Annotated in this window: 52 protein-coding genes, 4 pseudogenes and 1 riboswitch (1 of these 57 running past the window's edge); of the genes and pseudogenes, 21 read left to right on the top strand and 35 right to left on the bottom strand. The window is 68.9% G+C overall.

The window, feature by feature from the left end; translation table 11 throughout:
- Positions 1 to 510: 510 nt before the first annotated feature.
- A riboswitch (cyclic di-AMP (ydaO/yuaA leader) is annotated at positions 511 to 669 on the top strand.
- 94 nt (positions 670 to 763) lie between these two features.
- Positions 764 to 1,303 carry a C40 family peptidase gene (locus FLW16_RS28770; RefSeq protein ID WP_185949635.1) on the top strand — a complete coding sequence of 180 codons (540 nt, stop codon included), beginning with the start codon at positions 764 to 766 and terminating at the stop codon, positions 1,301 to 1,303.
- A 130-nt stretch (positions 1,304 to 1,433) separates the two neighbouring features.
- Here FLW16_RS28770 and FLW16_RS28775 read toward each other — a convergent pair whose 3' ends face one another.
- A complete protein-coding gene (locus FLW16_RS28775; RefSeq protein ID WP_142563279.1) occupies positions 1,434 to 2,429 on the bottom strand; it encodes a YafY family protein in 996 nt (331 codons plus the stop codon).
- A 95-nt stretch (positions 2,430 to 2,524) separates the two neighbouring features.
- Between FLW16_RS28775 and FLW16_RS28780 the strand changes: the two genes are divergently transcribed.
- Positions 2,525 to 2,923 carry a VOC family protein gene (locus FLW16_RS28780; RefSeq protein ID WP_142563280.1) on the top strand — a complete coding sequence of 133 codons (399 nt, stop codon included), beginning with the start codon at positions 2,525 to 2,527 and terminating at the stop codon, positions 2,921 to 2,923.
- Between the two features lie 19 nt (positions 2,924 to 2,942).
- On the opposite strand, the gene FLW16_RS28785 is transcribed toward FLW16_RS28780, so the two are convergent.
- Complete coding sequence (locus tag FLW16_RS28785) at positions 2,943 to 3,506, bottom strand: TetR/AcrR family transcriptional regulator (protein ID WP_142563281.1); 564 nt, start codon at positions 3,504 to 3,506, stop codon at positions 2,943 to 2,945.
- Positions 3,507 to 3,589: 83 nt separating this feature from the next.
- On the opposite strand from FLW16_RS28785, the gene FLW16_RS28790 reads away from it, so the two are divergent.
- The 3 genes from FLW16_RS28790 to lgt all read left to right on the top strand — a co-directional run bounded on the left by FLW16_RS28790 (position 3,590) and on the right by lgt (position 7,497).
- The gene (locus FLW16_RS28790) at positions 3,590 to 4,474 is read left to right on the top strand and encodes an NAD(P)H-binding protein (RefSeq protein ID WP_142563282.1); all 885 of its coding nucleotides are present in this window, start codon (positions 3,590 to 3,592) and stop codon (positions 4,472 to 4,474) included.
- A gap of 759 nt (positions 4,475 to 5,233) precedes the next feature.
- Positions 5,234 to 6,526: a cellulose binding domain-containing protein gene (locus FLW16_RS28795; RefSeq protein WP_142563283.1), complete on the top strand. Its 1,293-nt coding sequence runs from the start codon at positions 5,234 to 5,236 to the stop codon at positions 6,524 to 6,526.
- Positions 6,527 to 6,645: 119 nt separating this feature from the next.
- Positions 6,646 to 7,497: a prolipoprotein diacylglyceryl transferase gene (lgt, locus tag FLW16_RS28800; protein ID WP_142563284.1), complete on the top strand. Its 852-nt coding sequence runs from the start codon at positions 6,646 to 6,648 to the stop codon at positions 7,495 to 7,497.
- On the opposite strand, the gene FLW16_RS28805 is transcribed toward lgt, so the two are convergent.
- The 6 genes from FLW16_RS28805 to FLW16_RS28830 form a co-directional block, all read right to left on the bottom strand.
- A complete protein-coding gene (locus tag FLW16_RS28805) occupies positions 7,492 to 8,517 on the bottom strand; it encodes an alpha/beta hydrolase (protein WP_221891335.1) in 1,026 nt (341 codons plus the stop codon). The two genes, lgt and FLW16_RS28805, sit on opposite strands and share 6 nt — an antisense overlap.
- A complete protein-coding gene (locus FLW16_RS28810) occupies positions 8,514 to 9,674 on the bottom strand; it encodes a glycoside hydrolase family 68 protein (protein ID WP_142563285.1) in 1,161 nt (386 codons plus the stop codon). The genes FLW16_RS28805 and FLW16_RS28810 overlap by 4 nt, the downstream gene beginning before the upstream one ends.
- A 172-nt stretch (positions 9,675 to 9,846) precedes the next feature.
- Positions 9,847 to 10,764, bottom strand: a complete 918-nt coding sequence (locus tag FLW16_RS28815) for an ROK family protein (protein WP_142563286.1) — start codon at positions 10,762 to 10,764, stop codon at positions 9,847 to 9,849.
- Positions 10,765 to 10,769: 5 nt separating this feature from the next.
- Entirely contained in the window at positions 10,770 to 11,594 is an 825-nt protein-coding gene (locus FLW16_RS28820; RefSeq protein ID WP_142563287.1) for a carbohydrate ABC transporter permease, read from the bottom strand.
- A complete protein-coding gene (locus tag FLW16_RS28825) occupies positions 11,591 to 12,496 on the bottom strand; it encodes a carbohydrate ABC transporter permease (protein WP_221891336.1) in 906 nt (301 codons plus the stop codon). The genes FLW16_RS28820 and FLW16_RS28825 overlap by 4 nt, the downstream gene beginning before the upstream one ends.
- Before the next feature lie 84 nt (positions 12,497 to 12,580).
- The gene (locus FLW16_RS28830) at positions 12,581 to 13,936 is read right to left on the bottom strand and encodes an ABC transporter substrate-binding protein (RefSeq protein WP_142563289.1); all 1,356 of its coding nucleotides are present in this window, start codon (positions 13,934 to 13,936) and stop codon (positions 12,581 to 12,583) included.
- Between the two features lie 43 nt (positions 13,937 to 13,979).
- Between FLW16_RS28830 and FLW16_RS28835 the strand changes: the two genes are divergently transcribed.
- Entirely contained in the window at positions 13,980 to 15,140 is a 1,161-nt protein-coding gene (locus FLW16_RS28835) for a LacI family DNA-binding transcriptional regulator (RefSeq protein WP_142563290.1), read from the top strand.
- 135 nt (positions 15,141 to 15,275) lie between these two features.
- Here the strand turns inward: FLW16_RS28835 and FLW16_RS28840 are convergent, their stop codons facing one another.
- Positions 15,276 to 15,890, bottom strand: a complete 615-nt coding sequence (locus tag FLW16_RS28840; RefSeq protein ID WP_142563291.1) for a histidine phosphatase family protein — start codon at positions 15,888 to 15,890, stop codon at positions 15,276 to 15,278.
- The gene (locus FLW16_RS28845) at positions 15,887 to 17,200 is read right to left on the bottom strand and encodes a PEP/pyruvate-binding domain-containing protein (protein ID WP_396686813.1); all 1,314 of its coding nucleotides are present in this window, start codon (positions 17,198 to 17,200) and stop codon (positions 15,887 to 15,889) included. The genes FLW16_RS28840 and FLW16_RS28845 overlap by 4 nt, the downstream gene beginning before the upstream one ends.
- A 50-nt stretch (positions 17,201 to 17,250) precedes the next feature.
- Here FLW16_RS28845 and FLW16_RS28850 point away from each other — a divergent pair, with 50 nt between their 5' ends.
- The 4 genes from FLW16_RS28850 to FLW16_RS28865 all read left to right on the top strand — a co-directional run bounded on the left by FLW16_RS28850 (position 17,251) and on the right by FLW16_RS28865 (position 23,021).
- Positions 17,251 to 17,646 carry a DNA-binding protein gene (locus FLW16_RS28850; RefSeq protein ID WP_142563293.1) on the top strand — a complete coding sequence of 132 codons (396 nt, stop codon included), beginning with the start codon at positions 17,251 to 17,253 and terminating at the stop codon, positions 17,644 to 17,646.
- Positions 17,647 to 17,759: 113 nt separating this feature from the next.
- A complete protein-coding gene (locus FLW16_RS28855; protein WP_260615672.1) occupies positions 17,760 to 18,278 on the top strand; it encodes a transcriptional regulator in 519 nt (172 codons plus the stop codon).
- A 423-nt stretch (positions 18,279 to 18,701) separates the two neighbouring features.
- The gene (locus tag FLW16_RS28860; RefSeq protein WP_142563295.1) at positions 18,702 to 20,954 is read left to right on the top strand and encodes a PxKF domain-containing protein; all 2,253 of its coding nucleotides are present in this window, start codon (positions 18,702 to 18,704) and stop codon (positions 20,952 to 20,954) included.
- Between the two features lie 312 nt (positions 20,955 to 21,266).
- Positions 21,267 to 23,021, top strand: coding sequence for a glycoside hydrolase family 15 protein (locus FLW16_RS28865; RefSeq protein ID WP_142563296.1), 1,755 nt, complete (start codon positions 21,267 to 21,269; stop codon positions 23,019 to 23,021).
- A gap of 85 nt (positions 23,022 to 23,106) precedes the next feature.
- Here the strand turns inward: FLW16_RS28865 and FLW16_RS45425 are convergent, their stop codons facing one another.
- The 5 genes and pseudogenes from FLW16_RS45425 to FLW16_RS28890 all read right to left on the bottom strand — a co-directional run bounded on the left by FLW16_RS45425 (position 23,107) and on the right by FLW16_RS28890 (position 24,723).
- Positions 23,107 to 23,373: a hypothetical protein gene (locus FLW16_RS45425; RefSeq protein WP_260615674.1), complete on the bottom strand. Its 267-nt coding sequence runs from the start codon at positions 23,371 to 23,373 to the stop codon at positions 23,107 to 23,109.
- A 196-nt stretch (positions 23,374 to 23,569) separates the two neighbouring features.
- Positions 23,570 to 23,767, bottom strand: coding sequence for a hypothetical protein (locus FLW16_RS28875; protein ID WP_142563298.1), 198 nt, complete (start codon positions 23,765 to 23,767; stop codon positions 23,570 to 23,572).
- Positions 23,768 to 23,891: 124 nt separating this feature from the next.
- Positions 23,892 to 23,993 (bottom strand): annotated as a pseudogene (locus FLW16_RS45430) (peptide-methionine (S)-S-oxide reductase); the annotation flags it as partial.
- 26 nt (positions 23,994 to 24,019) lie between these two features.
- On the bottom strand, positions 24,020 to 24,436 hold the full coding sequence (locus FLW16_RS28885; protein WP_142563299.1) for a PIN domain-containing protein: 417 nt from the start codon (positions 24,434 to 24,436) through the stop codon (positions 24,020 to 24,022).
- Positions 24,412 to 24,723 carry a hypothetical protein gene (locus tag FLW16_RS28890; protein ID WP_142563300.1) on the bottom strand — a complete coding sequence of 104 codons (312 nt, stop codon included), beginning with the start codon at positions 24,721 to 24,723 and terminating at the stop codon, positions 24,412 to 24,414. Before FLW16_RS28890 ends, FLW16_RS28885 begins: the two co-directional genes overlap by 25 nt.
- Positions 24,724 to 24,955: 232 nt before the next feature.
- Between FLW16_RS28890 and FLW16_RS28895 the strand changes: the two genes are divergently transcribed.
- The 3 genes and pseudogenes from FLW16_RS28895 to FLW16_RS28905 all read left to right on the top strand — a co-directional run.
- A complete protein-coding gene (locus FLW16_RS28895) occupies positions 24,956 to 25,558 on the top strand; it encodes a hypothetical protein (protein WP_142563301.1) in 603 nt (200 codons plus the stop codon).
- Positions 25,559 to 25,603: 45 nt separating this feature from the next.
- A complete protein-coding gene (locus FLW16_RS43955; RefSeq protein WP_167538702.1) occupies positions 25,604 to 25,783 on the top strand; it encodes a hypothetical protein in 180 nt (59 codons plus the stop codon).
- 63 nt (positions 25,784 to 25,846) lie between these two features.
- Positions 25,847 to 26,215, top strand: a pseudogene (locus FLW16_RS28905) (type II toxin-antitoxin system VapC family toxin); the annotation flags it as partial.
- Here the strand turns inward: FLW16_RS28905 and FLW16_RS28910 are convergent.
- Positions 26,216 to 26,320 (bottom strand): annotated as a pseudogene (locus FLW16_RS28910) (peptide-methionine (S)-S-oxide reductase); the annotation flags it as partial. It lies immediately after the preceding pseudogene.
- A 318-nt stretch (positions 26,321 to 26,638) separates the two neighbouring features.
- On the opposite strand from FLW16_RS28910, the gene FLW16_RS28920 reads away from it, so the two are divergent.
- Positions 26,639 to 27,589 carry a MerR family transcriptional regulator gene (locus tag FLW16_RS28920; protein ID WP_185949636.1) on the top strand — a complete coding sequence of 317 codons (951 nt, stop codon included), beginning with the start codon at positions 26,639 to 26,641 and terminating at the stop codon, positions 27,587 to 27,589.
- Here FLW16_RS28920 and FLW16_RS28925 read toward each other — a convergent pair.
- On the bottom strand, positions 27,586 to 28,167 hold the full coding sequence (locus FLW16_RS28925; protein ID WP_142563304.1) for a hypothetical protein: 582 nt from the start codon (positions 28,165 to 28,167) through the stop codon (positions 27,586 to 27,588). The two genes, FLW16_RS28920 and FLW16_RS28925, sit on opposite strands and share 4 nt — an antisense overlap.
- A 125-nt stretch (positions 28,168 to 28,292) precedes the next feature.
- On the bottom strand, positions 28,293 to 28,418 hold the full coding sequence (locus FLW16_RS45435; protein ID WP_260615675.1) for a hypothetical protein: 126 nt from the start codon (positions 28,416 to 28,418) through the stop codon (positions 28,293 to 28,295).
- Between the two features lie 490 nt (positions 28,419 to 28,908).
- Between FLW16_RS45435 and FLW16_RS46270 the strand changes: the two are divergent.
- The 4 genes and pseudogenes from FLW16_RS46270 to FLW16_RS28945 form a co-directional block, all read left to right on the top strand.
- Positions 28,909 to 28,986: pseudogene (locus FLW16_RS46270) on the top strand (zinc-ribbon domain-containing protein); the annotation flags it as partial.
- A 126-nt stretch (positions 28,987 to 29,112) separates the two neighbouring features.
- Entirely contained in the window at positions 29,113 to 29,583 is a 471-nt protein-coding gene (locus tag FLW16_RS28935) for a hypothetical protein (protein ID WP_142563305.1), read from the top strand.
- Positions 29,580 to 32,717: an ATP-binding protein gene (locus FLW16_RS28940; protein WP_142563306.1), complete on the top strand. Its 3,138-nt coding sequence runs from the start codon at positions 29,580 to 29,582 to the stop codon at positions 32,715 to 32,717. Before FLW16_RS28935 ends, FLW16_RS28940 begins: the two co-directional genes overlap by 4 nt.
- Positions 32,680 to 33,348, top strand: a complete 669-nt coding sequence (locus FLW16_RS28945; protein WP_142563307.1) for a hypothetical protein — start codon at positions 32,680 to 32,682, stop codon at positions 33,346 to 33,348. The genes FLW16_RS28940 and FLW16_RS28945 overlap by 38 nt, the downstream gene beginning before the upstream one ends.
- Before the next feature lie 606 nt (positions 33,349 to 33,954).
- Here the strand turns inward: FLW16_RS28945 and msrA are convergent.
- Positions 33,955 to 34,617, bottom strand: coding sequence for a peptide-methionine (S)-S-oxide reductase MsrA (msrA, locus tag FLW16_RS28955; RefSeq protein WP_142563409.1), 663 nt, complete (start codon positions 34,615 to 34,617; stop codon positions 33,955 to 33,957).
- Positions 34,618 to 34,751: 134 nt separating this feature from the next.
- On the opposite strand from msrA, the gene rarD reads away from it, so the two are divergent.
- Complete coding sequence (gene rarD / locus FLW16_RS28960) at positions 34,752 to 35,657, top strand: EamA family transporter RarD (protein WP_142563308.1); 906 nt, start codon at positions 34,752 to 34,754, stop codon at positions 35,655 to 35,657.
- 75 nt (positions 35,658 to 35,732) lie between these two features.
- Positions 35,733 to 36,560 carry a TIGR03621 family F420-dependent LLM class oxidoreductase gene (locus FLW16_RS28965; protein WP_142563309.1) on the top strand — a complete coding sequence of 276 codons (828 nt, stop codon included), beginning with the start codon at positions 35,733 to 35,735 and terminating at the stop codon, positions 36,558 to 36,560.
- 4 nt (positions 36,561 to 36,564) lie between these two features.
- On the opposite strand, the gene FLW16_RS28970 is transcribed toward FLW16_RS28965, so the two are convergent.
- Together FLW16_RS28970 and FLW16_RS28975 are read right to left on the bottom strand one after the other, a co-directional pair.
- The gene (locus tag FLW16_RS28970; protein WP_142563310.1) at positions 36,565 to 37,992 is read right to left on the bottom strand and encodes an NAD-dependent succinate-semialdehyde dehydrogenase; all 1,428 of its coding nucleotides are present in this window, start codon (positions 37,990 to 37,992) and stop codon (positions 36,565 to 36,567) included.
- Positions 37,993 to 38,148: 156 nt separating this feature from the next.
- A complete protein-coding gene (locus FLW16_RS28975) occupies positions 38,149 to 38,625 on the bottom strand; it encodes an Rrf2 family transcriptional regulator (RefSeq protein WP_142563311.1) in 477 nt (158 codons plus the stop codon).
- Positions 38,626 to 38,702: 77 nt separating this feature from the next.
- Between FLW16_RS28975 and FLW16_RS28980 the strand changes: the two genes are divergently transcribed.
- Positions 38,703 to 39,446 carry an SDR family oxidoreductase gene (locus FLW16_RS28980; RefSeq protein WP_142563312.1) on the top strand — a complete coding sequence of 248 codons (744 nt, stop codon included), beginning with the start codon at positions 38,703 to 38,705 and terminating at the stop codon, positions 39,444 to 39,446.
- A 7-nt stretch (positions 39,447 to 39,453) separates the two neighbouring features.
- Here the strand turns inward: FLW16_RS28980 and FLW16_RS28985 are convergent, their stop codons facing one another.
- The 14 genes from FLW16_RS28985 to FLW16_RS29050 form a co-directional block, all read right to left on the bottom strand.
- A complete protein-coding gene (locus FLW16_RS28985; protein WP_142563313.1) occupies positions 39,454 to 40,320 on the bottom strand; it encodes a hypothetical protein in 867 nt (288 codons plus the stop codon).
- Positions 40,321 to 40,457: 137 nt separating this feature from the next.
- Positions 40,458 to 41,453: a polyprenyl synthetase family protein gene (locus tag FLW16_RS28990; protein ID WP_142563314.1), complete on the bottom strand. Its 996-nt coding sequence runs from the start codon at positions 41,451 to 41,453 to the stop codon at positions 40,458 to 40,460.
- A gap of 11 nt (positions 41,454 to 41,464) precedes the next feature.
- Positions 41,465 to 43,018 carry an NADH-quinone oxidoreductase subunit NuoN gene (gene nuoN, locus FLW16_RS28995; protein ID WP_142563315.1) on the bottom strand — a complete coding sequence of 518 codons (1,554 nt, stop codon included), beginning with the start codon at positions 43,016 to 43,018 and terminating at the stop codon, positions 41,465 to 41,467.
- Positions 43,018 to 44,523, bottom strand: a complete 1,506-nt coding sequence (locus tag FLW16_RS29000) for an NADH-quinone oxidoreductase subunit M (protein WP_142563316.1) — start codon at positions 44,521 to 44,523, stop codon at positions 43,018 to 43,020. Before FLW16_RS29000 ends, nuoN begins: the two co-directional genes overlap by 1 nt.
- A complete protein-coding gene (nuoL, locus tag FLW16_RS29005) occupies positions 44,523 to 46,364 on the bottom strand; it encodes an NADH-quinone oxidoreductase subunit L (RefSeq protein ID WP_142563410.1) in 1,842 nt (613 codons plus the stop codon). Before nuoL ends, FLW16_RS29000 begins: the two co-directional genes overlap by 1 nt.
- Before the next feature lie 66 nt (positions 46,365 to 46,430).
- Positions 46,431 to 46,727 (bottom strand): NADH-quinone oxidoreductase subunit NuoK, encoded by a 297-nt coding sequence (gene nuoK / locus FLW16_RS29010; RefSeq protein WP_139574092.1) that lies wholly within the window; start codon positions 46,725 to 46,727, stop codon positions 46,431 to 46,433.
- Complete coding sequence (locus FLW16_RS29015; protein ID WP_142563317.1) at positions 46,724 to 47,638, bottom strand: NADH-quinone oxidoreductase subunit J; 915 nt, start codon at positions 47,636 to 47,638, stop codon at positions 46,724 to 46,726. Before FLW16_RS29015 ends, nuoK begins: the two co-directional genes overlap by 4 nt.
- Positions 47,631 to 48,146 (bottom strand): NADH-quinone oxidoreductase subunit NuoI, encoded by a 516-nt coding sequence (gene nuoI, locus FLW16_RS29020; protein WP_142563318.1) that lies wholly within the window; start codon positions 48,144 to 48,146, stop codon positions 47,631 to 47,633. The genes FLW16_RS29015 and nuoI overlap by 8 nt, the downstream gene beginning before the upstream one ends.
- A complete protein-coding gene (gene nuoH, locus FLW16_RS29025; RefSeq protein WP_260615676.1) occupies positions 48,133 to 49,494 on the bottom strand; it encodes an NADH-quinone oxidoreductase subunit NuoH in 1,362 nt (453 codons plus the stop codon). Before nuoH ends, nuoI begins: the two co-directional genes overlap by 14 nt.
- Positions 49,491 to 51,887 (bottom strand): NADH-quinone oxidoreductase subunit G, encoded by a 2,397-nt coding sequence (locus tag FLW16_RS29030; RefSeq protein WP_142563320.1) that lies wholly within the window; start codon positions 51,885 to 51,887, stop codon positions 49,491 to 49,493. The genes nuoH and FLW16_RS29030 overlap by 4 nt, the downstream gene beginning before the upstream one ends.
- Positions 51,884 to 53,170 (bottom strand): NADH-quinone oxidoreductase subunit NuoF, encoded by a 1,287-nt coding sequence (gene nuoF / locus FLW16_RS29035; RefSeq protein ID WP_142563321.1) that lies wholly within the window; start codon positions 53,168 to 53,170, stop codon positions 51,884 to 51,886. The genes FLW16_RS29030 and nuoF overlap by 4 nt, the downstream gene beginning before the upstream one ends.
- 87 nt (positions 53,171 to 53,257) lie before the next feature.
- Positions 53,258 to 53,929 (bottom strand): NADH-quinone oxidoreductase subunit NuoE, encoded by a 672-nt coding sequence (gene nuoE / locus FLW16_RS29040; RefSeq protein ID WP_142563322.1) that lies wholly within the window; start codon positions 53,927 to 53,929, stop codon positions 53,258 to 53,260.
- A complete protein-coding gene (locus FLW16_RS29045) occupies positions 53,926 to 55,242 on the bottom strand; it encodes an NADH-quinone oxidoreductase subunit D (protein ID WP_142563323.1) in 1,317 nt (438 codons plus the stop codon). The genes nuoE and FLW16_RS29045 overlap by 4 nt, the downstream gene beginning before the upstream one ends.
- A 49-nt stretch (positions 55,243 to 55,291) precedes the next feature.
- Positions 55,292 to 55,613 carry the final stretch of an NADH-quinone oxidoreductase subunit C gene (locus tag FLW16_RS29050; RefSeq protein WP_142563324.1) on the bottom strand. Its footprint extends 344 nt past the window's final position, so 322 of the gene's 666 nt are visible here — the last part of the coding sequence; its start codon lies beyond the right edge, outside the window — the gene reads right to left on this strand; it ends in the stop codon at positions 55,292 to 55,294.

The following is a 55,613-nucleotide window of genomic DNA, read 5'->3' on the forward strand; positions in this document are numbered from 1 at the left end:
CTCCAGCCGCGCCCACTGCGCATCAGTCAGGTCGAACCGCCTCGTCACCGCTAAGGTGGCCAACGAGGTCTCCGGTGTTCAGGTTCTTCTTGGTCGATGAACCCTCTACCGGAGACCTCACTGCTTGTCCGGGCACGACACGCCGCCAGATAGCGGACTTCGAAACAGGCCCTAGACGACCAACCGCCTCCCCACCACCCGGCCGGCGCAGGTCATCCCTGCGAGCCGTTCGCGGACCATATGCGCGCGCCCCGGTGACCTGGATCGCTTGACGAGTGTGACGAGCGCCACATCTCCCCCATCACAGCCACCCTGACCTGCACTTTTGTGCATTTGATCCTTTTTGCGTGATCCTTACCCTTTTGGTGCCCTTTGCGACAATATGGGGCTACTTGGTAGTTTCCTTGCCCAACGACGGGGTCTCCGTGACGCCGCCGTTATGAACCCGGCCCGGCCGTGTTCGAACGACCATCCACTGTCACCGTCGCCACGTCCTCTCCGCCCCCCTGGGCGCCGGTGATGCCGAATCCGTGCCGGCAAGGAGGCTCGGAGCCGGGGAACCAATCGGCCTTCGACGAAGGTCTGGGGTGAATCGGCGCGCCAGCGCCGTAGGGCAACTTCCCTGCCCGAATCCGTCAGCTAACCCGGTAGGCGCAAGCGGAAGACCCTAGGGAGAGATCCCCTGTCCACCAACTCCACCACTCTGCTCCGCATTGCCTGCGTCACGATCAGTAGCGCAGCGCTCACCGCCTCTGCAGGAGCATTGAGCGCGCTCCCCGCGTCCGCCGCACCGGCGACGGCGACAGCCCCGCCCTCGGCCTCGACGGTCATCCCGCCCGAGCCCCCCGCCACGGTGACCACCCCGTACAACGGCGAAACTCCCGCGGCGTCCACGGCGGATGACTCCGCGAACACGAAGCTCACCAAGTCGGCCCTCCAGCAGGAGAAGGCCGAGCACGCCATCAAGGTGGCGAAGAAGCACCTCGGCGATCCGTACGTATGGGGCGCGACGGGCCCACGGGCGTTCGACTGCTCCGGGCTGGTCCAGTTCGCCTGGCGCAAGGCCGGCGTCAAGCTGCCGCGCACGACGTGGTCGATGCTCGACGCCGCCAAGAAGAGGGTCTCCCTGGCGCATCTCAAGCCTGGCGACCTCATCTTCACCAACGGCGGCGGCCACGTGGGCATGTACATAGGGCACAAGAAGGTGATCAGCGCCCCTCACAGCGGCGCGGTGGTCAGCGTCGGCAAGCTCAACGATTACTGGAGGGGGAGCTTCCTCGCCGCCGTACGCCCCGGCGTCTGACCCTGGGCCGTGGAGAGATCCTCGGCGGAGATGCCCCGACGCGTACCGCCGCCCGGGCCATCCCCGCCGAGAGCCGGCCAGGAGCAGGAGACTACGCGTGATCGCGCCAGGTGCACCCCGGCTGGGACGGCTAAGGCGGGACCCTGCGGGCGGAGGCCGCGAGCCGGTCGGCGAGCGCGGCGACAAGGCCGCGCAGTTCGTCCGGTCGCTCGATGACGAACGGCCGGTCGAGCGACGCGAGCACCGGAGGCAACCAGTCGAGCCGCTCCGCTCGCAACTCGACGCGGAGCCAGCCCTCGGTCTCGGGACCCGCGCCTTCCGCGGACGCGGACTCCTCCACAGTCGCGAGGCCGGCGGGAAGCCGGACGCGGATCTGCTCGACCGTCCCCTGGATCCGCAGGACCACTTCGTGCCGATACTGAGCCTTGGCGAACCCTGACAGGACGTGCTGCGCCGGATCGAACCCGGCGGGCGGATCGAACGAACCGGGCAGGGTCCTCGCGTCTGCGATGCGATCCAGCCGGAAGGTCCGATCCTCGCCGATCGCGGGATCCGCACCGGTGACGTACCACCGGCCCGAATGGGCGACGAGCCCGTACGGATGCAGCGTGCGTTCGCTGCGCCGGCCGTCGGCGGCGGTGTACCTGATCGAGATCGGCCGGCGATGGCGCACCGCATCGGCGACGGAGAGCAGGACCGCGGTCTCCGGGGCGGCGAAGTCGCCGGGCGGAGCCGTGAAGGCGAGGGATTCGAGCACGGTGTCGAGCCTGTGGGCGAGCCGCTCGGGCAGGACCCGCCGGATCTTGGCCGCCGCCGTCTCACTCGCCGTGTCCGTCGTCGTCGTCAACCCTGCCCGGCGACCGGCGACCAGGCCGAGCAGCACGGCGAGCGCTTCGTCGTCGCTCAGCATGAGCGGAGGCATGCGATATCCGGGGGCGAGCCGGTAGCCGCCGTAGCGGCCGCGCACCGACTCGACGGGCACGTCGAGGTCGATCAGGTGGTCCACGTACCGCCGCACGGTGCGCTCGTCGACACCGAGCCGGTCGGCGAGCTCGGCCATCGTCCGGATGCCACCCGACTGCAGGAGCTCCAGCAGCGTGAGAACGCGATGAGTAGGTCGAGCCACGTCACACAAACCTAGTGAAAATACTGGGCGGATTCTGTCCGGTATTCCCCCTAGTGTGCCATCGGAGAACGACCCCACGAACCAGGGAGATCACCATGGACTTCGTATCGATCCGCATCATCACGGATGACGTCGCGCGCCTCGTGGACTTCTACGAGCGAGCCACGGGAGTGGAGGCCAACTGGTCCACCGAGGACTTCGCCGAGCTCAGGACGGCCTCCGCCACCCTCGCGATCGGCAGCACCCGCACCGTCTCGCTCTTCGCCCCCGGCGCCGCCCAGCCGGCCGGCAACCGCAGTGTGATCGTCGAGTTCCTCGTCGACGACGTGGACGGCGTGCATCGGAACCTGGCCGGCTTCGTCGAGGAGTTCGTCAAGGAGCCCACCACGATGCCTTGGGGCAACCGGTCACTCCTGCTGCGTGACCCCGACGGCAACCTCGTCAACTTCTTCACCCCTGTCAGCCCCGCCGCCATCGAGAAGTTCGCCCGCTGACGACACCGCGATCGCCCGGTCAGCGTTCGGGGCCGCGGATGCCCTCGAGCACAAGCGCGACGTGCCTGCGCCAGCCACCGGCGCCGGTCATGTTGGCCATGGCGCCACGGGTGATGAGGACGAAGTCATCGGCGCGGAAGTCCTCACGGAGGCGGCCGGCGTCGACGGCGCGCCGCACGATGCGTTCGGTGATCACCGAGAAATCCGTCTTCTCTGCGGCGATGTCGTTCCAGCGCGGCTCTTCCGGGCCGAGAAGCGCGAAGCGGAACGCGGCGTCGGCCTGTGCGGACTCCAGGTAGCCGTAGAGGAGCGTCTCGAACGCCGTCCAGGGATCCTCGGCCTCGTCGGCGGCGCGGGCGAGGGTGGCCATCGCCTCGAACCTGCGGCCGATGATCGCCGCGAGTAGCGCTTGCTTGTCGGCGAAGTGCCGGTAGAGGGTGCCGACACCCAAGCCGGCGCGCTCGGCGATCTCGTCCATCTGCACGGCGTCGCCGCGCTGGGCGAACAGCTCACCGGCGGCGTCGAGGACGGCCTCGCGGTTGCGCCGGGCGTCGGCGCGCAGCGAGCGTTCGGGAGCGGTCATGGTCACTCCACTGTAGTTGACGATGCGCGGAAGCCGTCTCTATATTCGGAACCGGAATTCAGGTTCAGGTTATAGGAGATTCGATGATCGTCGTCACCACACCGACAGGACAGATCGGCAGTCAGCTGCTCCGTCGGCTGCTCGACCAGGATGAGGAGGTCCGGGTCGTCGTCCGTGACGCCTCGCGTCTGGACGACACGGTCCGCGAGCGGGTCGAGACCATCTCCGGCTCCCACGACGATCCGGCCGTGCTCGACAAGGCACTGCCCGGGGCCGAAGCGCTGTTCTGGCTCGTCCCGCCGAACCCGCGGGCGCCGAGCGCCGAGGAGCACTACCTCGGCTTCGCCAAGGCGGGCGCCGCCGCCATCGCCCGCCACGGTGTCGGCCACGTCGTCGGGGTCTCCAGCGCCGGGCACGGCTGGCCGACCCCGGCCGGCGTCCTCTCGGCGGCCTTCGCGATGGACGCCGAACTCGGCAGGTCCGGTGCGGCGTATCGGGCGCTGTCCATGCCCTTCTACATGGAGAACCTCCTCGGGCAACTCGATGCGATCCGCGGGCAAGGCGCGTTCTACCTGACCTGTGTGGGTGACCTGCCGCTGGCCTTGATCGCGACGCGGGACATCGCCGGCGCCGCCGCCGGCCTGCTCACCGATCTGTCCTGGACCGGGCAGGAGAACCTCCCCGTGTTCGGCCCCGACCGGCTGACCCCTGACGGCATGGCCGAGGTGATCAGCCAGGAGCTCGGGCGGCCGGTCACCTACCGGCGCATGAGCATGGACGACTACGCGTCGCTGCTCCGCTCCCGAGGGGCCGGCGACCAGACGATCAAGGACGTGACCGAGGCGTTCGCCGCTCAGGACCACGGCATCTACGACGCGGACTGGGCGACCGCCGAGCCCACGTCGACAGACTTCCGCACCTGGTGCAGGGAAGTGCTCAAGCCCGCCGCGGACGCCCGGGCGTCCTGACCCGGCGACGCGGGGCTACGCCGCGGCCGTGAAACGGGCGGTCTCGTCGCCGGTGGAGCAGAGCCGTCGACGATGAAATTTTCATCGCGGGGTCGACGGCAGCACGGCTTCTTCCCTGGTCACAACCGAAGGAATGGAGGGTTACACGCGAGGAACCATCGACGAGAAGACAAGATCCTTGACATGTCTCATGACTTCATATTTGCTCCGCTTCACCACCACCTCCAGTCGCCCGGCAGAGAGGAGCATTTGGTCGCCCCCCGTTACTGTTAGCGCTAACATGACGTCGGCTCAATGCCAGGCGGAATTTGCCGGGATCAACAGGGCCCGGCACAAGGCGCCTTCATCCGACATTCACCAGATCGAAGGCCGCATTCCGAGATTTCGCCGCGTTCTCCATCGGAACCGCCGAGGAGAGAACACGGCGGGCGCCATCCCAACGCTGACGGATATCTGAACTCGCCTTGCTCTTCGAGCAGGGAAGGGGCGAGCGCGCGCACGCCGACGTGGTCGGTCGCCGCGCTCCTCCGGGTCGACTGACGGTGGGCTCACTTAGCGTTCGAATCCGTCCGGGGAGGCCGCTCGGCCGGCATGCACATGCCGGCCACGGAGGCTCCACCGGACGAAGGAAAAACCAATTGCTTCCCTATCGATGTATGTCGATTTTCGAACGGCAAAGGGAGTTGCGTGAAGTTGAGACAGAGATCCATCTTTACCGCTATCGCGGCCGCCGCGCTTCTCGTCCTGACTACGGGACGCATGGCACTGAGCGACAGCCTCGGTGCGACCACGCCGTCCTCGACGAGCGCCGTCGCGGCGGCGACCGCCGGATGCGGCAAGGCCCCGACGCTGAGAAGCGGTTCACAGACGATCACGACCAGCGGCAAGAGTCGTAGCTGGATCCTGCGAATTCCCGACAACTACGACAACAACCACCCCTATCGGTTGATCTTCGCGTACCACTGGTTGAACGGCACCGCCCAGATTGTCGACACGGGCGGATCGGACGGAGCCGTCTGGTCCTACTACGGGCTCAAGCAACTGTCGAACAACAGCACGATCTTCATCGCGCCCCAGGGCATCAACAACGGCTGGGGCAACACCAACGGTGAAGACCTGACCTTCACCGACGACGTGCTGAGGCTCGTGGAAAGCAACCTGTGCGTCGATACGACGCAGCGCTTCGCCATGGGGTGGAGCTACGGCGGCTCGATGAGCTTCGCGGTCGCGTGTGCGCGCCCGACGATCTTCCGTGCGGTCGCGGTCTACTCCGGCGCGCAGCTCAGCGGGTGCAACGGCGGCACCCAGCCGGTCGCGTACATGGGGATTCACGGCACCCATGACTCGGTGCTCAACATCTCCAACGGACGGTCGCTGCGTGACAGGTTCGTCACGAACAACGGCTGCACCCCCATGACCCCGCGGGAACCCGCGCAGGGCAGCCTGACGCACATCATCACCGCCTACTCGGGCTGCCGGGCCGGATATCCGGTCGTCTGGGCCGCGTTCGACGGGGATCACACCCCCTCTCCGAACGATGGGTCCACCTCGACCAGCGGTGCCAGGACCTGGACGTCGGCAGAGGTGTGGAAGTTCTTCACGCAGTTCCAGTCCGGTCCGACGACGTCTCCTTCTCCCTCGCCGTCCCCGTCGTCGTCGCCCTCCTCGTCCCCCTCCTCGTCCCCGTCCTCGTCCCCGTCGCCTTCCCCGTCCCCGTCGCCCAGCGGTGGATCGGGCGCCTGCCGGGTCAGCGCCACCGTCAACGCCTGGAACAACGGGCTGACCGAGAACCTCACCATCACCAACACCGGCTCCTCGGCCGTCAACGGCTGGTCGCTGGTCTTCACCCTCCCCGGCGGACAGACCATCACCAGCGGCTGGAACGCCACCTACTCGCCCACCAGCGGACAGGTCACCGCGAAGAACGTGAGCTACAACGGCTCGCTGGCCCCTGGAGCCTCCACTGAGATCGGCTTCCAGGCCACCCACACCGGCAACGCCGCCAAGCCCACCGCGTTCACCCTCAACGGAAGCCCCTGCACCGTCGCCTGACCGACAAGGATCACCGGGGGTGGCGCCCAACCGGACTCCACCCCCGGGCCGCCTGCTGCACCTTTGCGATCAGGTCACGAAGGCGGCCAGGTGGTCTCACGTTGACTAGCCTCACCTGCATGCCGCTTGCCTCGGTCCCCAGCCCTTCCCAAGGGGTCTGGTATCTCGGATTCATCCCGATCCGGGCCTACGCATTGTGCTTCATCGTCGCGATCGTCTTCGGCACCTGGCTCAGCGAGCGCCGCTGGCGCGCCCGCGGCGGCGAGAAGGGCGCGATCAGCGACATCGCGGTCCCCGGAGTGATCTTCGGCCTGATCGGCGCTCGTCTCTACCACGTCATCACCGACTGGCAGACCTACTTCGGCCCGCGCGCGGTCAAGGAGCCCTACCGGGCGTTGTTCATCTGGGAAGGCGGGCTCAGCATCTGGGGCGCGGTCGCTCTGGGAGGCGTGGGCGTGTGGCTGGCCTGCCGCCGCCGGGGGCTGTCTCTGGGCACCGTGGCCGACACGGTCGCGCCCGGCATCGCGTTCGGGCAGGCGATCGCGCGCTGGGGCAACTGGTTCAACCAGGAGCTGTACGGCAGTCCGACCACGTTGCCGTGGGGCCTGGAGATCGACCAGGCGCACGGCGGCGAGCCAGGCGTGCTCTACCACCCGACGTTCCTGTACGAGTCGCTGTGGGACGCGGCGCTCGGTTTCGGCCTGATTCTGGCCGGCAGGCGGTTCACGCTCCGCCACGGCCGCCTGTTCGCCCTGTACGTCGCGGGCTACACGTTCGGGCGGTTCTGGATCGAGGGGCTGCGGATCGACCCGGTGGGCGGAGTGGACCACGCGGTGACGCTCCTGGGGCTGCGGATCAACCAGTGGACCTCGATCGTGCTGTTCATCGGCGCGCTGGTCTATCTCTGGGTGACGCGCAGCGGCGCTGCCGAGCGCCCGGATGAGCGCACCGGTGCCGCTGCTCCCTCATGACCGTTCCGTCACCGGGCCGGGCGTGAGCCCGGCGGCCAGAGCGTCGAGCATGCCCTGGCGGAACGCGCGCATGGACGGCGCCGTCGCATGGTGGTCGAAGTCGGCGCCGTGGTACATGCCGGGCTCGACGACGAGGTCGACCGGCACGCCGGCCGCTCTGAGCCGTCCGGCGTAGCGCAGGTTCTCCGAGTAGAACAGGTCGAGGTCGCCGACGCCGATCCACGCGGGCGGTAGCCCACGCAGGTCCTCCCGGCGGCCCGCCGCGGCGTAGGGGCGGGATTCGGCGACGCTCGGCCCGTGACCGAGATAGCAGGTCCAGGCGTACGTGTTGGAGCGGGGCGTCCATCCGATCCTGCCGCGTCCCCGATGGTCGCGCACCAGGGCCGTACGGTCGTCCAGCATGGGATAGAGGAGCAGCTGGAACGCCACCGGCAGCCCGTGGTCGTGCGCCTTCTGCACGACCGAGGCCGCCAGCCCGCCGCCGGCGCTCGCTCCGCCCACCGCGACACGCGTACCTTCCCCGCCGAGTGCGGGGGCGGCGTCGTGCAGCCAGCGCAACGCGGCGAAGCAGTCGTCGAACCCGGCGGGGAAGGGGTGCTCAGGAGCGAGCCGGTAGCGTGGGCTCACCACCACGATCCGCAGGTCGCGGGCGATGCGGCTGCACAGTTCGTGGTCGCTCTCGGGGTGGCCGAGGATCGTGCCGCCCCCGTGGATCCACAGCAGCGCCCCGCCGGGGCGCCGGCGACCGGGCGGCTCGTACACGAAGGCGTCCCGTCCGCCGGGGACGTCGTGCCGCGTGACCGCCACCCCAGGGACCGGGTCCGTGGTGTGGCGCGAGCGCCGCCGGGCGCGGGCCAGGCTCAGCCTGCCGACGATCGGGCGCGGCAGCCACAGCGCGGGTGCCCTCAGCTCCGGCGCGACGGCGGACAGTGAGTGGTGACGACGCGCCGCGGAGACCGCCACCGAGGCGGCGGCGGCCGTCGCGAGCACTCCCGCCGCAGCACCGCACGAGGTGCTCAACGCCCTGCTCCCGAGGACACGGGAACGACCACAGAGGTGGCGTCCTCGTTCAGGATGAGTTCGAGAACGGGCGCGATCGTCCCGCCGAAGGCGGCCCTGGCCTCGTCGGGCCCGGCCTTCCACGGGTCCTGTCCTCCGTCGGCGCGGTAGTTGAGGAAGCTCACGACCTTCAGGTCGGGCAGGACCAGCCAGGCGTACGCCTGGTCGGGCTCCTCCGCGGGGTTGCGCAGCACGAGCCCCGAGCCGTTGAGCGGCGTGTACGGCCCGGTGAGGTGGGGGGCGACGAAGCCGTAGAGCCCTGTGGGCGCGCTTCCCGGCGGGTGGAACGAGTGACGGTGTGTGCAGAAGAAGAGGTAGTACGACGACCGGTGCACCACGACGTGCGGCCGTTCGATCTCGTGGTTGACTCCGTCGGCCACGAGGAGCGGCGGCCGCAGCGACCAGCCGCCCGGTGTGGCGGCGGCGAGGGCCACCGCCCCCATGAAGGCGTGGTCCGCGTCGGCGGACGCCGCGACGGACGCGGCGACGAGCAGATACTCGCGCCCGTCGGCGGGGTCGCGGAACCAACCCGGATCGCGGAAGGCCCTGATCCGCCCGGGTCCTCCCTCGACCTCGTCGGCCGGCAGGTACGTCACGCCGTCCGAGCGGAGGACCTCCCGGTGCTCGGCTGCCTGGTCCAGCAGGACCCGGCCGCCGTCGGTCACCAGCCGGGCGCGGGCCTCGACGACGGTCTGGGCGAACGTCGGGCGGGCCTCCCCTCGCCGGCCCGCGGCCGTGTAGAACACCGACACCGTGCCGTCCGGTCTGCGGACCGCCGATCCCGACCATTCGCGGCTGCCCGGCGAGGCTCCGTCGGCGAAGGCGTGGCCGAGGTCGGTCCAGCCGTCGGCGTCCCTGGCGAGCAGCCGGAGGCGGGCGCGGTCGTGTCGTTCCTCGGGGTGGCCGAGGGCGGATGCGGAAAGCGCCATCCACAACTCGCGGCCCCGCACCACGGACGTCGAGCCGTCCTCCTCCTGAATCGGCCACAGATCCCAAACGTCGTCGTGAGGCAGCACGCGCGGCGGTGCCGGAAGGCCGATGACCGGCGCCGTCGTCGCCGCACCGCCGGCCGGCGCGGCCAGGTGCCGCCGTGTCCAGCGCGCGGGCTCGCCGTTCACGCGGTCCCCCCGTCACGTCGCCGTCCGCCGGCGAGCGCCTCGTACGCGCCGGACCGGATATCCGGTCCGGGCGTGCCGTCTCGCCGCCCCCATGGAGCCATTCGAAGAACCTCCAACTCGGTCGCGCGGGGCGTTTCCCCGCGCGTCTCGGAAAGCGTCATCAGAAACGGGGTCAGTCCGGCGTGGGCCGGGCCGCGCGTGCGAGTTCCACGGCTCCGGCCACTCCCGAGCGGTCTCCAAGGGAGGGGCCGGTGACGTACTCCTCCATCGCCGCGGGACCGGCGGGCACCGGCGCCCCCGGGTAGCCGGCGGCGAGGGCGAGCAGCCGCGCCCGCACGGCCGGAAGCAGCGCGGGGTGCTTGGCGACGCCCCCGCCCACGACGACCCGCTCGGGCGACAGCGCGTAGGTCAGGTTCATGACCGCGAGGGCGACGTACTCGGCCTCGAGTTCCCAGGCCGACGGGTCGTCCATGTGCTCGGCCGGACGCCCCCAGCGACGGCGCATCGCCTCACCCGACGCGAGCCCTTCGAGACAGTCGCCGTGGAAGGGACAGCTCCCCGCGAACGGGTCCCTGACCGGGTCGTGGGGGATGCGGATGTGGCCGAACTCCGGGTGCAGAAGTCCGTGCAGGAGTCCGTGCACGCGCCCGTCGTTCACCACCACTCCCACGCCGACGCCGGTGCCCACGGTCATGTACGCGAACGTGCCGAGCCCCATGCCCGCTCCCCGCCGCCATTCCCCCAGCGCCGCGGCGTTGACGTCCGTGTCCAGGCGGACGGGTACGCCCAGCGCGGCGCGGAAGGGGGAGACGACGTCGACGTTCGCCCAGCCCGGCTTGGGCGTGGCCAGGATGCGGCCGTACGTCGGCGAGCCCGGTCGCACATCCACCGGGCCGAAGGTGCCGATGCCGAGCGCGGCGAGCGGTTGACGGTCCCGGAAGAACCGCACCGCGGCGCCGATGGTCGTCTCCGGCGTGCTCGTGGGGATCACTTCGGTCGCGAGAACGTCTCCCCCGGCGTCGGCGACCGCGCACACCCACTTCGTCCCGCCCGCTTCGATCCCCCCGTAGAACGGGGCGGCTCCGTCCACGCGCGTCACCCCTTCAGGGAGCCCTGGAGCAGAGCCGTGACGAAGCGGCGCTGGAAGATGAGGAAGATGACGAGCGTAGGGGTCAGGATCAGCAGCGACCCGGCGCACAGCAGCGGCATGTCGGTCCCCCACTGCCCCTGGAAGGCGCCCAGTGCCCCGGACATCGTCCGCTTCAACGGGTCGTCGACGAGGACGATCGCCAGGAGGAACTGGTTCCAGGTCCACAGGAACAGCAGGATCGCCAGGGACGACAGCGCCGGCATGGCCAGCGGGACGTGGATGCGCCAGAAGAGCTGCCACACGTTCGCGCCGTCCATCCGCGCGCTCTCGGACAGCGCGTCGGGCACGTTGACGAAGTGCGCCCGCATCCAGAAGACCGCGAACGGCATGAACAGCCCGATGAGCGGCAGGATGATGGCCCACCGGGTGTTCAGCAGCCCCATGTCGCGCACCTGGTAGTACAGCGGCGTGATGATCCCCTCGAACGGCAGCGTCAGCCCGAGCACGAACACGAGGAACACAAGATTCCGTCCCGCCATCCGCAGGTGACCGATGGCGAAACCCGCCAGCGTCCCGAGGAGCAGCGAGACGGGCACCACGCCGAGCACGATGAGCACGCTCGATTTGATCAGCTCGATCATCCGCGCGGCCTGGAACGCCTTGACGAAGTTGCCCCACTGCGGATCGCGCGGCCACTCCAGGCCGGACGGGTAGCTGCCGGACGGGTGCAGGGCGGTGACGAACAGGCTGACGAACGGCATGAGCGTGACCGCCATCAGCAGGACGAGCAGCACCCTTGCGGTCCACGTCTCCCGACGTCCGACGATCATGAGGACCTGTCCTTGGTGAGCCACTGGATGGGAAGGGCGACGAGGAGGACGAGCACCATGAGCACGACGGCCAGCGCGGACGCCATGCCCACCTGCCGCTCCGAGAAGGCCAGATAGTAGATCTCCAGCCCCGGGACCATGGTCGCGTTACCCGGACCGCCCTGCGTGGAGACGTAGACGATGTCGAAGCTCGCCAGCGCGGCGATCACGGTCACCGTGACGCAGACGCCGATCTCCTGCCGCAGGCTGGGCACGGTGATTGAGACGAACTCGCGCAGCGGCCCTGCTCCGTCCATCCGGGCCGCCTCGTACAGCGCCGGATCGATCTTGCTCATGCCGGACAGGAGAAGGATCGTGCACAGGCCGAGCAGCACCCACGCCCCGATCACGCCGACCGCCGGCAGGGCCGTGGAGAAGTCGCCCAGCCACGCGCGTGCCACACCGCCGAGCCCGGCGTACGTGAGCAGCTGGTTGACCAGTCCGGTCGACGACAACAGCCAGCTCCAGGCGATGCCGGCGGCGACGAGCGGGATGACCTGCGGCAGGAACAGGACCGTCCGCGCCACCAGCGCGAGCCGGCTCGTGGCGATCCTGCGGATCGTCGAAGCGATCACCAGGCCCAGCACGACCGGGATCACGCTGAAGAAGACGATCAGCTTGACCGCGTTGAGGATGGAGGCGAACAGGTCGGGATCGGTGAACACCCTGGCGTAGTTGCCGAGTCCTGCCCAGGTGGACGGGCCGATGCCGTCCCAGCGGTACATCGAGTACTGGACGGTGAGGGCTATCGGCCGTAGGACGAAGACCGCGTAGACGATGAGCGCCGGAGCCACGAACAGCCAGCCGACCCAACTCGGCGTGCGGAGCCCCGCCGCGCGGGCGGGGCTCTGCTTCCTGGTCACGGGCTTCCTCGTCACGGCTGCCGGCCCGGGGCGGGTCGCAGGGGGATCGACCGCGCTGTCGGGAGTCGGCCGTGTCATCGGTGCTCAGCTCCCCCCGACCTGGGTCGTGTAGTCGCTCTGCACCGACTTCAGCAGCTCCTCGGGGGTCTGCTGCCCGGCGACCAGCTTCTGCAACTGGGGCGTCCAGCTCTTGGCGTAGATCGCGCCGGTGGCGTTGGCGATGAAGTCCATCGAGCCGTTGTCCTCGGCGATCTTCGCCCCTGCCTCCAGGGTGCTCGCGGTGACCGTGCCCTTCGTCACCTCCGGCATGGGGGCGTCCGCCGGGCCCATCGGGTGCGACCCGCCGACCTTCACGCCGATCTCACGCGCCTTCGGGTCGGTCGCCACCCAGTTGAGGAAGAACGCCGCGCAGTCGGCGTTCTTCGCCCTGGAGCTGATCCCGTAGGTGAGGGGCGCCGACATCGCGGCCTGCTTGCCGCCCTGCTGCGCCGGCGGCATCAGGAAGAAGCCCACGTCGCCCGGCATCTGCTTGTCGAGGTTCCCCGACTCCCAGTCGCCGTTGAACATGAACAGGCCCTCGCCCTTGATGAAGCGGCTCATCATCGTCGCGTAGTCGACGGCGTTGACGTCCTTCCAGAAGTAGCCGGCCTTGATCCACTTCTCCAGGTGCTGCGTCGCCTGCAGGTTGGAGGGGGTGTCGATCGTGGCGCCCGGCTTCTGGTAGATCCAGTCGTTGATCGGCCCCGAGGGACCGTACGCGGCCATGAGGTCCTGCAGCGGGAAGGCGAGACCGCCGGTGGCCCCGCCGTTGAACTGGGCGATCGGGGTGATGCCCGCGCTCTTGGCCTTCGCGAGCGCGTCGTCCAGTTCGGCCAGGGTGGCCGGCGGGGACGACAGGCCGATCTTGGCGGCGAGCTTCTTGTTGTAGAACACGCCGGTCATGCTGAAGTTCAGCCCCATGGCGTACAGCGAGCCCTCGCCGCGGGTCTTCCCGCCGGGGGCCATGCGCATCTGTTCCAGCTGGGAGGCCGGCCAGGAATCCCAGCCGAACGCCTTCGCGTAACCGTCGAGGTTCTTCAGCAGGTTGTTCTTCACCAGCTCAGACACCTGCGGAAGCCGCATCAGGTCCGGCGGATCGTCGGCGAGGACGCGCGGCGCGTTCTGCGTGATCACCGCGAACTGGTCCTCGCGGATGTTCCATTTCACGTTCGGGTGCTGCTTGGAGAACTCGGTGCTGAGCTCCTTCGGCAGAGGGAAGCCGGTCTCGATGTAGGCGTTCAGCGTGACCGGCGCCGTGCCGCAGGTCGGCGCGGCCGCCAGGGAAGCGCCGGTGGCCTCCGGCTGGGGGGCGTCGCCGCCGGGCGCCCCGCAGCCCGCCGCCAGCGTCCCCCCCATCACGACCGCGAGCGCGGCCCCGTTCCAGCGAGTTCGACGCGACATCTGCGTCTCCTTGATTGCTCGGGGACTCGCCGGCACACACCGGATGCCCCAGGACTCAGGTTTGCTAAATCGGATTAGCAGTGCGATAGTCTCATCACACGAGTCGCGGGGTGTCAACCCCCACATCGCAGGAGGTCATCCGGTGAGCCCACGACGGGTCACGCTGGCGGATGTCGCCAAGATCGCCGGCGTCTCGCCGACCACCGCGTCGCTCGCGTTGTCCGGACGCGGCCGGGAGTTGCGCATCTCTCAGGATGTCGAGCAGCGCGTCCTCAAGGCCGCGGCCGAGTTGCAGTACCGGCCGAACATCGTATCCGTAGGCCTGCGAACTGGGACAACTCGGACTATCGGCTTTGTTTCGGATACGGTCGCCACGTCGCGGCTCGCCGGCGACATGATCAAAGGAGCACTCGAGGCCGCGCGGGAGCGCGGCTTCATGCTGTTCATCGGTGAGACGGAGGGGGACGCCGAACTCGAGCGGCTCCTGCTGCAGGCCATGCACGACCGTCAGGTGGACGGGATCATCCTGGCCGCGATGTACACGAGAACCATCAGGGTGCCGAAGGGCATGGCGGTCGCCCCCGCCGTCCTGCTCAACGCGCTCCCCAAACAGCCGTCACCGCTACCCTCGGTCATCCCCGACGAGATCGAGGCCGGACGCGTAGCCGCGAGGGCTCTGCTCGACGCCGGCCATCGCGAGGGCATCCACCTGATCGGCGCCGGCCCCGGACGGCGCAACATGCCGGCGGGCGGAAGTGTCGCGGCCGTCGAACGGCTCATCGGCATTCGCGAGGTGCTCGCCGAGGCGGGGGTCAAACCGGCGGGCGGCCACGTCTGCCCCGACTGGCAGCCGGAGTACGGCCTCGCCGCGACCCGGGCGCTGCTGCAGAAGGAGCGCCCGCGAGCGTTGATCTGCTTCAACGACCGGATCGCCCTGGGCGCCTACCAGGCGCTCGACGACTTCGGGCTCAAGGTGCCCGCCGACGTCTCCGTCGTGTCCTTCGACGACCACCCCATCGCCTCGTGGATGCGTCCCCAGCTGACGACGGTGGCCCTCCCCCACTACGAGCTCGGCCGCAAGGCCGTCGACGTGCTGTTCACGGAAATCGGCCGTGACCGTGAGGACGACGGCGGGGAGGGCGAGGTGCATCGCGTGCCGATGCCCATCCGCCTCCGGGAGTCGGTCGCGTCGCCGGGCGCCTGAACGGCACGCCGGTCGCTGCCATGGCGATTCGCGCGGTGGAGCGGTGGGCCGGTCGCGGGCTGACCGGCTGCCCGCAGCCGGCCTGGGCCGGAACGGCATCGCCCCGGCCCAGAGTGCGTGGATCTAGGAGCTGCCTCACGGCCGGATGCCTGCCGGGAACCCGGTCCAGCGCAGGTCGGGCGGGAGGTGGCTCATGTCGTTGAACATCACGATCGTGGGCGGCAGGTTGTTGCGATACTCGATCACCGTCAGCGCGGTGTTGGCGCTGTTCAACCCGAGCCACCGGGGTGGCGGCGCGTCCAGCGCGTGCCGCACCAGCCACGCGATCGGGTAGGCGTGCGTCACCAGGACCTCGTGTGTGTCGGGCTGTGTCCCTTGCGTCGCCGGGTCGGGAACCTTCGCGAACCGGGTGATCAGGGCCTCGGCGAGGCTCTCGCCCGAGGCCGCCTCGGCGTCGTCGTAGCCGTCGAAGAAGCCGGTCCAGGACGGGGGCGTTTCGGCCGCGCTGGGGACGTAGGGCACGTGGTCGACGAGTTCGGCGGCCTCGGTTACGGGCACGTTCGGCAGGTGACGGGCGAGTTCGTGCGCGCTCGCCACGGCGCGTGGCAGCGGAGAGTGCCACACGGCGTCGATGGGCACACCGGCGAGCCGTTCGCCCAGCAGGCCCGCCTGCCGGCGCCCGATTTCGGTGAGTGTTCCAAACGCGTCGGCCGCGCCGTGGCGTGCCAGGTAGAGGCGCCGAGTTGTCATGCGTCGTCAGGGGCGGCGTCCGTGCGGGCCGTTTCCCCTCTCCTTGCGATCGGTACGTGTGGGTTCTGCCGCGTTGTCGCCGTGACGGTGCCGGAGGTGCCGTCGACGGTGATGACGGTGTCGTCGCGGAGCCTGCTCGTCGCGTTCGGAATGCCGAGGACGGCGGGGATGGCGTGCTCCCGGGCGACGATCGCGGCGTGCGAGAGCACGCCTCCTGTTTCGGTGACGACGCCGGCGGCGATGCGCAGCAGCGGCGTCCACGCAGGGTCGGTGAAGGGGCAGACGAGGATGTCGCCCGGGCGCACGCGCGCGAAATCGCCGGGGCCACGGACGACCCTCGCGGTGCCGGTCACGGCCCCGCGGCTGCCTGGTGTCCCGGTGAGCGTGGCGGCCGGGATGCCGGAAGGCGACGTCGGTGGGAGTGCGGCGGTGACCGGCCGTGCCTGCAGAACCCAGATGCGGCCGTCGGCGATCGCCCACTCGATGTCCTGCGGTCCACCGAGCACGGCGGCGATCTGTGTGCCCAGCTCGGCCAGCTGCGTGGCGGTCGCGTCGTCGACCGCCGGCTGGTTGCGGGCAGCGGTGGGCACGTCGCGGACGACGAGCTGCGTGCCGCGCCGGTCAAGGCGCTTCTGCTTGGCTGCGACGACGCTGGTGACCGACCCGTCCTCGGCGACGCGGTAGGCGTCAGGGGTGACCTTGCCCTCGACGATGCTGGGGCCGAGGCCCCAGGACGCCTCGATCCGGGTCGGGTCGTTCGGGTCCGCGGGTGTGAACATGACCCCGGATATCTCGGCATCCAGATGGCGTTGGACGATGACGGCCATCAGAAGATCGTCGGACGGTCGGTCGCCGCGACCGGAGGCGGCCCGGTAGGCGATGGCACGCGGGGAGAACAGCGAGGCCCAGCAGGCACGCACGGCCTCGGCGACCGCACTGACTCCGTGCACGGCGAGGAAGCTCTCGTGCTGACCGGCCGCCGACGCCTGACCGGTGTCTTCCTTGGCTCCCGATGATCTCACCGCCACGGGTGGATCGCCGATCTCTTCGAGCGCGCGTCCCAGCGCATCGATCACGGCCGCGTGGACCGGGTGGGCCTCGATCGCCTGCCGCACCGCGTCGGCGTCGTCCGGCTCGCCGCCGAATGGCTCGAGGTCCAGGTCGCGGACAGCGGCGAGGTAGGCGGCGAACGGGACGACGAAGCCGTCAGGAACCGGCAGACCCGCGCGGAGCAATGTGCCGAGTGCGCCGGCCTTGCCTCCGCAGGTATCGGCGACAGCCTCCATGAGGGGTACGATCACCCGCTCCATCCTTCAACAGAAGATTGACAATAATTTGTTGATTGTGCATTGTGAGACGCATGCAACGCAAGCACGACATGGCTCACGGCGTGCGGGCCGACCACGTTCAGGCCCAACGTGAGCAGGACGCGCGCGAACGTCTTCTGGGCCTGGGCGCGGACGAGCTCGACGCCCGCCCGTGGCGTCCCTCACCCGCCCCGCCGTCTGCGGTCGACCTTGTGCAGTTCGCCGTCTGGCGCAACGCCGACCTGGACCCGGAGGACATCCTGAGCGCGCTCGCCCTCCTGCCCGCCGCACGAGCCGAGGTCGAAGGACTCGAATCCGCCCTGCTGTTCATCGCCCGGAGCGCGGGCCTGACCTGGGCGCAGATGGCGCACGTGATGGGGTTCAACTCCCCCCAGGCGTGCCAGCAGCACTACACCCGCCTGACAGCGCGACAGGACGCCGGCTCGTGACGCGGGACTCTCCGCTCAGCCTCCTGGTCCTGCACGCCGTTCGTATCACCGGGTTCGCAGACACTCCGGTGATCGCTCGTCGGTACGGACTCGATGCGGGCACGACGAAAGAGATGCTGCGCGACACCGAGGCACGTGGCTGGGTTGAGCACACCGCCTTCGCCGGCGCCGCAGGCTGGTCGTTGACCGAAGCGGGCCGGGCCGAGAACGAGCGCCTGCTCGCGGCCGAGCTCGCACGCGTGGGCGCTGCCGACGAGGTCCGCGACGTCTACCGGACGTTCCTCCCGCTGAACGCCCTCCTCCTACAAGCCTGCACCGACTGGCAACTCCGGCCCGCCGCCGGCGATCGGCTCGCCGTCAACGACCACTCCGATCCCGTCTGGGACGCCGGCGTGCTGCATGAGCTCGCCTGCGTCGACCGGGCCCTCACCCCACTCGCAGACCGGCTCGGCCGCGTCCTCACGCGGTTCCGCGGATACGACACGCGATTCACCACGGCCCTGGCGCGCGCCCGGGCCGGGGACGGCGCCTGGGTCGACCACACCGACGTGGACTCCTGCCATCGCGTCTGGTTCGAACTCCACGAGGACCTCATCGCCACGCTCGGCCTCGACCGGCACGCGGAACCCTGACCTGGAGGTCTTCAGGCCCGTCGGACACCATGCCGAGGGGCCACCCGCGTCGACACCGGCACCGCCGAGGCCGCAGTAGCCGTTCGGCACCGTGAAGAGATATTGCTGGTGGCAGCGGTTTTCCCTCAGGCGACAACAGGTTGTCGCTGGAGAACTGCCGGCATGGATGGAGAGGCTCACCGGTTCATACGACGTCGGCCGATGAATTCTCCGCGGCCGTACGCGATTGCGAGGCCGCCACGCTGTTTCCTCCCAGGAAAGGGCGAGATTACCGACAGCGGTCAACTATGTCAGGGTAATGCACCTATTGACGCCTATTTTACCGCCTGGTACTAATCGCGAATCTTGTCCTCTCTCCTTGCGACCCAAAGGGCGAGGACGCCACGCGGACCTCCATATCCGCCAGTACCAGGGAGTTCCTCTGTGAGGAGTTCATTCGACCACCCCCGTCGGCTCAGGCGACTTACCGTCGTCGGCGGCTTGGCGGCGGCGTTGACCCTCGGGACCGTGTCCGCCGCCATCGGCGGTGTCCAGGCCGAGGGATCGTCAGGCGCGGGCCTGACGGCCGCTGCGACCAGCGCACCGCTGAAGGACTACGACCACGAGATCGTCGACCGGTTCGACTCGGCCAACTCCGTCAGCCATATTCGGCAACTCGCCGTGAACATCGGCCCGCGACTGAACGGCACCCCACAGGAGCGGGAGGGCGCGGAGTACATCGGCGGCATCCTGAAGTCCTACGGCTTCGACGTGACCCTCCAGTCATGGGGCCCGGTCTCGACCAAGAACGTCGCGAAGGTCACGTCTCCGAACGCCGACCTGCCGGGAGGACCCAACTGGCAGATGGCCGCGTCGACCAGCGCGAAGTTCACCGGCAACGACGCCGCCGTGGAGGGACAGGTCGTCTACGCCAAGACCGGCCAGTCCGCCTCCGACTTCCCCGCCGACACCGCGGGCAAGATCGTGCTGATGGACTACAGCACCACCGCGTCGGTCCGCAACACCGCCGTGGTCAACGCGGTGAGCCGGGGTGCGGTCGCGGTCATCCTCGCCTACGCGACCGGCAACAACGCGCCTCCGTCGTTCACGCTCACCACGGCCCAGCCGAACATCCCGGTGATGGGCGGCGGCAGCGCGCACTACACCTGGATCAAGGACCTCCTGGACAAGGGCCCGCTGACGCTGCGGATCGCCACCAACCAGTACGTGAACCCGATGGGCACCAACGTCATCGGCATCCGGCACGCGGTAGGCGACCCGGACGGCACCAAGGCCCCGATCGTCATGGTGGGTGCGCACATCGACTCCGTGCTGGGCGCGCCCGGCGCCCACGACGACGCGTCGGGCAACGGCGTCTCCCTGGAGATCGCGCGGGTCCTCAGCCAGTACCCGCTGGACAAGGAGCTGCGGATCGGCGGCTTCGGCGGCGAGGAGGGCGGCCTGCTCGGCGCACGGGCGTACGTCAACACGCTGACCGCGGCGGAGAAGGCGCGGTTCGTCGGTGAGTGGCAGATGGACATGGTCGGCACGCCGTACGAGCCGGCCCGGCTGTGGGCGCTGACCCCGAACGGCCAGTCGAACTACGTGGTCCAGGAGGCGTACAACGCGGGCGCGCGCGTCGGTTTCGACGGACTGCGGAACTGCAGGCTCGGGCAGAGCGACCACCAGGCGTTCTTCGACGTGGGCATCCCGTCCTCGCTGTTCATCTGGCTCGACTACCGGCCGCCGACCCCTCCGGCCGTCTGCGGCCCGACCGGTGGAACGTACGTCACCGAGCCGCAGTACCACAGGCCGACGGACACGATGGACAACATCAGCCCCGAGCGGCTGCAGATCACCCTTGACGTCGTGGGCGGCGCGGTGGCGCACAACGCGTTGAACGCGGTGACGGTGTCCGCGGTCTCCGACGGCGGTCGGCCGCTGGCCGGCGCCCCGGTGCGGGCCGACTGCGGCAACGGCCTGCGCGACCTGGGCACCACCGGCGGCGACGGCCGGCTGCAGGCGGTGCTCCCGCACGTCACCTGTGACTTCGCCACCACCGTCGACGGCCGCGTGGCGAACGAGCGCGGTGTGTCGATCGCCGGTGACCAGACGGTGAAGATGACCGTCGACCTCACGAAGCCGACGATCTCCCTCACCACGCCCGCCGACGGCGCGGTCTTCGCGCTCGGGACGGCCGCGACCGCGTCCTACCGGTGCGACGACAACCTGGCCGGGGTCGCCACCTGCGCCGGCACGGTGCCCGACGGCGGCGCGCTAGACACCTCCACCGTGGGCTTCCACGAGTTCACCGTCAACGCCACCGACAAGGCCGGCAACGCAGCCGACGAGAAGGTGACCTACCAGGTCGTCTATCCCTGGAAGGCCTACTTCCCCGAGACGATGGACGGCAAGGCCGGCAGCGCCGTACCGATCAAGTTCGGCCTCGGCGGTGACCACGGCCTGGGCGTCATCGCCTCCGGCTACCCGGTCTCCCGGCCGGTGAGCTGCGCCTCGGGAGAACCGACCGGATCGGCCACGCCGACCAACGGCCCCGGCAACTCGAAGCTCAGCTACGGAGGCGGTCAGTACAACTACGTCTGGAAGACCGACAAGAGCTGGTCCGGCACCTGCCGCACGTTCGAGCTGAAGCTCGATGACGGCAGCAGCCACTTCACCACCATCAGCTTGAAGTAACCGCGATACGACCCCGGCCGGGGAACGGAGCCGGCATGGCGCCCCGTTCCCCGGCCGCCACCGTCGGCCCCATCGGTCCCGGTCGTCCACGGAAGCGCGACCGCGGATCGCGGGTGCGGTGCGGAGCCCGGTCGGCATCGGGACGCCGGCCCCTGCGGCGGCGCGCCCCGATCAGGCGCCAACGCCCCGCTCCGAGGACGGCGCCGCCGGCTGCCCGGACCTGCTCGCCCTCAGAACCGGGCGCCCCCGCCTCGGCGGGTAGGGAGTAGCACCGCCATTCCTGTCCCGTCCCCGGCGAGTAGCGTGGGCCACATGCGGATCGAGGACTACGCCCTCATCGGGGACACGCAGTCAGCCGCCCTCGTCGGTCGCGACGGATCGATCGACTGGCTCTGCCTTCCCCGGTTCGACTCCCCCGCATGCTTCGCCAAGCTCGTCGGTGACGAGTCCAACGGGTTCTGGCGGCTGGCCCCCAGCGGGCATGAGCTGGCCACGCGCCGCGCGTACGTCGACGACACGCTGATCCTCGAGACCGTATGGGAGACCTCCACAGGGACCGTCAAGGTCATCGACTTCATGCCTCCCCGGCACGCCAACCCCTCCTTGGTCCGGATCGTGGAGGGCGTGTCCGGGACGGTGGACATGACCGCAGAGATCAGCATCCGGTTCGACTACGGCCGGATCGTCCCTTGGGCCCGCCGCTTCGACGGCCGCCTCCACGCCATCGGCGGGCCCGACTCGGTCTGGATCGCCGCTCCCCTCCACCTGGAGGGCAGCGGCGACCGGCACACCGGCACCTTCACGATCGCGGCAGGGCAGCGCCGGTCGTTCGTGTTCACGTGGCACCCCTCGCACCAGCCGGAACCCCGCGCCATCGATCCCAGCGAGCAACTTGTCGAGACCAGCCGGTTCTGGGAGGAGTGGGTCTCCCGCTGCTGGCTCCCGGGCCGCTACCGCGCCGCCGTGGTCCGCTCCCTCATCACGCTCAAGGCGCTCACCTACAGCCCGACCGGCGGCATCGTGGCGGCTCCCACCACATCGCTGCCCGAGCATCTCGGTGGGGTGCGTAACTGGGACTACAGATATTGCTGGCTGCGCGACGCCGCGCTGACGCTCGACGCCCTGACCGAGTCCGGATACGTCACCGAGGCGGGCGCCTGGCTTGACTGGCTGCTCCGCGCCATCGCGGGCCGCCCGGAGGACCTCCAGATCATGTACGGCGTGGCAGGCGAAAGGCGCCTGCCGGAGCAGACACTCGACTGGCTTCCCGGGTACGAAGGCTCCCGGCCGGTGCGGATCGGCAACGGCGCGGCCGGCCAGCTTCAGCTCGACGTCTACGGTGAGGTGCTCAACTGCTTCTATCGAGCCCGCAAGCTGGGGATGCCGCCGCACGACTACGCCTGGACCATCGTCTGCCGGCTGATGGACTTCCTGGAGCACAGCTGGGCCCAGCCCGACGAGGGTCTGTGGGAGGTCCGCGGCCCGCGGCGGCACTTCGTCCATTCCAAGGTCATGGCGTGGGTGGCGGCCGACCGGCAGGTACGGGCGATCGAAGAGCTCGGCCACACCGGTCCCCTCAGGCGCTGGCGGGCCATGCGGGACCGGATCCACGCCGAGGTCTGCGACAAGGGCTTCGACCGCGAGCGCGGCACGTTCACCCAGTCGTACGGCTCTCGCGAACTCGACGCGGCGCTGCTCCTCATCCCGATCGTCGGCTTCCTGCCCCCTGAGGACCCCAGGGTCACCGGCACGATCGACGCGATCGAACGCGAGCTGATGACCGACTGCTTCGTGCTGCGCTATCCGATCTCCGAAAGCAACGACATCGACGGCCTGCCCGGAGCCGAAGGTGCCTTCCTCGCGTGCAGCTTCTGGCTGGCCGAAGCGCTCAACCTCGTCGGCCGCAAGGACGAAGCCATGGGCCTGTTCGAGCGGCTGCTGGCCCTCACCAACGACGTGGGCCTGCTCGCCGAGGAGTACGACCCCGTCCAGGGGCGCCATCTGGGCAACTTCCCTCAGGCGTTCACCCACCTCCATCTGATCCATACGGCCCTGGCGCTCTGCTAGTGGTGCCCGGAACGTTCACCGGCTTGATGCTCACACCAGGAGCAGCAGCGCCAGTGTGCACGCGACCGCGCCACAGCCCCCGCCCCTACAGTGCAGCCGGTGCGAAGTCTCCGCTCGTCGCCTCACGCGCCTGGGCATAATGCCCGGGGTCGGCCTTGATCCGGGCGGTGGCCCGCCAGCCTGCGATGACTTCCTGAGTAGTGGCGTCGACATCCAGCTCGGCCGCGTCAGAGAGCGCCTCGACCAGTTCTAGCGTGAAGGACCGCACCTCATCAGAGGTGAGGTGACGACCCCAGGGAAAGACCTCAGGCATGGCGATGACCAGCGCGCGGGCGGTCGGATCATGCCTCATGAGAGCAAGGAACAGACGAGAAGCAGTGGCAAGCGTCTGTTCGCGTCGCTCCTCACGGTCAGCCGCAGTCAGATAGAAGTCCTGGGCATCCCGGTGAGTCACACGTACGCGACCGAGCCGCGCGGCGCGTTCGGCGACGGCCCGGGGATTCCTCGACAGGTCCGAGAAGGTGACGGCAGACCCGAATCAAAGACGATCAAAAAGAGTGATTGTCCCCCGCAGGGAGAATCTCCTCCGAGCGTTCCGCGAAATCCGGCTCCGCTTCGAGGAGGCCGATGAACGGCAGGTCGCGGACCACAGGCGGCTCTTCGAGCTGATCGCCGACAAGCCTGCGCAGAGGAGCCACCTTCTCCTCTGGCAGCCGATCAACCAGGTGGGGGAGTTCCTCGCGCATCACATTGAGTGTAATCAGCGGGACCGCCCCGGACAGTCGCGCAGCGCGGCGGTGATCGCGAACCGCAGAGAGCGGCTACGCCGGCCCGGAAGCCTGGGCTCTGGGCCGACTGATTCCCGCAAGATCAAGCATCACCCGCGGTCAGGCCGACCGGGCAGGAGACGCCGGTGCCGCCGATGCCGCAGTAGCCATTGGGCACCTTGAAAAGATATTGCTGGTGGTAGTCGTATCGCTGGGGCAACAACTCAGCACCTACACGCGCACGAGACGAACCGCCTTGCCGCAGAGCTTGCTCATGTCGTCCTCATCCGAGGTGAGGATGATGACGGGACGGGTGGAGCGAAGAGCCGTGGCGGCGACGATCGCATCGATCGCGTACTTGTGGCCGTGGAGACCGCTTTCGCGAAGCAGGTCCATCGCGTGGACGGAGACCTCCTCGGTCACCGGCTCGACACGCAGCCGGGACAGGTGCCAGCGCAACCGATCGTTTGTCACCCGGCCGTCGAATGCCTCGATAGGCGTCACGGCACTGATGGCAACGCGGAAGTCGTTGTTCTGCGCCTCACGGACGATCGCCGTGACGCGCTGGTCGGCCGTACACCACTTCGAGAGTCCCTCGGAGTCCAGGATGACCGTCCCCGCACTCAGCTTGCTTCGTGCGCGTGCCATCCACGCTCCTCCTGCAGCTCCGGAGCGGACTTCACGCTGCGGAACAACTGCTCAGCCTCGTCCCGAAGGGACTGCGGGATGGGACCGCTCTCGTTCTCGTTCGCCTGCAGAGCCTCCTCCAACAGATCCCGCTCGATCTGCCGCTCCACAGCCGCATCCACATAGGCCGAGAACCCGCGCGCGCCGACACGTTCCTTGATCGCGCGGATGTTGCCGGCCCGCAAGGAGACGCTGACCTTGGCCGCGGGCCCTTCTCCTGGCGGGAAGGCTCGTTCAGTCGTACTCATAGCGGCAGTTTACTACTTCAAGTAGCAAAGTAGCGGCCCGCAAAGACGAAACCTCCGAGCAGCGCGACGCCACCCGGAGGTCTCACGATCCCGCTACTCGCCGCCAGAGGTCGCCAGGCCGACAGGGCAGGAGACTCCTGTGCCGCCGAGGCCGCGATGACACTTTTCGTGCTTGAGTCGGTCCGGCCAGAAAAGCGAGAACCAACCCGTTCCCGTCGGCATCCAACTCATCGTGATCAGCGTGACACTCTCCTTGCTGCTGGCGTTGTCCCCGGCGACCGCGATCGAGATACCGAAGAACTTCCTGATCAGCGAGCGCGACGCGCGCAGGCACCTGAGCCCCGCTGACGCAGAAGAACAGGGCCACGAGATCAGCGACAAACTCACCAAGCCGTTGGAGCTGAACCCGTGCGGGCACCGGCGTGCCGTTGACCGCGATCGGGCGGCAATCCGCACGATTACGCATTGGACCAGCGCACCTGGTTACTCCTCTGAACAGCTCGTCATCTACAAGGGCCCCCGTGCCGCCCATTCCGCGTTCACTGGTCTGCGCGCCGAGGTCAAACGCTGCGCGCGCAAGGGCGACCCGTCGGAACCCAGAATCAAGATCCGCTGGCGGACGAGTAAGGCCACGGCGGGGGACGAGTCCATAGGCATGGGTTATCAGACCTGGCAGGACGGCAGCGTGAACGAGACGATCACGGGCATCGTCGCGCGCAGAGGCAGCGCCTTGATGATCTACACGACCACCGAGGGAATCTACGACCCCGGCCGGCTGACCAAAAACGCCAGGAAGATGGCCATCAAGGTGTGTAAGTTGCCCGGCGTCTGCTGAAGCATCTCACTGGCTGCGGGCAGGTCGGCGCCTACACTTGGCAGCATGGACTTGGACAACGAAGGCTGGGCCGACATCGAGGAGCCCCTCGACGCGCCCGCACTTCCACGGCATCTCGCCGCGCTCGTCGGCGCGCTACAAGGGCCGGCAGACCTCGGCGTCCACCATGACCGGTACCTCACCTATCCTCACCACGAGGAGTCCGACGGAGCGATCACCGCGTGATCCTCTGCGACACGGGACCCCTCGTCGCGGCATTCAACAGGGCCGACAAGGACCCACGCTCGCTGCGTCCGGTTTCTCGCACGGAACTGGACCAGGCTGGTCGTGCCGTCGCTCGCGGTGACAGAGATCTGTCACCTGCTCTCTGATCCGGTCCGTCGCGGCGGCCCCACTCTCGCGGCCGAGTTCTGCGCCGCCATCGCCGACGATGAACTCCGCGTGATCGAGGTGACACCCCACGACTATCGGCGAATGTCCGAACTGCTCTCGGCCTACGCCTCGCTCCGGCTTCAGGCCGTCGACGCCTGCGTGATAGCCCTGGCCGAACGCTTCGACCTTCGCGAAGTCGCCACGCTGGATCAGCGGGACTATCTCATCGTTGCCCCTCGTCACCTTCCCAAGGGGCAACGACTGACAATCCTGCCGGGCGACTGATCAGGCTTCGCCGGTGGTCAGGCCGATCGGGCAGGAGACGCCGGTGCCGCCGAGGCCGCAGTAGCCGTTCGGCACCTTGAACAAATATTGCTGGTGGTAGTCCTTCACCTCAGGCAATAAATGCGCATCGGTGTCCTTGGGATGCCGTGGGGATGCATGGACGAGCCACGCTGTTCGCGCCTCGTCATCAGTGATGTAGTGGACACGACCTCCACTCGTGACCTCGAACTCCGAAATCAACTCGAAGGCGATGCTGCCGTTCGACATTCGCTCGCGAGCGTGGATCTGCGCGCAGAGCTTCAAGACATCGCCGTGTATTCGCCAGGGCGTGCCTACAGAGCTCCTCCCACCTCCTAACGGCATCACCGGTCGTGCTTCCCCACAGGCACACCGAAAGGGCGGCTGATGAGCCAGGCTGGACGTGTGAAGGACGACGGGCTCTACACGATCGGCCAGGTGGCGCGGCTCGCCGGGGTGCCGGTGCCGACGGTCCGGTACTACTCCGACGAAGGGCTGGTACCTCCAGCTGGTCGGTCGGCCGGCGGCTACCGGCTCTACGATCACGACGCCCTGGACCGGCTGGAACTCGTCCGTACGCTGCGAGATCTCGGCGTCGAGATCGCGACGATCACACGGGTGCTCGCCGACGCGCAGGCTCTGGACGAGATCGCCGACGAGCAGATCGCGGCCATGGAGGACCAGATCCAGACCTTGCGGGTACGCCAGGCGGTGTTGCGCTACGTCACCACCCGCCGTACCGGCACAGCCGGAATCGCCCGTGTGAACCGGCTCGCCCGGCTACCGGCGGAGCAGCGCCGGCAGCTGGTGGCCGATCTCGTGGCCGAAGCGACGCGCGGGCTCGACATGGAGCCCGCGTTCGCCGCGCACCTGCGCTCGATGCTGCCCGACCTGCCCGACGACCCATCGGTCGAGCAGCTCGACGCGTGGCTGGAGCTGGCGCACCTGGTCGGCGACCCCCACTTCCGGGAGAGCGTACGCGAGGCGTTCGAGCGGCACGCGACGGACCGCTCCTCCGGCGCCGATCACGGCGACCACGAGAGCTGGGCGCGGGCCGAGCAGGCCGCGCTGGACCTCGTCGGCCACGCCCTGGCGGACGGGATTCCGCCGGTCTCCGCCCTGGCCCGGCCCATCGTGAACGAGCTGGTCGCCGTCTTCGCCCAGGCCCATCGGCGGTCCGACGACGCCGGGTTCCGGCTCTGGCTCGCCGAGCGGATCCGCATCGGGGCCGACCCTCGGGTATCCCGATACTGGCAACTGCTGGCCATGATCAACGGTACGCCCCCGAAACCCGATCCGGTCCCTGCGGCCCGCTGGCTCCTCGCCGCACTCGACCCCCGCGTACCCGACCTTTAGGGAACGGGATGGTGCCGGAGCGCCTGGGTGAACCAGTCGAACGCCGGCGCCAGGCTCGGCGGCACCGGCCAGCCGTTGATCGTGGACAGCAGGGCGAAGTACCGCTCCGTACGGGGATCATTGGCGATCTCCAGCCGAGTCAGCAGCTTCCGGCGGTACTCGGCACTGTCGAGATGGCCGAATGTCGCGGTGTATCCGGCGATCAGCTCGACCAGCACCATTCGCGCCTCCGGCGAACCCGGCTCGACCCCGTCCGCCTGCGCCTGCCGCACCCGTTCCCGGACCAGCTCGGTCACCTCGTGATGCAGGCCGGTCTGATCCCCGGCCGCCCTCTCGGCCGCCTGATGCTCGGCCATCCTGCGGACCCTGGCCTTGAAGTCGGCATCGCGGACCAGCTCGGACAGCTCCGCCCAGGCGCCCAGCTGCTCAGGGCTGGGATCGGCGGGCATCTCAGGCACCACCGTACGCAGCATGGCGACGAAGTCCGGGTTGGCGTCCAGATCACCGAAAGTCTCGTCGATGAAGTCGTTGATGAGGCGCTTGCCATCCTCAGCGGACGGCGTCACGTATCGCGGCATGGAATGCGCTCTCCCGGAGTCGGATCGGATAGGTCGCGGACGGCGGAAACGAGCACGCGCCGCCCACGGCATCGATCCTGGAGTCTCCGGTTACTTGAGACTCAAGTACCGGTCCAAACAAAGGCTCAGCCCACAACGCGAGCGGCGAGAAAGTCGTTGACGGCGGCGAGAAACTCCGTCGGTTTGCTGGCATGTACGTTGTGGCTGGCCGCGATGATGACGAGGACGGCGTCGAGCATCCGCTCGGCCATCTCGGCGATCAGGTGCCCGGAGTCTGGCTGTCCGGGCCACTGCCGACAAGCTCATGGACCACGTGAGCCCGTTCTGAAACTCCGATGGCTCGCGATTACGGACCATCGGTTCGAAGGGTTACGCCTCGCCGGTGGTGAGGCCGACGGGGCAGGTGACGCCGGTGCCGCAGTAGCCGTTGGGCACCTTGAACAAATATTTCTGGTGGTAGTTCTTCAGTCCATGCAACAGATCTGCGTGCGCCTGCGCAGAAACCCTGTCTACCGACAGGCCGGTGCTTACACACTTGGAGCATGGAGTTCGACCACAACGCCTCGGGCGATTCTGGGGAAATGCTCGACAAGCCGCGGCTTCCTCGGAACCTCGCTGCGCTGGTCAGCGCGACCTGAAGATTGGGTTAATTTGCCTCATCTCGGAGGTCAGCTGGGTATCCGTTGCACCTATCCCGGATAGAGACTCTGAGAGATTGCGGACAGCTAGGAGGTGGTCCGCATGGGAGACACACAGGTATGCGCCGACTGTGGAACCCAGGCATCGCCGGAGGCCAGGTTCTGCGGCAACTGTGGGCGGCCCCTGTCTTCCCGGTCACCTCTTGAGGCATCAGCGTCGACACCGCCGTCGTCTGACCGGTTACCCGACGCGGGACGCCCTGGCGGTGGCGGCTGGACATCCTCTCCCTCCGCCGAAGCGACTCCAATGGCATTGTCCGCCCCCGGCACGCCTCCGGTGAGCCACCAGACCGGCGTCGGGAATGTCGTCACCAGCGGCATGGTGGAAGGACAGGTGCGCGGCTTGCAGGAGCGATCGGAGCAGCACGGAGAGTCTGAGTCCGAGTCGATCTGGAGCTTCCGGTTGGAGCGGTACGACCAGGAGGGTAACCGGGTGATGCTCGTCCCCGTCGAGATGCGGGGCCGGAGCATCGAGGGCTCCATCAACGACGGTGATTGGATCCGGGCTCGTGGCTCGCTGCGATCTGGGACACTGCGCCTGAGCGAGCTACAGAATCTCAGCACTGGCGCGATCGTGCGTGCCAAGGGGATCCCCAAAGCCGTGCTGATCGTGGGAATTGTTCTCTTCGTGGCAGTTGTGGCTTGGATCGTGTTCATCGCGGTACTGGCGATCATTCAATCCCCAGCCGGTGTGGTCTTACCGCCCTCGGTGCGATGACGATAGAAAATCTGACCGCGTATGACCTGGACTACCTGCAGCGGGTCGGGTTCGAGCCGCCTCCTCTCCCTGATGGCGCTCGGCTCACCGAGGCGCCGGTGGACCTGCGGACTCTGGTGCGAATCACAGGCATCGGGCAGCCGGAGAAGCATCCGAGATCATCAGCCTCCGACGAGGCGATTCCGATCACCCGCGACATGCTGATCGGCCTCTACAACTACAAGGTGCCGCTGGCGTTCCTGGTGGGCGCTGAGCCAGGCCAGGTCTTTCTCCGTATCGGAACGTGGCTTCCCAAAGGCGGCTCGGCGCTGTCGACGGAGCTCAACGGGCGGCTACTGGAGACGGCTCTGCGGGCGATGTATCCGGCCGTCGACCTGGTGCCCGACGAGCCAGTGACGGGCCGCTGGCCACTGGGCGGTCTTGTCATGGGCATCCCGTCATCCAAACCGCCGGACGCCGCTGACGGTGCCCGGCAGATCGACCGGTTGCTGCGGGCGCTCGGCCGGGTGCGGTGGGCCGCGCTGATCCTCGCACAACCCGTTGACGAGGCTCTGGTGCGCGAACTCCGGCTCCGACTGATCAACGAAATGCGCTCGGTGCAAACAGCGGTCAAGTCAGGGGGCGTTCCAAACCCTCTCGCCGACCACTACCTCGAGTTACTCGGCGTACAGCTCAGGACCTTCAGCGATGGGCAAGGCACCGGCGCCTGGCGTACCGCGGTCTATCTACTCGGCGACAGCGACGGCTATTCCGAGGTCGCGGGCCTGTGGCGCGGTGTCTTCTCGGGCGAGCGCTCGCTTCCGGAACCGGTCCGGGTGTGGGACCGAGACGATGTGCCGATGCTGGCCGCTTCGTGGGCGATGATCGATCCGGTCGTCGAGGCGAGCGCGCCGGGATGCTACCGGCAGCCCTTCCAGCACCAGACGCTGCTTACCTCCTCGCAGCTCTCCGCCTACGTGGACTTCCCGAGCATGGAGAGCAACGGATTCGCCATCACGCAGATCCCCGACTACGACACGGTGTCTCCATCCGTCACTGGGGAGTCGATCACCATTGGGTCAGTCGTCGAGCGCGGTTGCGCCACCACGACGGCGTACGGGATCAACCCCGACAAGCTGACCCGCCACGCCTTCGTCACCGGGGTCACCGGCTCCGGCAAGACCAATACCGTCTTCCACCTCCTGCGCCAGGCCGCGGAACGCAACATCCCGTTCCTCGTTCTGGAGCCGGCCAAGACGGAGTATCGGGTGCTGCTGCGCGATCAGGAACTCGGGCGCGAACTGCAGGTTTTCACCCTCGGCAACGAGACCGTGTCGCCATTCCGGCTGAACCCATTCGAAGTGCCTGAGGGTGTCTCCGTCGCCGTCCATCTCGACTTGCTGCGGTCGGTGTTCAATGTCAGCTTCGGGATGTGGACGCCTCTGCCGCAGGTGCTCGAGATCAGCCTGCACGGCATCTACGCCGACCGAGGTTGGGACGTGACGACCGACACCAACCGGCGGCTGAGCGGCGACAGCGACCGCTCGGCGGCCTTCCCCACCCTCACCGATCTCGTACGAAAGGTCGAGGAGATCGTCCCGCAGCTCGGATACGAGGACAAAGTCACCGGTGACCTTCGAGCAGCGCTGCGGACCCGCCTGAACAGCCTGCGCACCGGCGGCAAGGGCCGCATGCTCGACGTTCGCCGCTCGCTGCCCATCGAACTCCTACTCGGACAACCGACCGTGCTCGAACTCGAGGGCATAGGCGACGACGACGACAAGGCGTTCATGATGGGCCTGCTGATGATCAGGCTGGCCGAACACCGCCGCACCCAGGGTGACACCGAGCACATCGAGCACCTGCTCGTCATCGAGGAGGCCCACCGGCTGCTCGCTAACACGGTCCGCAAGCAGGGCGGCGAAGAGGCAGAGGCCGACGTCAGAGGCAAAGCAGTGGAGACCTTTACCAATCTGCTCTCCGAGATACGGGCGTACGGACAAGGCGTGGTGATCGTCGACCAGATACCGACGAGGCTCGCCCCCGACGTCCTGAAAAACACCAATCTCAAGGTGGCGCACCGCATCGTGGCCGGTGATGACCGCGATGTGCTTGGAGACGCGATGGTGATGACCTCCCGCCAGGATGTCTGCCTGGCCATACTGCCGATCGGTCGCGCGGCCGTCTTCACCGACGGTGAGGACGCCCCGCTGCTCCTCCAGATACCGCCGTCCAAGGGCGGGTCCGGCACCTGGCCGACCCACGACGAGGTGCGCGAGCGCATGGAACAAAGCGGGCCGGGTTTCCTGCTCGCCTCCTCTGAGTGTGACCAGCGCTGCCTGGACTCACCAGAGGCCTGCCAGGCGGCACGCGGCCTTGTCGACGAGCGCTCGGTGATGCGCACCTTCGCCCGTGTCGTCTTCTCCGCGGCGCAAACCGGCGACGATAGTCTCGCGCGGACCTGGCCGGACCTCGTCGCCGCGGTAGAACCCCGCCGGCCTAGATGGCTGGACGGCCCGGCGGTCTTCAGGTGCCTGGCCCGGCATGGAGCCTGCCGCCTCGCTGACTCACGCGGCGCCCGGGCCGGTTGGACGTACGCGCAGAGCGCGGCGGTCGCGGACGCCATCGACGAGGCCCTGGTCGCCCACCTCGAAGGCCGGGACACGCAGAGCGAGGTGGCCGAACTTCGAAGCCGGCTAGTGGAGCTCCAGGGCGGGAGACCCGGACCCTTCCAGGGTTGTGCCCGGATCTGGGAAGACCGGCCGGGACCCTGCCTGTGCGCCGAACCGGTGGCCGAACTCGTCTCGGCAGGTGACTTCACGGACCCGTGGGCGCGGGCGCGCGAGACCGACCGCACCTCGGGTGTGGGCAGCCGGGCCGCGGTCTGGGACATCTGCCTGGACGCGGCCTACCACCTTGTTGAATTCCCCGTTGAAGGCCAAGACCCAGAGATCGTGTCGCGGCTCAAAGACGTCGCTCGATGCACGGGCCTGTGCTTCGCACAGCAGATGCTCGCGGCTGAGGCCTGGGCGCACCCTGCCACCGAGCGCCGGGCGCTGACTGAACTGCTCGCCAAAGCGGACTGCGTCACGACCCCGAGTGCGGAAGGAACGACCGATGGGCGGAGCGAGGGATCGACCGACGGAGACCGATGAGCAGCGGTCGGCATCTCCACGTGCCGGCGCCGGCGACCGAGGTGAGGTGACGTCCGACGCCGGCGCCAGGACTAAGGACATGCACCGGCCCGCCGATGATCGGGGGGTCAAGGAAGCCCCGCACGGTAGGGAAGATCGTAAGGAGGCGCACGGCGGCAAAGGAGAGTTGGGCCGGCACACCATCACGGATCGCGTCGACCCGAAGACCGGCAAAAAGATCGGAACCGACGATAGCTATAAGGAGAAGGGAAAGGATGGGAAGGATCACGATCACGTGGTATCCAGGGATATGAAAGGCAACGAGCGCGAACGCCAAGAGAGCTGGACAAAAAAGGACGAAAAAGGCAACCCATACAACCATCTGGAATACTACAAAAAAGACGATCAGACTGGACAGTGGAAAAAGACAGGCAGCGCCGACACCTGGAAGTGGCATACGAAGGACGGTCATGAACACACCTATAGAAATTTCTACAACGCCGACGGCAGCAAAAGGGGAAGCGCGGAGATCGAGAAATGGAAAGAAGGAGGGAAGGACCACGAGAAGGTGACGGTCAGAGATTCGAAAGGGAGAATCGTACCGGAGGATAAAGGAGGGAAACCAGAGGAGAAGGATAAGAAGAATAAGTGATGGCGCCACGGTTCCCGGAACGGAAGCTCGCCGATGCAGCAGCCTCAGAAGCAACGATACATTCGCGGGGACCTGCCAACGGCGTAGAGGGCGCCGAAAATGCCCGGCGAATGCTCGGCAGCCGCCATGGGATCGGCCTCATACCCCTGAGTGCCGAGGAGCCGACGTCTTGAAGCCATGCGTGTCTCCGAGCCAGACGGCCGGCTAACCAGCCCGAAGGGCAGCGACCGACTCAACGAGGCCCGCTTTCTTCAAAGCGTCGACCACATCCTCTACGGTCTCCGGCGGGGTTGACTCGTTAATTCGCGATCTGCTGGACACAGGCCCAGACCACTCGTCCATCGAGATTTTCAGGGCGTCAAGTGCTCTGGAGGAAAGTCCCTGAGGTTCGACGTGACGATGACCTGTACAGCCACCTTGATCGCCGCGGCAAGCACGTGCCGGTCATCCGCGTCGGGTAGTTTCAACCCTCGAAAAGCGGCTCGTACCCCTCGACAAGGCAGTCTGGACCTTGTAGTGAAGATTCTCGCCGAAAACAACTCTGGCCCTCGATCGGCACCGGGCTAGCCGGGCGACCAAGGGCCAGGAGCAGTCGGTTAGCGCGGGTCACGCTTCGCCGGTGGTCAGGCCGACGGGGCAGCTCACACCGGTGCCGCCGATGCCGCAGTAGCCGTTCGGCACCTTGAACAAATATTGCTGGTGATAATCCTCGGCGAAGTAGAACTCGCCGGCGGGGGCGATCTCAGTGGTGATCTCGCCGTACCCGGCCTTGGCGAGCACCTCCTGGTACGCGTCCCGGGACGTCACGGCCGCCTTGGCCTGCTCGGGGCCGCGGGTGTAGATGGCCGACCGGTACTGCGTGCCGACGTCGTTGCCCTGGCGCATGCCCTGTGTGGGGTCGTGGGCCTCCCAGAACACCTTGAGCAGTTCCTCGTACGACACCTCGGCCGGGTCGAAGACCACCCGGACGACCTCGGTGTGCCCGGTCAGGCCGGTGCAGACCTCCTCGTACGTAGGGTTCGGCGTGTAGCCGCCCGCGTAGCCCACGGCGGTCGAGACGACCCCGGGGGTCTGCCAGAACTTACGCTCGGCGCCCCAGAAGCAGCCCAGTCCGAACTCGGCGATCTCCGTACCCTCGGGGTACGGCGGAGCCAACGGCGCGCCGAGCACCTGGTGGCGCGTGGCCACCGGCATGACCTCGGCACGGCCCTGCAGGGCGTCCGCGGGGTCCACCATCGTCGTCTTGTCTGTGCCGAACAGCCAGCCCATCACGCACCTTCCTTCCGCTCTGCCATCACCAACCAGAGGCCCGGCGGCCTTGTTCCTGACATAAGCGCCTCTAAACCTCAGACGTAGAGACCCTTATTTGTGCTGAATCTAGGTAAGCAGCGAAGATGGGCTTCATGCCTGATACGCGCCGCGGTGTCCTATACGGCGTCGCCGCCTACACCATGTGGGGTCTGTTCCCTCTCTACTGGCCTCTGCTGAAGCCGTCCGGGGCCGTGGAGATCCTCGCCCATCGGATGGTCTGGTCGCTGGTCGTGGTGGTCACGATCCTCGCCGTACGCCGCCACTGGTCGTGGATCCGCACGATGACGCGCCGCCAGTTGGTCCTCCTCGCCCTCGCGGCCGTCACGGTCTCGGTCAACTGGGGCGTCTACATCTACGCCGTCAACGCCGGTCATGTGGTGGAAAGCGCGCTCGGCTACTTCATCAATCCCCTGGTCAGCGTGCTGTTCGGAGTGCTGATCTTCCGCGAGCGGCTGCGCCGATGGCAGTGGATCGCCGTCGGGCTGGGCGCGCTCGCGGTCCTCATCCTGACGCTCGACTACGGACGCCTTCCCTGGATCGCCCTCGTGCTCGCCTTCAGCTTCGGCACGTACGGGCTGATCAAGAAGGCGGCGGGGGTGGGCAGCGCGGAGAGCCTGACCATCGAGACGCTCGTGCTGCTGGTGCCGGCCCTGGGCTACCTGCTCGTCCTGCAGTCGAACGGCACCGGGACCTTCGGCAACCACGGTCTCGGCCACGCGCTGCTGCTGGTGGCGGCCGGTCTCATCACCGCGGTGCCGCTGATGCTCTTCACGGCCGCCGCGCTGCGGGTTCCGCTCACGATCATCGGCCTGCTCCAGTACATCGCCCCGGTGCTGCAGTTCCTGTGCGGGGTGCTGATCGTCCACGAGACGATGCCCGCCAGCCGGTGGGCCGGATTCGTGGTCGTCTGGCTCGCGCTGAGCGTCTTCACCTGGGACAGCGTCCGCTCCGCCCGTACGTCCCGGCAGGAGCGCGCGGCCGCGCTCGAGACCGTCTGATACGCCCGCCGGAGTAGGGCGTCCGCCTCCGGAGGGAGGACGACGAGACCGGCGGGGACGGCGAGGATCGGGGGCATGAGCAAGGAATTTCGTTTCGGTATCGTTGCCGGCCTGGCCCCCGACGCCGCCGCGTGGGCGGCGACGGCCCGCCACGCCGAGGACCTCGGCTACTCGACCCTGCTCGTCCCCGACACGCTGGGGACGCTGCCGCCGCTGCTCGCGATGCCCGCCGCGGCCACCGCCACGACGACGCTCCGCGTGGGCACGTTCGTGCTGGCCGCGCCCTACCGCAATCCGCCGCAGCTCGCGCACGAGCTCGCCGGGCTCGACTTCCTGTCCGGCGGACGCCTGGAGGTCGGTGTGGGGGCCGGACGTGTCGGCGCCGAGGAGGACGCCCGGGCACTCGGCATGCCGTACGGCACGGCGGGCGAGCGCGTCGCGCAGGTCCGATCGGTGATCGGGGAGGTGCGGGCGGCCTTCGCCAGGAGCAGGACCACCGTGCAGCGCCAGGGGCCGCCGATCCTGGTGGCGGGGGCCGGTCCCCGCATGCTGTCGCTGGCCGCGGAGGAGGCGGACATCGTCGCGCTCGCAGTGCCGCCCGACGCGCCGGAGGAGGGCCTGCGCGGGCCCGTCGGCACGCTGCGGGAGCTGGCCGGGGCGAGGTTCGACGACATCGAGCTGAGCATGAACCTGTTCCAGATCGGCGACGAGCCACCCTCGTGGTTGCCCGAAGGGTTCAGGGCCACGTCGGCGGACGCCGCCACCGTGCTGCGCGGCTCGCCCCGCGAGATGGCCGACACGCTGCTGCGCCGCCGCGACGAGCTGGGCCTCTCCTACATCACCGTCAACGGCTTCTTCGCCGACGCCCTCGCCCCCGTCGTCGACCTCCTCGCCGGCCGCTGACGGCTCACCCCGTGGCGAAGCCGATCGGTACGGTCGTCGGGAAGGTCCGGATCAGCTTCTTGTTGACGAACTCCTGGATGCCGAGATCCGCCAGTTCTCTCCCATATCCAGAGCATTTGACACCGCCGAACGGCAGGGCGGGGTGGGAGGAGGTGGGATGGTTGATCCAGACCATTCCCGCGTCGAGCCGCTCCGCCACCCGCCGCGCCCGGTCGAGGTCCCGGGAGAAGACCGCGCCGCCGAGGCCGTACGGCGTGTCGTTCGCCAGCGCCACGGCCTCGTTCTCGTCGGCCGCCTGGTAGATCACCGCCACCGGCCCGAACAGTTCCTCGCGGTACGCCCGCATGCCCGGCCTGACGTCCGTCAGGATCGTCGGCTGGACGAAGGCGCCGGGCCGGCCGATCCGGTCGCCGCCGGTCACCAGGGTCGCCCCCTGTGCCACCGTGTCGCGTACCTGGCTCACGAGGTTCTCGGCGGCCTGCTCGGAGGACAGCGGGCCCAGCGTGGTGTCCGAGTCCAGCGGGTCGCCCGGGACGAGCGCCTCGAACCTGCGGCGCAGTTCCTCGACGAAGCGGCGGTAGACGTGCGGCAGGAGGATCATCCTCTTGGCGCTCACGCAACTCTGCCCCATGTTGGACAGCCGGCCTACCGCCGCGGCCTCCACGGTCCGGTCGAAGTCCTCGGCGTCGAGCACGATGAACGGATCGCTCCCCCCGAGTTCGAGCACGGTCTTCTCGATGTTGCGTCCCGCCCTTTCGGCCGTGCTGGCTCCCGCACGATCACTGCCGGTGAGGGAGACACCCCGGACCAGGGGATTGTCGAGCACAGTGCCCACTCGCGCCGACGGCAGGAACAGGTTGACGTAGACGCCGGGCGGCGCGCCGGCGTCGTGGAACAGCCGCTCCAACGCGAGGGCCGACTGCGGGCAGTTGCTCGCGTGCTTGAGCAGGATCGTGTTGCCGGCGACCAGGTTCGGCGCCGCGAAGCGGGCGACCTGGTAAAGCGGGTAGTTCCACGGCATGATCCCGAGGAGCGCGCCGAGCGGCCGGTTGGCCACCACGGCATTCCCTTCCTCGACGGGAAGCGGGCGGTCGGCGACGAGGGCGGGCCCCTGCTCGGCGTAGTAGCTCAGGATGTCTGCCGACAGGTCCACCTCACCGCGGCTCTCGCCGATGAGCTTGCCCATCTCCAGCGTCACCGTCCGGGCGAGTTCCTCCCGGCGTTCGCGCATGAGAGAGGCCGCCCGGCCGACCACGGCGGCCCGTTCCGCCGGGGCGAGCGACCTCCACTCCTGGAAGGCCTGGTGAGCCGTCGCGACGGCCCGGCCGGCCTCCTCGTCGGTCATCGCGGGGAACTCGGCGAGGACCTCGTTGTTGTACGGATTCACGCTGGCGATGGACCTGCGTGTGACGGATGGCGTGGCGGTGCTCATGACGCCCCCTTGCGCCCGCACGCCGTTCGGCACCCGGCTGCACCGTGACGGCACCGGACCTCTTGCCACGATACTCCGCCCGGGTCGCGGCACCTCCGCCCGGAACGGCCCGCACGCGCGTCCGGGTAGGACAACACGAGGCGAATTCCCGCCGGGTCAGCGTCGTGTGGCCGCGAGGCGTGACCGGGTGCGGGCGGGCGCCCCCGAGGGCAGCTCGCCGAGGATGTCGGCGAGCGTGACCCCTGCGAGGCTGCTCCGCCACGCGCGGTGCGCCTCGGCCATCTTCTCGGCGATGACGCAGATGCGCCGGCAGTCCTCGGGGGGCAGCGCCCCCCGTCCCTGCTGGCGGATCTCGCGGCACTCGTACGGCGAGGAGGCGCCGTCGACCGCCTCGACGATCTGCAGCAACGTGATGTCGGAAGCCGCCCGCGCGAGCCGGAATCCGCCTCGCGGGCCCGTCATCGCGCCCAGCACACCGGCTCTGACGAGCGCCTGCAACTGCTTGGCCAGGTAGGGCGCCGGAACGTCGTAATACTCCGCGAGCTGCGCCGCCGACGCGGTGACTCCCGGCTCGAGCTGCGCCAGCGTGGCGGCGCAGTGCAACACCCACTCGGTGCTCGCAGGCAGCTTCATGCCCACCAGTGTATTGGAGAGATTGCGGATCCATTTTGTCCGAGATAGCATCCGGGACGTCTAGCGAAGGAGAAACCATGCGCATCGCAGTCGCCGGCGCCACCGGGAACATCGGGAAGCTCACCGTCGCCGCCCTCGAACGGGACGGGCACGACGTCGTACGCGTCAGCCGGTCCCTCGGCGTGGACCTGATGACGGGAGAGGGGCTCGACAAGGCCCTGGACGGCGTCGAGGCGGTCGTCGACGCGATCAGCTCAGCCGCGACCGACCGGGACGAGTCGGTGGCGTACTTCGGCACGACCACCAGGAACCTGCTGGCCGCCGAGGAGCGGGCGGGCGTCCGTCACCACGTGCTGCTCTCGATCATCGGCATCCAGCGGGTGGAGGGCAACGCCCACTACGCCGGCAAGCGGGAGCAGGAGCGCCTGGTGTCCGCCGGTTCGGTGCCGTGGACGATCGTCCCGGTCGCGCAGTTCCACGACTTCGCCGAGATGGTGGCGGGCTGGACCGAGCAGGACGGCGTCGCCACGATCGCGCCGCTGCTGGTGCAGCCGATCGCGCCCGCGGACGTGGCCGAGGTCCTCGCCGAGATCGCCGTGGGCGAGCCACAGGGCCGCTACACCGACGTGGCCGGTCCCGAGCCGCAGGACCTCGTCGACATGGCCCGGCGCACCCACGCGGCACGCGGCCGCACGGTCAAGCTCGTGCCGACCTGGTCGGGGCTGTTCGGCCCGGCGATGGCCGGCGACGTGCTGCTGCCCGGGGAAGGCGCCCGCATCGCGCCGACCACCTTCGACGAGTGGCTCGCGGCCCAGCACTAGGGCCGGGCTAGTTCAGGGCCGCCTCGGCCCTGGCGTACGCGGCCGCGGCGATGCGCGGCAGCAGTACGGCGGGGTCGGTGCGCGGCTTCGGCCACTGCCTGGGGATTCGAATCTCCAGCACGTAACGCGGCGTCCGCACCACCTCGACCCACTGCCGCACCGTCTTCTCCTCGAAGATCCGGAAGGCCCAGGACCGGATGCCGAGACGCGGGACGGAGAACGGTTCGGCGCGCATCGGGTAGCCCTCCTCGCCGGCAAATTTCCGGCAGGAGGCCATTGCGGCGGGATCGCCAAGATTGCTGAGCATCGGCTCGGGCCCGGTGACGATGGTCTCGGAGAACTCCGCCGACCGTTTCCACGCCTCGTCGGCCATCGCGCTCATCAGCGTCGCGGCGATCTGCACGCCGGGCCGGTTGAAGTCGCGCAACGCCACGCGCCATGACCCGGAGGCCCACCTCTCGCAGGCGGAAGTCTCCCGAGATGCCCCAGCCACCTGACGAAGCGAGATGAACTCCACGGCACTGCCTTCGGCGGCGGGCAGGGCGACGACCGCGCCAGGCGTCATGACCGATCCGGCGACCCCCTCGTAGCCGACGAGCAGCGCCTGCCGCAAGCGTGGGTCACCGGGGCCGCTGCCGGGGTTGGGAACCAAGGTCGACTGTCCCTTCGGAAACACCCGTCCCTCGAAATACTGCTCCACGGACGGTGCCGGGGACGGGTGTGCCGACTCGGGCGAAACCGCCGCGGGCGAAGCCAGCTCGGGCGAAGCCGCCGCGGCGATAGCGTCGCATAGGGCTTGCGCCGAGCCCTCTCCCTCGCCCTCCCCACACGTGAGGACCTGGTCCTTGTCCACGATGACGGCGCCGGCGGGCATCGAACTCGTCGAACTCGCCGGTGCCCGGAGGGCGGATGTGCCCGCACGTGGCGGGCCGCCGCAGGCCGTCGCGGCGACCAGACACAAGGCGGCGAACCGGGTGATCCTCACCCGGCCAATGATCCCTTACAGGATGGTCAGCCCGTGCGCTCGACGACGTAGTCGCACAGGGCGATGAGGGCCGTACGGGCCGGGATGTCGGGCAGGCCGGCGAGGGCGTCCTTGGCCCGGTCGATCCAGCGGATGAGCTCGTCGCGGGCCTGGATCATGGCCCGGTTGGCCCGAAGCAGCGTCAGCGTCTCCTCGACGTCCTCCTCGGCCACGGGCCCCGACAGCAGGGTGCGCAGCCGGGCGTCGGCGGGGTCGTCGGAGGCAAGCGCGTACAGCACGGGGAGCGTGCGGACGCCCTCGCGCAGGTCGGTGCCGGGGGTCTTGCCCGAGTCGGCCGTGGGCGCGGCCACGTCGATGAGGTCGTCGCCGAGCTGCCAGGCCACGCCGATCGCCTCGCAGGCGTCGGTCAGGCGCTCGACCACGTCGGCGGGAGCACCGGCGAGCATGGCCCCGAAGCGGCCCGAGGTGGCGATGAGGGAGCCGGTCTTGTCGGCCAGCACGCTGATGTAGTGGGCGATCCCGTCACGGCCCTCGGCGGGCCCGATCGTCTCGCGGATCTGGCCGCGCACCAGGCGGGAGAACGTACGCGCCTGGATCCGGATGAGCTCGCTGCCGAGGTCGGCGAGGATCTCCGACGCCTGGGCGAACAGGTAGTCGCCGGTGAGGATGGCCACGGTGTTGTCCCACCGGGCGTTGGCGGACGGGGAGCCCCGGCGCACCGGGGCCTCGTCCATCACGTCGTCGTGGTAGAGCGTGGCCAGGTGGGTCAGCTCGATGACGACGGCCCCGGGCACGACGCCCGGGGCGTCCGGGTTGCCGAACTGGGCGGCCAGCAGCACGAGCATCGCCCGGAACCGCTTGCCGCCCGCCTCGATGAGGTGCCTCGACGTCTGGGTGACGAAGGCGTCCTCACTCTCGACCGACGAGCGCAGCAGCTTCTCCACCGCCGCGAGCCCGCCTGCGAGGTCGTCGGCCAGCCGCTCGTCGACGAGAGGAATGTCCACAACGGGCGGCGCGGCCATACGGAGATCTCCTATCGGACGAACAGGGACTGTGCAGCCGTGTGCGCGAGGTCCAGCACGGGCTGGGGGTACACCCCGAGAACTACCGTAGCCAATGCCGCGATACCGACCACAGCCGCGGTCCCCCGCGAGGGCAGCACGACGGACGGGCCGTCGGCGGCCGGGTCGCTGAAGAACATCAGCACGATCACACGGACGTAGAAGAACGCGGCGATCGCCGAGGCCACCACACCGATGATGACCAGCGGGGTGGCGCCGTTGGCGACGGCCGCCTGGAAGACCGCGTACTTCCCGAAGAACCCGCTGGTCAGCGGGATGCCGGCGAAGGCCAGCAGGAAGAACGCGAACGTCCCGGCCAGCAGCGGCGAGCGCTTGCCGAGCCCGGCCCACCGGGACAGGTGCCACGCCTCACCGCCCGCGTCGCGCACCATCGTGACGATGGCGAACGCGCCGACCGTGGTGAAACCATACGCCACCAGGTAGAACAGCAGGCCGGACAGGGCCGAGGTGTTCTCCGCCCGGGTGTGGCCGGTGGCGATGACGCCGATGAGCAGGAAGCCGCCGTGCGCGATGGACGAGTAGGCGAGCATCCGCTTGATGTCGGTCTGCGTGATCGCGAGGATCGCGCCGACCACCATCGTGAGAATCGCCACACCGTAGAGCACCGGGCGCCAGTCCCAGTCGAGACCGCCGAGGCCGACCCAGAACACCCGCAGCAGCGCGCCGAAGGCGGCGACCAGGGTGCCGGAGGCCATCAGCGCGGTGATGGGCGTGGGCGAGCCCTGGTAGACGTCCGGCTTCCACGCCTGGAACGGCGCGGCACCGATCTTGAACAGCAGGCCGACGCCGAGCATGGCCGCGCCGATGTAGAGCAGCGTGTCCTGGCCGCCGACCGACCCCAGCGCCTGGTTGATCTTCGCGAGGTCGACCGACCCGGCGTAGCCGTACAGGAGGGCCGTGCCGTACAGGAAGAAGGCCGAGGAGAACGCGCCGAGCAGGAAGTACTTGACCGCGGCCTCCTGCGACAGCAGGCGGCGGCGCCGGGCCAGGCCGCACAGCAGGTAGAGCGGCAGCGACATGACCTCGAGGGCGACGAACGCCACGAGCAGGTCGTTGGCCGCCGGGAACAGCAGCATGCCGCCGACCGCGAACAGCAGCAGCGGGTAGACCTCGGTGTGCGCGGCCCGTTCGACGAGCGACTGCTCCTCCTCGGCGGAGCCGGGCACGGCCGCCGCGGAGCCGACGAAGTGCTCCTCGTCCTTGATGAGCAGCACGCTCACGAAGGCGAGGATGAGGATCGTGCCCCAGATGAACAGGGCCGGGCCGTCCACGGCCACCGCGCCCATCGCGGCGGGCTTGGTGGGCACGCCCTTGACCGCCTGCCAGACGGCCAGCGCGAACGCGCCGGCCAGCGACAGCAGCGTGAGCGGCAGGTGGATCGCCGAGCGCAGGTAGCGCGGGGCGAATGCCTCCACCAGCACGCCGACGATCGCCGCGCCGAAGACGACGAGTATCGGCGCCAGCAGGGCGTACTCGATACTCGGCGCCTGAATGGTGCCGTTCACTACTGGCCCTCCTGAGCAACGGGTACGGCCGGCTTCGGGTCCGTGACGGAGACGCTCGACAGCGTGTCCTTCACGGCGGGATTGATCACGTCGAGCAGCGGCTTGGGATAGAAGCCGAACACCAGCAGCAGCGCGACGAGCGGCGCCACCACCCACTTCTCCCTGGCGTTGAGGTCGGGCAGCGACTTGACCGACTCGGCCGTCGGGCCGTTCATCGTCCGCTGGTACATCCACAGGATGTAGATCGCGGCGAGGATGACGCCGACCGTGGCGATCACGGCCGGGACGACGTAGCGCTGGTAGGTGCCGGTCAGCACCATGAACTCGCTGACGAACGTGCTGAGGCCGGGCAGCGAGAGGCTGGACAGACCGGCCACCAGGAACGTCCCGGCGAGGATCGGGGCCACCTTCTGCACGCCGCCGTAGTCGGCGATGAACTGCGAGCCCCTGCGGTAGATGAGGAAGCCCGCGATCAGGAACAGCGCGCCGGTCGAGAAGCCGTGGTTGACCATGTAGAGCGTCGCGCCCGAGCCCGCGCTGGTGGTCATCGCGAACACGCCCATCGCGATGAAGCCGAAGTGCGACACCGAGGTGTACGCGATGAGCCGCTTCATGTCGGTCTGCCCGATGGCCACGATCGCGCCGTACACGATGCCGATCACCGACAGCGTGATGACCAGCGGCGTGAAGAACTTCGCGGCGTCGGGGAAGAGCTCGAGGCAGAAGCGCAGCATGCCGTACGTGCCGACCTTGTCCAGCACGCCGACGAGCAGGACGGCCGCGCCGGCCGGGGCCTGGGCGGCGGCGTCGGGCAGCCAGGTGTGGAACGGCCACAGCGGCGCCTTGATCGCGAAGGCGATGAAGAAGCCGAGGAACAGCCACTTCTGTGTCGTCACGTCCTGGATGGTCCCGACCAGGTCGGAGAACATGAACGTGCCCTTGCCGGCGATCGAGTAGAGCGCGATCACCGCCACCAGCATCAGGAGCCCGCCGAACAGCGAGTACAGCAGGAACTTCACGGCCGCGTACGACCGCTGCGCCCCGCCGTACGACCCGATCATGAAGTACATCGGGATCAGCATGGCTTCGAAGAAGACGTAGAAGAGGAAGACGTCGGTCGCCGCGAAGACGCCGATCATCATGGCCTCGAGCACCAGCAGCAGCGAGAAGTACGTCCGGACCGAGCGCTTGCCGGCCTCGGCGTCGTGCCAGGAGGCGAGCACCACGATCGGCACGAGGACCGCCGACAGCAGGATCAGCACCAGGGCGATGCCGTCCACGGCGACGCCGTAGTGGACGCCGAACGCGGGGATCCAGTCGTACGTCTCGGCGAACTGGAACTTGTCGCCGTTCGGGCTGAACTGGACCGCCATGGCGACGGTCAGCGCCAGCACGATCAGCGACACCACGAGGGTGAACTGCTTGGCGAGCTTGTCGTTGCGGACAAGGGTCACGCCCAGCGCGCCGAGTACGGACACGCCCATCAGGGTTGAAAGCCAGGGCATCACAGGTTCCCTACGACGAGCCAGGCACCGGCCAGGACGGCGGCGCCCAGGAATATCGACAGCGCGTACGAGCGGACGAACCCGGTCTGGACCCTGCGCAGACGCCCGGACGTGCCGCCGATTCCGGCGGCCAGGCCGTTCACGAGGCCGTCGACGCCGCGGTTGTCGAAGAACACGGCCAGGCGGGTCAGCCACTGGCCGGGGCGCATGAACAGCGCCTCGTTCAGGGCGTCGCCGTACAGGTCACGACGGGCGAAGACGGTGAGGAACGAGCCGCGCGGGGCGACCGCGGGCACCTCGGCCCTGCCGTACTTGACCCAGGCGAAGGCCGCGCCGATCGCGACGAGCGCGAGCGTGACCAGACCGGTGAGGCTGAACGGGTGGAACGACGGCATCTCCTCCGGCGCGCCGACGGCCGGCGAGAGGAAGGTCATGAACCGGTTGCCCAGCACCAGGAACGCGCCCAGCCCGATCGCGCCGACCGACAGGATGATCAGCGGCCAGGTCATGACGGCGGGCGACTCGTGCGGGTGGGCCGTGGGCTCCCAGCGCTTGGTGCCGAAGAACGTCATGAACACCAGGCGCGACATGTAGAAGCCGGTGATGCCCGCGCCGAGCACGGCCAGCCAGCCGAGGATGGCGTTGTGCTCCATCGCGGTCTCGATGATGCCGTCCTTGGTGAAGTAACCGGACAGCAGCGGGAACCCGATGATCGCCAGGTAGCCGATGAGGAACGTCACGAACGTGACCGGCATGACCTTGCGCAGCGCGCCGTACTTGCGCATGTCGACCTCGTCGTTCATGGCGTGCATGACCGAGCCCGCGCCGAGGAACATGTCGGCCTTGAAGAAGCCGTGCGTGATCAGGTGGGCGATCGCGAAGGCGTAGCCCGCCGGGCCGATGCCCGCGGCGAGCACCATGTAGCCGATCTGCGACATCGTCGAACCGGCCAGCGCCTTCTTGATGTCGTCCTTGGCGGTACCGATGATCGCACCGGCGAGCAGCGTCGCGACGCCGACGATCGTCACCACGAGCTGCGCGGTCTCGGCGCCCTGGAAGATCGGGCCGGACCGGACGATCAGGTAGACGCCGGCGGTGACCATGGTCGCGGCGTGGATGAGGGCCGAGACCGGGGTCGGGCCCTCCATCGCGTCGAGGAGCCAGGACTGCAGCGGGAGCTGCGCCGACTTACCGCAGGCGCCGACCAGCAGCAGCAGGCCGATCGCGGTGAGCGTGCCCGAGGACGCCTTGTCGGCGTTCGCGAGGACGTCGTTGAAGGCCAGCGTGTGGAACGTCGCGAAGATCGTGAAGATGCCGATCAGCAGGCCGAAGTCGCCGACGCGGTTGACGATGAACGCCTTCTTGGCCGCGGTCGCCGCCGAGGGCTTGTGCTGCCAGAACCCGATCAGCAGGTACGACGCGAGGCCGACGCCCTCCCAGCCGACGAACAGGGCCACGTAGTTGTCGGCCAGCACCAGCAGGAGCATCGCCGCGACGAACAGGTTGAGGTAGGCGAAGAACCGCCGCCTGTTCGGGTCGTGCGCCATGTAGCCGATCGAGTAGATGTGGATCAGCGAGCCCACAAAGGTGATCAGCAGGCAGAACGAGATCGACAGCGGGTCGACCAGCAGGCCCACCTTCGCGAGGCCCGGGATGAAGTCGTACAGCTCGATCCCGCGGCGGCGCTCGCCGGGGGCGAAGCCGAGCAGTTGCGCGAACGACAGCGCCGCCACCACGAAGGACGCGACGGCCATGAGCACGCCCAGCAGGTGGCCGAACTTGTCGGTCCTCCGGCCGCCAAGCAGGAGGACCGCCGCTCCCACCAGGGGCAGAGCGATCATGAGCCAGGCTGCTCCGATCGCTCCGCCGGAGTGCTGGATGATCTCAGCGGGTTCCACGGCCACCTCTTAGTACTTCAGCAGGCTGGCGTCGTCCACCGACGCGGACCTGCGGGTTCGGAAGATCGTCACGATGATGGCCAGGCCGATGACCACCTCGGCGGCGGCCACGATCATCACGAAGAACGCGATGAGCTGGCCGTCGAGGTTGCCGTTCTGCCGGGCGAAGGTGACGAACGCCAGGTTGCAGGCGTTGAGCATGAGCTCGACGCACATGAACACCACGATGGCGTTGCGCCGTACGAGCACACCGACGCCGCCGATGGCGAACAGCAGCGCGGAGAGCACCAGGTAGTGCGTGGTCACTTGCCGTCCTCCTCGCTCAGGGACTCCGTCGCGGACTCACCGCGCGGGCGGACGACCCGGCCCGCCACGACACCGTCTTCTTCCATCGGCTCGGTGTCGGGGCCGCCGTCCCTGGCCTCCTCGGCCACGGTGGGCGTGCTGTGGCCGTTCGCGCGCAGCGCGGCCTCCTCCTGCTCCAGCACCTGGGCGACCTCAGGAGACAGGATGCCCTGGGACTCCTCGTACCGGGCGATGTACCGGTTGACCGACAGCGGCGAGACGGAACCGTCGGGCAGCAGCGCCGGCATGTCGATGGCGTTGTGCCGGGCGTAGGTGCCGGGGCCGGGCAGCGGCGCCGGGTTCTTGCCCGTCTTGCCGAAGGTGACGAAGCGCTGCCGGGACAGGTCCTTCTGGGTCGGCTTGGCCTCGCTGCGCTCCCGGTGCGCGAGCACCATCGCGCCGAGCGCCGCGGTGATCAGCAGCGCCGAGGTGACCTCGAAGGCGAACACGTGGCGGGTGAAGATCAGCTGGGCCAGGGAGGGCACGTTGCCCGCCTGCGTCGCGGCGGCCAGGCCCTTGGGCGAACCGACGACCGCGTTGCCGATGCCGAGGGCGAGCAGGACGGCGAAGCCGACCCCGCCCACGACCGCCCAGAACCGCTGTCCCCTGATCGTCTCCACGAGGGAGTCGGAGGAGTCCACGCCCACGAGCATGAGCACGAACAGGAACAGCATCATGACCGCGCCGGTGTAGACGATGATCTGCACCGCCGCCAGGAACGGAGCGTCCTGGACCGCGTACAGCACCGCCAGCGAGAGCATGACGACACCGAGCATGAGGGCCGAGTAGACGGCCCTGCGGCTGAAGACGAGTCCGAGCGCGGCGGTCACCGAGACGACCGCGAGCACCCAGAACGTGATGGACTCACCCATTGCTTCGACCCAACCGGTAGTAGTCCTCTTCGGTTTCGCCGAGGCGCATCGGGTGGGGCGGCTGCTCCATGCCCGGTCCGAGCGGCGCGAGGAGCATCTCCTTGGTGTAGATCAACGACTCGCGGCTGGAGTCTGCGAGCTCGTACTCGTTGGTCATCGTGAGCGCCCGGGTGGGGCACGCCTCGATGCACAGCCCGCAGAGGATGCAGCGCAGGTAGTTGATCTGGTAGACGCGGCCGTACCGCTCACCGGGCGAGAAACGCTCCTCGTCGGTGTTGTCGCCGCCCTCGACGTAGATGGCGTCCGCCGGGCAGGCCCAGGCGCACAGCTCGCAGCCGACGCACTTCTCCAGGCCGTCGGGCCACCGGTTCAGCTGGTGCCGCCCATGGAAGCGCGGCGCGGTGGGCCGCTTCTCCTCCGGATACTGAACGGTTACCGGCTTCTTGAACATGTGGTGGAAGGTGACGCCGAATCCCTTGATCGGGTTCAGCCAATCAGTTGCTCCCACTGGTCACCTCCTTGGCGGCGTCGGAATTGAGACGCGCGGCGGGCACGACTCCGTGGTAGTGCGGGGCGTCGAGCGGCGGCACCGGGAACCCGCCCGCGGCAGGCTCCTCGCGCAACTGCTCGAACTCCTCCTCGATCGCGGCCGCCTTGGCCTCCCTGCGGCGCTGGTTGACCGTGTCGAACCGCAGCCAGATCGCGAAGGCGCCGATGATGACCACCGCGCCGATGGTCAGGATGATCGCCCGGTCGGCCTCGGGCATGCGCAGCGCCTTGAACGTGGCGGCCAGCAGGATCCAGGCCAGGTTGACCGGGATCAGTACCTTCCACCCGAAGGCCATCAGCTGGTCGTACCGGACACGCGGCAGCGAGGCGCGGACCCAGACGAAGAAGCCGAACGCGATGACCAGCTTGATGAAGAACCACAGCATCGGCCACCAGCCGGAGTTCGCGCCGTCCCACAGGGAGATCGGCCACGGGGCCCGCCAGCCGCCGAAGAACAGCGTGATCGCCATCGCCGAGACGGTGAAGACGTTCACGTACTCCGCGAGCATGAACATCGCGAACTTCAGCGAGGAGGCGTACTCGGTGTGGAAGCCGCCGACCAGCTCGCCCTCGCCCTCGGGGAGGTCGAAGGGCACGCGGTTCGTCTCGCCCAGCATCGTGATCGCGTAGATCAGGAACGACGGGATCAGCGAGACCACGTACCAGGACGGCGCCGGGATGGACAGCCCCAGGATGTCCCAGGTGCCGCCGCTCGCCTGCTTCGCCACGATCTCCGAGGTGGACAGCGTGCCCGCCTGGAGGAACACCGCGACGAAGGACAGGCCCATCGCGATCTCGTACGACACGACCTGGGCGGCCGAGCGCAGGCCGCCCAGCACGGCGTACGGCGAGCGGGAGCCCCACCCGGCGAGCACGACGCCGTAGACGCCGATCGAGGCGGTGGCCAGGACCAGCAGGACCGCGACCGGCAGGTCGGTGAGCTGCAACGGCGTCTTGTGGCCGAACATCCACACCATCGGCCCGAACGGCACGACGGAGAAGGCCAGGAAGGCCGGGACGGCGATGATGACCGGGGCCAGGAAGTAGATCACCTTGTCCACGGTGCGTGGCATGATGTCTTCCTTCAGGCCCATCTTCAGGCCGTCGGCCACAGTCTGCAGCAGGCCGAACTTACCTGCCCGGTTGGGGCCGTAGCGGTGCTGCATGCGCGAGATGAGCTTGCGCTCGGTCCACACACCCATCAGCACGCCCAGCATCAGGAACACGAAGATCGCGACGGCCTTGATGATGGTGATCCACAGGGGATCGTGGCCGAAGTCGCTCAGCGTGGGTCCGGGGTTGTTCACGAGACGCTCCCGATCTTTACGACGTCTCCGGCGACCGCGCGCAGGTCGCGCGTGACCGACAGGCCGGCGGAGTTGGACGGCACCCATACGACACGGTCGGGCAGGTCCGCGACGCGCACCGGCACGACCACGTCGTCGCCGATCGTGATCTTGCCGCCGTCGACCGCGCCGATCTCGGCGGCCGTCGCCTCCGACAGCAGCGCCGCGACCGTGCGGGCGGTCCCCGCGAGGTACGGCTCGCCGTCCTGCATCCGGCCGTCGTCGAGCAGCAGGTGCCAGGTCGCCAGCACGGCCTCGCCCGCCTGCGGCTCCCTCACCGGGCGGCCGGTGACCGCGGGCGCGGCCGGGCGGGTGCCCTTCCACGCGCCGAGCGCGGCCATCTCGCGCCGGGCGGCGGCGGGCTCGGGCAGGCCGAGGTGGACGTCCATCTGGTCGGCGATCGAGGCGATGGCGCGCAGGTCGCTCATCAGGCCGGGGACGGCCGTGGCCACACCGAACGAGCGGCCCCTGCCCTCCCAGTCGACGAACGTCCCGGACTTCTCGGCCACCGCGGCGACCGGCAGGACCACGTCGGCCCGGTCGGTGACCGCGCTGGCGCGGATCTCCAGGCTGACGATGAACGGCGTGTTCTCCAGCGCCGCCAGGGCCCGTGCGGGGTCGGGCAGGTCGTAGGGGTCCACACCCGCCACGACCAGCGCGTCGACCTCGTCGTTCAGCGCGGCCTCGATGATGCCGGCCGTGTCGCGGCCGGGCGCCTCGGGCAGCGAGGCGACGCCCCACACCCTGGCGACCTCCGCGCGGGCGGTCTCGTCGTCGGCCGGGCGGCCGATCGGCAGCAGGCCCGGCAGGGCGCCCGCCTCCAGCGCGCCGCGCTCACCGGCCCGGCGCGGCACCCAGGCGAGCCTGGCGCCCGTCGCCTGCGTGAGCCGTACGAGCGCGGACAGGGCGCCGGGGGCGGTGGCGAGCCGCTCGCCGGCGAGGATGACCGTGCCCGCGGGCAGCAGGTCGCCGCCGACCAGGTCGCCGAGCGCCTCGGCCTCCGCGCCGGGCAGCGTGCGGATCAGCGTGCCCTTCATCTTGGCCAGGCCCGGCGTGGCGAACGGCGCGAGCGAGTAGACCTTCAGGCCCCGCTTGCGCGCCGCCTTGCGCAGGCGCAGGAAGACGATCGGCGACTCCTCCTCGGGCTCGAACCCGGCCAGGAGCACGGCCGGGGCCGTCTCCAGGTCGGCGTAGGAGACCTCGATGCCCTTGCCGGCCACGGCGTGGGTGAGGAACCGCGTCTCCTCCTCGGAGTGCGGACGGGCCCGGAAGTCGATGTCGTTGGTGCCGAGGGCGATCCTGGCGAACTTGCTGTACGCGTAGGCGTCCTCGACCGTGAGCCGCCCGCCGACCAGCACGCCGGCCTTGCCGCGGGCCCGCAGCAGGCCCTCGGCGGCGACGGCCAGCGCGTCCGGCCAGGAGGTCGGGACGAGCTTGCCGCTCTCGTCACGGACCAGCGGCGACCGCAGGCGGTCGGGCGCGGTGGCGTAGGTGAAGGCCCAGCGGCCCTTGTCGCAGTTCCACTCCTCGTTGACCTGCGGGTCGTCCCCGGCCAGGCGGCGGGTGACCTTGCCGCGGCGGTGGTCGGTGCGCAGCGAGCAGCCCGACGCGCAGTGCTCGCACGCGCTCGGCGTGGAGACCAGGTCGAACGGGCGGGAGCGGAACCGGTAGGCCGCGCCGGTCAGCGCGCCCACCGGGCAGATCTGGATGGTGTTGCCCGAGAAGTAGGACTGGAACGGCTCGCCGTCGGCGACGCCCACCTGCTCCTTGGCCCCGCGCTCGAAGAAGTCGATGAGCGGGTCACCGGCGATCTGCTCGGAGAAGCGGATGCAGCGCGCGCACTGGATACAGCGCTCGCGGTCGAGCAGCACCTCGCTCGACAGCGGGACGGGCTTTTCGAACGTGCGCTTCTGCTCGACGAACCGGCTCTCGCCCTGGCCGTTCGACATGGCCTGGTTCTGCAGGGGGCACTCGCCGCCCTTGTCGCAGACCGGGCAGTCGAGCGGGTGGTTCAGCAGCAGCATCTCCATCACGCCGCGCTGGGCCTTCTCGGCCACCGGCGAGGTGAGCTGCGTCTTGACCACCATGCCCTCGGCGACCTCGATCGCGCAGGACGGCTGCGGCTTGGGGAAGCCGCGGCCGTTGCCCGCGTCGGGGATGTCGACCAGGCACTGGCGGCAGTTGGCCGCCGGCGAGAGCAGCGGGTGGTCGCAGAACCGGGGGATCTGGATCCCCAGCAGCTCCGCGGCCCGGATGATCAGCGTCCCCTTGGGGACGCTGATCTGGAAGCCGTCGATGGTCAGGGTGACCATGTCCACGACCGGCTGCTCCGGCTGCGTCGTCTGAACTGTCACTTGGACCCCCACACCGTGGAAGCGGCGGGATCGAACGGGCAGCCGCCGATCTCGAAGTGCTTGAGGTATTCGTCGCGGAACTGCTTCACCGACGAGTGGATCGGGCTCGTCGCGCCGTCGCCGAGGGCGCAGAACGAGCGGCCGAGGATGTTGTCGGCGATGTCGGTGATCGTGGCCAGGTCCTCCTCGGAGCCCTGGCCCTTCTCCAGCCGCTTGAGCACCTGCTTGAGCCAGTAGGTGCCCTCACGGCACGGGGTGCACTTGCCGCAGGACTCGTGCGCGTAGAACTCGGTCCAGCGCAGGACGGCCCGCACCACGCAGGTCGTCTCGTCGAAGATCTGCAGGGCGCGGGTGCCCAGCATCGAGCCCTTGGCCCCGACCGACTCGAAGTCGAGCGGCACGTCGAGGTGCTCGGCCGTGAAGATCGGCGTCGAGGAGCCTCCCGGCGTCCAGAACTTCAGCTCGTGGCCCTCGCGGATGCCGCCCGCCATGTCGAGCAGCTCGCGCAGCGTGATGCCCAGCGGGGCCTCGTACTGGCCCGGCCGGGTCACGTGGCCCGACAGCGAGAAGATGCCGAAGCCCTTGGACTTCTCGGTGCCCATCCCGGCGAACCAGTCGGCGCCGTTGGCGATGATGCTCGGCACGCTCGCGATCGACTCGACGTTGTTGACCACCGTCGGGGAGGCGTACAGGCCGGCGACCGCCGGGAACGGCGGCTTGAGCCGGGGCTGGCCGCGGTAGCCCTCCAGCGAGTCGAGCAGCGCGGTCTCCTCGCCGCAGATGTACGCCCCGGCGCCGCTGTGCACGACGAGTTCGAGGTCGTAGCCCGAGCCGAGGATGTCCGTCCCGAGGTAGCCCTTCTCGTACGCCTCCCGGACCGCGGCCTGCACCCGGCGGATGACGTGGAGCACCTCGCCGCGGATGTAGATGAACGCGTAGTTGGCCCGGATGGCGTAGGACGCGATGATCACGCCCTCGACCAGCGCGTGCGGGTTGGCCATCATGAGCGGGATGTCCTTGCAGGTCCCCGGCTCCGACTCGTCGGCGTTGACCACGAGGTAGTGGGCCTTGCCGTCGCCCTGCGGGATGAAGCCCCACTTCATGCCGGTCGGGAAGCCCGCGCCGCCGCGGCCGCGCAGGCCGGAGTCCTTCACCGTCTGGATGACGGCGTCGGGGTCCATGCCCAGGGCCTTCTTCGCGGCCGCGTACTCGCCGTACCCGTCCAGGGTGAACGAGTCCGCCTGGTCCCAGTTCCTGGTGAGGACCGGTGTCAGCGTCGCCATTGGTCGTTCACCGCTCCTCGTTCGCTACGCGGGCCGCTCGTACCTCGCGGACCGCTCTGCTCACTGCGCCGGGTTCTCTCCGCGTGGTCATTCCGCGCTCCCCTCGGCCTTGGGGGCCTCCCAGCCGTTGGCCTTGGCGACCTTCAGGCCCTCCAGCGACGGGCCGGCGGCCGACGGGCCGTCACCGGCCAGGCCGTCGGGCAGCCCGGCGAGGACCCGGGACGCCTCCTTGAACGTGCACAGCCGGCGCGGGCCGCGGGTGGGCGAGACCTCCGTGCCCGCGCGCAGGTCGTCGACGAGCTGCTTGGCCGACTCCGGGGTCTGGTTGTCGAAGAACTCCCAGTTGACCATCATGACCGGCGCGAAGTCGCAGGCGGCGTTGCACTCCAGCCGCTCCAGCGTGATCTTGCCGTCCGCGGTGGTCTCGTCGTGGCCGACGCCCACGTGCTCGCTGAGCTCTTCCCAGATCTGGTCGCCGCCCATGACCGCGCACAGCGCGTTGATGCAGACGCCGACGTTGTACTCGCCGGCCGGCTTGCGCTTGTACATGGTGTAGAAGGTCGCGACGCCGACGACCTCGGCCTTGGACAGGCCCAGCATCTCGGCGCAGAACTCCTGGCCGTCGTCGGAGATGTAGCCGTCCTCCGACTGCACGAGGTGCAGCAGCGGCAGCAGCGCCGAACGCGGCCGGGGGTAGCGGCCGATGATCTCCTTGGCGTCCGTCTCCAGACGCTCGCGGACCTCGGGCCCGTAACTCATCGGTCCACACCTCCCATGACCGGGTCGATCGAGGCGACCGCGGAGATGACGTCGGCGACCATGCCGCCCTCGCACGTCGCGGGCACCGCCTGCAGGTTCGTGAACGACGGGTCGCGGAAGTGGACCCGGTAGGGCCGGGTGCCGCCGTCGCTGACCACGTGCGCGCCGAGCTCGCCGCGCGGCGACTCGACCGAGGCGTACGCCTGCCCGGCCGGCACCCGGAAGCCCTCGGTCACCAGCTTGAAGTGGTGGATCAGGGCCTCCATGGAGCTGCCCATGATGTGGGCGATGTGGTCGGGCGAGTTTCCGAGACCGTCGGGGCCGAGCGCGAGCTGCGACGGCCAGCCGATCTTCTTGTCCTCGATCATCACCGGGCCGCCCTTGAGCGGACCGGACAGCCGGTCGAGCGCCTGCTCGATGATCTTGAGGGACTCCTCCATCTCGGCCACGCGGACGAGGTAGCGGCCGTACACGTCGCAAGTGTTCTGCGTCGGCACCTCGAACTCGTACGTCTCGTAGCCGCAGTAGGGCTGCGACTTGCGCAGGTCCCACGGCAGGCCGGCGGCGCGCAGCATGGGGCCGGTGACGCCCAGCGCCATGCAGCCGGTCAGGTCGAGGTAGGCCACGTCCTTGGTGCGCCGGGTGTAGACCGGGTTCGCGTCGAGGAGCTTGCGCATCTCCTTGATCCGCCCCGGCATGATCTTGAGGAACTCACCGATCTTGTCGACCGCGCCGGCCGGCAGGTCGACGCTGACGCCGCCCGGCCGGACGTACGCCATGTTCATCCGCAGACCGGTGATGTACTCCATCAGGTCGAGCACCATCTCGCGCTCGCGGAAGCCGAACAGCATCGGCGTGGTCGCGCCCAGCTCCATGCCGAACGTCGCGATCGCGACCAGGTGCGAGGAGATCCGGGTGAGCTCCATCGTCAGGACCCGGATGGCCTGCGCCCGGTCCGGGATCCTGTCGGTGATCCCGAGAAGCTTCTCGACGCCCATGCAGTAGGCGGTCTCGTTGAAGATCGGCGCGAGGTAGTCCATGCGGGTGACGAACGTGACCCCCTGGGTCCACGTCCGAAACTCCATGTTCTTCTCGATGCCGGTGTGCAGGTAGCCGATCACCGTGCGGGCCTCGGTCACGGTCTCGCCGTCGAGGGTCAGCACGAGCCGGAGCACGCCGTGGGTCGACGGGTGCTGCGGGCCCATGTTGACGACCAGGCGCTCGTCGGCCGACTCGCTGACGGTCTTGACCAGCTCGTCCCAGTCCTGACCGGCGACGTCGTAGATCCGGCCCTCGGTCTCGGTGGTGCTCACGACGCTCTCCTCGCTGCCCTCGTCCACTCGTGCAGGTCGCCGCGGATGCTCACGAGTACGACCTCCTCCGGTCCGGCGCGGGGACCTCGGCGCCGCGGTACTCGACCGGGATTCCGCCGAGCGGGTAGTCCTTGCGCTGCGGGTGCCCCTCCCAGTCGTCCGGCATCTCGATCCGGGTCAGCGCCGGGTGGCCGTCGAAGACGATTCCGAAGAAGTCGTACGTCTCGCGCTCATGCCAGTCGTGCGTGGGGTAGACCTGAACCGTGGAGGGGATGTGCGGGTCGGCGTCGGGGGCGGAGACCTCCACCCGGATGCGCCGGTTGTGCGTGATGGAGCACAGGTGGTAGACGGCGCGCAGCTCCGCGCCGGTC

This window comes from Microbispora sp. KK1-11 (genome assembly GCF_006874435.1).
Lineage (GTDB): Bacteria > Actinomycetota > Actinomycetes > Streptosporangiales > Streptosporangiaceae > Microbispora > Microbispora catharanthi.

What these genes read in the sequence shown, in the direction of transcription:
- FLW16_RS28820 (WP_142563287.1), bottom strand. Translation starts at nt 11,594, where the DNA reads ATGATCGTCGGACGTCGGGAGACGTGGACCGCAAGGGTGCTGCTCGTC.
- nuoE (WP_142563322.1), bottom strand. Translation starts at nt 53,929, where the DNA reads ATGAGTTACGGGCCCGAGGTCCGCGAGCGTCTGGAGACGGACGCCAAG.
- FLW16_RS28990 (WP_142563314.1), bottom strand. Translation starts at nt 41,453, where the DNA reads ATGGCCGCGCCGCCCGTTGTGGACATTCCTCTCGTCGACGAGCGGCTG.
- FLW16_RS45425 (WP_260615674.1), bottom strand. Translation starts at nt 23,373, where the DNA reads ATGAGGCATGATCCGACCGCCCGCGCGCTGGTCATCGCCATGCCTGAG.
- FLW16_RS29015 (WP_142563317.1), bottom strand. Translation starts at nt 47,638, where the DNA reads ATGGGTGAGTCCATCACGTTCTGGGTGCTCGCGGTCGTCTCGGTGACC.
- nuoL (WP_142563410.1), bottom strand. Translation starts at nt 46,364, where the DNA reads ATGATCGCTCTGCCCCTGGTGGGAGCGGCGGTCCTCCTGCTTGGCGGC.
- FLW16_RS28785 (WP_142563281.1), bottom strand. Translation starts at nt 3,506, where the DNA reads ATGACCGCTCCCGAACGCTCGCTGCGCGCCGACGCCCGGCGCAACCGC.
- FLW16_RS28975 (WP_142563311.1), bottom strand. Translation starts at nt 38,625, where the DNA reads ATGAAGCTGCCTGCGAGCACCGAGTGGGTGTTGCACTGCGCCGCCACG.
- msrA (WP_142563409.1), bottom strand. Translation starts at nt 34,617, where the DNA reads ATGGGCTGGCTGTTCGGCACAGACAAGACGACGATGGTGGACCCCGCG.
- FLW16_RS28850 (WP_142563293.1), top strand. Translation starts at nt 17,251, where the DNA reads ATGCAACGCAAGCACGACATGGCTCACGGCGTGCGGGCCGACCACGTT.
- FLW16_RS28865 (WP_142563296.1), top strand. Translation starts at nt 21,267, where the DNA reads ATGCGGATCGAGGACTACGCCCTCATCGGGGACACGCAGTCAGCCGCC.
- FLW16_RS28980 (WP_142563312.1), top strand. Translation starts at nt 38,703, where the DNA reads ATGCGCATCGCAGTCGCCGGCGCCACCGGGAACATCGGGAAGCTCACC.
- rarD (WP_142563308.1), top strand. Translation starts at nt 34,752, where the DNA reads ATGCCTGATACGCGCCGCGGTGTCCTATACGGCGTCGCCGCCTACACC.
- FLW16_RS43955 (WP_167538702.1), top strand. Translation starts at nt 25,604, where the DNA reads ATGGACTTGGACAACGAAGGCTGGGCCGACATCGAGGAGCCCCTCGAC.
- FLW16_RS28925 (WP_142563304.1), bottom strand. Translation starts at nt 28,167, where the DNA reads ATGCCGCGATACGTGACGCCGTCCGCTGAGGATGGCAAGCGCCTCATC.
- FLW16_RS28780 (WP_142563280.1), top strand. Translation starts at nt 2,525, where the DNA reads ATGGACTTCGTATCGATCCGCATCATCACGGATGACGTCGCGCGCCTC.
- FLW16_RS28965 (WP_142563309.1), top strand. Translation starts at nt 35,733, where the DNA reads ATGAGCAAGGAATTTCGTTTCGGTATCGTTGCCGGCCTGGCCCCCGAC.
- FLW16_RS28885 (WP_142563299.1), bottom strand. Translation starts at nt 24,436, where the DNA reads ATGGCACGCGCACGAAGCAAGCTGAGTGCGGGGACGGTCATCCTGGAC.
- FLW16_RS28855 (WP_260615672.1), top strand. Translation starts at nt 17,760, where the DNA reads ATGCTGCGCGACACCGAGGCACGTGGCTGGGTTGAGCACACCGCCTTC.
- FLW16_RS45435 (WP_260615675.1), bottom strand. Translation starts at nt 28,418, where the DNA reads ATGGCCGAGCGGATGCTCGACGCCGTCCTCGTCATCATCGCGGCCAGC.
- FLW16_RS29000 (WP_142563316.1), bottom strand. Translation starts at nt 44,523, where the DNA reads ATGCCCTGGCTTTCAACCCTGATGGGCGTGTCCGTACTCGGCGCGCTG.
- nuoF (WP_142563321.1), bottom strand. Translation starts at nt 53,170, where the DNA reads ATGGCGACGCTGACACCGGTCCTCACCAGGAACTGGGACCAGGCGGAC.
- FLW16_RS28970 (WP_142563310.1), bottom strand. Translation starts at nt 37,992, where the DNA reads ATGAGCACCGCCACGCCATCCGTCACACGCAGGTCCATCGCCAGCGTG.
- FLW16_RS28795 (WP_142563283.1), top strand. Translation starts at nt 5,234, where the DNA reads ATGGCACTGAGCGACAGCCTCGGTGCGACCACGCCGTCCTCGACGAGC.
- lgt (WP_142563284.1), top strand. Translation starts at nt 6,646, where the DNA reads ATGCCGCTTGCCTCGGTCCCCAGCCCTTCCCAAGGGGTCTGGTATCTC.
- FLW16_RS28835 (WP_142563290.1), top strand. Translation starts at nt 13,980, where the DNA reads ATGCCCCAGGACTCAGGTTTGCTAAATCGGATTAGCAGTGCGATAGTC.
- FLW16_RS28890 (WP_142563300.1), bottom strand. Translation starts at nt 24,723, where the DNA reads ATGAGTACGACTGAACGAGCCTTCCCGCCAGGAGAAGGGCCCGCGGCC.
- FLW16_RS28840 (WP_142563291.1), bottom strand. Translation starts at nt 15,890, where the DNA reads ATGACAACTCGGCGCCTCTACCTGGCACGCCACGGCGCGGCCGACGCG.
- FLW16_RS28790 (WP_142563282.1), top strand. Translation starts at nt 3,590, where the DNA reads ATGATCGTCGTCACCACACCGACAGGACAGATCGGCAGTCAGCTGCTC.
- FLW16_RS28830 (WP_142563289.1), bottom strand. Translation starts at nt 13,936, where the DNA reads ATGTCGCGTCGAACTCGCTGGAACGGGGCCGCGCTCGCGGTCGTGATG.
- FLW16_RS28945 (WP_142563307.1), top strand. Translation starts at nt 32,680, where the DNA reads ATGGGCGGAGCGAGGGATCGACCGACGGAGACCGATGAGCAGCGGTCG.
- FLW16_RS28845 (WP_396686813.1), bottom strand. Translation starts at nt 17,200, where the DNA reads ATGGAGCGGGTGATCGTACCCCTCATGGAGGCTGTCGCCGATACCTGC.
- FLW16_RS28940 (WP_142563306.1), top strand. Translation starts at nt 29,580, where the DNA reads ATGACGATAGAAAATCTGACCGCGTATGACCTGGACTACCTGCAGCGG.
- FLW16_RS28935 (WP_142563305.1), top strand. Translation starts at nt 29,113, where the DNA reads ATGGCATTGTCCGCCCCCGGCACGCCTCCGGTGAGCCACCAGACCGGC.
- FLW16_RS28875 (WP_142563298.1), bottom strand. Translation starts at nt 23,767, where the DNA reads ATGCGCGAGGAACTCCCCCACCTGGTTGATCGGCTGCCAGAGGAGAAG.
- FLW16_RS28985 (WP_142563313.1), bottom strand. Translation starts at nt 40,320, where the DNA reads ATGCCCGCCGGCGCCGTCATCGTGGACAAGGACCAGGTCCTCACGTGT.